This window comes from Streptomyces sp. CNT360 (assembly GCF_000424785.1).
On record NZ_KE384248.1, the window covers coordinates 1 to 57,457 of the forward strand.

General features: G+C 73.3%; 51 protein-coding genes (1 of these 51 cut by a window edge). 32 read left to right on the top strand and 19 right to left on the bottom strand.

Going from position 1 to position 57,457, the window contains the following annotated elements; all coding sequences use genetic code 11:
- Positions 1 to 99: 99 nt before the first annotated feature.
- Complete coding sequence (locus H297_RS0132600) at positions 100 to 606, bottom strand: MarR family transcriptional regulator (protein ID WP_027740454.1); 507 nt, start codon at positions 604 to 606, stop codon at positions 100 to 102.
- A gap of 360 nt (positions 607 to 966) precedes the next feature.
- Between H297_RS0132600 and H297_RS0132605 the strand changes: the two genes are divergently transcribed.
- Entirely contained in the window at positions 967 to 1,821 is an 855-nt protein-coding gene (locus tag H297_RS0132605; protein ID WP_027740455.1) for an MBL fold metallo-hydrolase, read from the top strand.
- Positions 1,822 to 1,901: 80 nt separating this feature from the next.
- Positions 1,902 to 2,882, top strand: a complete 981-nt coding sequence (locus tag H297_RS39830) for an SDR family NAD(P)-dependent oxidoreductase (RefSeq protein ID WP_051352385.1) — start codon at positions 1,902 to 1,904, stop codon at positions 2,880 to 2,882.
- A gap of 105 nt (positions 2,883 to 2,987) precedes the next feature.
- Here H297_RS39830 and H297_RS0132615 read toward each other — a convergent pair whose 3' ends face one another.
- The gene (locus tag H297_RS0132615; RefSeq protein ID WP_051352399.1) at positions 2,988 to 3,992 is read right to left on the bottom strand and encodes a LacI family DNA-binding transcriptional regulator; all 1,005 of its coding nucleotides are present in this window, start codon (positions 3,990 to 3,992) and stop codon (positions 2,988 to 2,990) included.
- A gap of 701 nt (positions 3,993 to 4,693) precedes the next feature.
- On the opposite strand from H297_RS0132615, the gene H297_RS0132620 reads away from it, so the two are divergent.
- Positions 4,694 to 5,638, top strand: coding sequence for an ROK family protein (locus H297_RS0132620; RefSeq protein ID WP_027740457.1), 945 nt, complete (start codon positions 4,694 to 4,696; stop codon positions 5,636 to 5,638).
- A gap of 64 nt (positions 5,639 to 5,702) precedes the next feature.
- On the opposite strand, the gene H297_RS0132625 is transcribed toward H297_RS0132620, so the two are convergent.
- A complete protein-coding gene (locus H297_RS0132625; RefSeq protein ID WP_027740458.1) occupies positions 5,703 to 6,029 on the bottom strand; it encodes a DUF8129 domain-containing protein in 327 nt (108 codons plus the stop codon).
- 578 nt (positions 6,030 to 6,607) lie between these two features.
- The gene (locus H297_RS0132635) at positions 6,608 to 7,426 is read right to left on the bottom strand and encodes a DUF6597 domain-containing transcriptional factor (protein ID WP_486589773.1); all 819 of its coding nucleotides are present in this window, start codon (positions 7,424 to 7,426) and stop codon (positions 6,608 to 6,610) included.
- Between the two features lie 219 nt (positions 7,427 to 7,645).
- On the opposite strand from H297_RS0132635, the gene H297_RS0132640 reads away from it, so the two are divergent.
- Positions 7,646 to 8,215: a TIGR03086 family metal-binding protein gene (locus H297_RS0132640; protein ID WP_027740460.1), complete on the top strand. Its 570-nt coding sequence runs from the start codon at positions 7,646 to 7,648 to the stop codon at positions 8,213 to 8,215.
- Positions 8,216 to 8,376: 161 nt separating this feature from the next.
- Positions 8,377 to 9,414: an NUDIX hydrolase gene (locus H297_RS0132645; protein ID WP_027740461.1), complete on the top strand. Its 1,038-nt coding sequence runs from the start codon at positions 8,377 to 8,379 to the stop codon at positions 9,412 to 9,414.
- 41 nt (positions 9,415 to 9,455) lie between these two features.
- Here the strand turns inward: H297_RS0132645 and H297_RS39835 are convergent, their stop codons facing one another.
- Positions 9,456 to 10,880 (bottom strand): dipeptidase, encoded by a 1,425-nt coding sequence (locus H297_RS39835; protein ID WP_037795913.1) that lies wholly within the window; start codon positions 10,878 to 10,880, stop codon positions 9,456 to 9,458.
- Between the two features lie 81 nt (positions 10,881 to 10,961).
- Between H297_RS39835 and H297_RS39840 the strand changes: the two genes are divergently transcribed.
- The 5 genes from H297_RS39840 (at position 10,962) to H297_RS0132675 (ending at position 15,393) form a co-directional block, all read left to right on the top strand.
- Entirely contained in the window at positions 10,962 to 12,449 is a 1,488-nt protein-coding gene (locus H297_RS39840; protein ID WP_486589774.1) for a geranylgeranyl reductase family protein, read from the top strand.
- Positions 12,450 to 12,762: 313 nt separating this feature from the next.
- A complete protein-coding gene (locus H297_RS0132660; RefSeq protein WP_027740462.1) occupies positions 12,763 to 12,945 on the top strand; it encodes a hypothetical protein in 183 nt (60 codons plus the stop codon).
- A 1-nt stretch (position 12,946) separates the two neighbouring features.
- Entirely contained in the window at positions 12,947 to 13,321 is a 375-nt protein-coding gene (locus H297_RS0132665; protein WP_027740463.1) for a glyoxalase/bleomycin resistance/dioxygenase family protein, read from the top strand.
- 180 nt (positions 13,322 to 13,501) lie between these two features.
- Positions 13,502 to 14,731 carry a sensor histidine kinase gene (locus H297_RS39845; RefSeq protein WP_486589781.1) on the top strand — a complete coding sequence of 410 codons (1,230 nt, stop codon included), beginning with the start codon at positions 13,502 to 13,504 and terminating at the stop codon, positions 14,729 to 14,731.
- Entirely contained in the window at positions 14,728 to 15,393 is a 666-nt protein-coding gene (locus H297_RS0132675) for a response regulator transcription factor (RefSeq protein ID WP_027740464.1), read from the top strand. The genes H297_RS39845 and H297_RS0132675 overlap by 4 nt, the downstream gene beginning before the upstream one ends.
- Before the next feature lie 79 nt (positions 15,394 to 15,472).
- Here the strand turns inward: H297_RS0132675 and H297_RS0132680 are convergent, their stop codons facing one another.
- The 3 genes from H297_RS0132680 to H297_RS0132690 form a co-directional block, all read right to left on the bottom strand.
- Positions 15,473 to 15,937: a DUF4442 domain-containing protein gene (locus H297_RS0132680; protein WP_051352386.1), complete on the bottom strand. Its 465-nt coding sequence runs from the start codon at positions 15,935 to 15,937 to the stop codon at positions 15,473 to 15,475.
- 23 nt (positions 15,938 to 15,960) lie between these two features.
- Positions 15,961 to 16,818 (bottom strand): alpha/beta fold hydrolase, encoded by an 858-nt coding sequence (locus H297_RS0132685; RefSeq protein ID WP_037795931.1) that lies wholly within the window; start codon positions 16,816 to 16,818, stop codon positions 15,961 to 15,963.
- Positions 16,819 to 16,903: 85 nt separating this feature from the next.
- Positions 16,904 to 18,265: an MFS transporter gene (locus tag H297_RS0132690; RefSeq protein ID WP_027740467.1), complete on the bottom strand. Its 1,362-nt coding sequence runs from the start codon at positions 18,263 to 18,265 to the stop codon at positions 16,904 to 16,906.
- Between the two features lie 17 nt (positions 18,266 to 18,282).
- Between H297_RS0132690 and H297_RS0132695 the strand changes: the two genes are divergently transcribed.
- The 3 genes from H297_RS0132695 to H297_RS0132705 all read left to right on the top strand — a co-directional run bounded on the left by H297_RS0132695 (position 18,283) and on the right by H297_RS0132705 (position 20,506).
- Positions 18,283 to 19,515, top strand: coding sequence for an ROK family protein (locus H297_RS0132695; protein WP_027740468.1), 1,233 nt, complete (start codon positions 18,283 to 18,285; stop codon positions 19,513 to 19,515).
- A gap of 4 nt (positions 19,516 to 19,519) precedes the next feature.
- On the top strand, positions 19,520 to 20,050 hold the full coding sequence (locus tag H297_RS0132700) for a GNAT family N-acetyltransferase (protein ID WP_051352387.1): 531 nt from the start codon (positions 19,520 to 19,522) through the stop codon (positions 20,048 to 20,050).
- Between the two features lie 156 nt (positions 20,051 to 20,206).
- Positions 20,207 to 20,506 (top strand): SHOCT domain-containing protein, encoded by a 300-nt coding sequence (locus H297_RS0132705; protein ID WP_027740470.1) that lies wholly within the window; start codon positions 20,207 to 20,209, stop codon positions 20,504 to 20,506.
- A gap of 85 nt (positions 20,507 to 20,591) precedes the next feature.
- Here H297_RS0132705 and H297_RS43100 read toward each other — a convergent pair whose 3' ends face one another.
- Together H297_RS43100 and H297_RS0132715 are read right to left on the bottom strand one after the other, a co-directional pair.
- Entirely contained in the window at positions 20,592 to 21,122 is a 531-nt protein-coding gene (locus H297_RS43100) for a hypothetical protein (protein ID WP_051352388.1), read from the bottom strand.
- A 179-nt stretch (positions 21,123 to 21,301) separates the two neighbouring features.
- The gene (locus H297_RS0132715; protein WP_027740471.1) at positions 21,302 to 21,613 is read right to left on the bottom strand and encodes a hypothetical protein; all 312 of its coding nucleotides are present in this window, start codon (positions 21,611 to 21,613) and stop codon (positions 21,302 to 21,304) included.
- Positions 21,614 to 21,747: 134 nt separating this feature from the next.
- Here H297_RS0132715 and H297_RS0132720 point away from each other — a divergent pair, with 134 nt between their 5' ends.
- Positions 21,748 to 22,878 carry a PLP-dependent cysteine synthase family protein gene (locus H297_RS0132720; RefSeq protein ID WP_027740472.1) on the top strand — a complete coding sequence of 377 codons (1,131 nt, stop codon included), beginning with the start codon at positions 21,748 to 21,750 and terminating at the stop codon, positions 22,876 to 22,878.
- A gap of 79 nt (positions 22,879 to 22,957) precedes the next feature.
- Here H297_RS0132720 and H297_RS0132725 read toward each other — a convergent pair whose 3' ends face one another.
- Both H297_RS0132725 and H297_RS0132730 read right to left on the bottom strand, forming a co-directional pair.
- Positions 22,958 to 23,434 carry an SRPBCC family protein gene (locus H297_RS0132725; RefSeq protein WP_199787303.1) on the bottom strand — a complete coding sequence of 159 codons (477 nt, stop codon included), beginning with the start codon at positions 23,432 to 23,434 and terminating at the stop codon, positions 22,958 to 22,960.
- A 174-nt stretch (positions 23,435 to 23,608) separates the two neighbouring features.
- A complete protein-coding gene (locus H297_RS0132730; protein WP_027740474.1) occupies positions 23,609 to 24,469 on the bottom strand; it encodes a DeoR/GlpR family DNA-binding transcription regulator in 861 nt (286 codons plus the stop codon).
- Between the two features lie 228 nt (positions 24,470 to 24,697).
- Between H297_RS0132730 and H297_RS39855 the strand changes: the two genes are divergently transcribed.
- On the top strand, positions 24,698 to 27,238 hold the full coding sequence (locus H297_RS39855) for a hypothetical protein (protein ID WP_051352389.1): 2,541 nt from the start codon (positions 24,698 to 24,700) through the stop codon (positions 27,236 to 27,238).
- On the opposite strand, the gene H297_RS0132740 is transcribed toward H297_RS39855, so the two are convergent.
- A complete protein-coding gene (locus H297_RS0132740; RefSeq protein WP_027740475.1) occupies positions 27,208 to 29,670 on the bottom strand; it encodes a right-handed parallel beta-helix repeat-containing protein in 2,463 nt (820 codons plus the stop codon). The two genes, H297_RS39855 and H297_RS0132740, sit on opposite strands and share 31 nt — an antisense overlap.
- A gap of 245 nt (positions 29,671 to 29,915) precedes the next feature.
- Positions 29,916 to 30,524, bottom strand: a complete 609-nt coding sequence (locus H297_RS0132745) for an Rv1733c family protein (protein ID WP_037795914.1) — start codon at positions 30,522 to 30,524, stop codon at positions 29,916 to 29,918.
- Positions 30,525 to 31,085: 561 nt separating this feature from the next.
- Between H297_RS0132745 and H297_RS0132750 the strand changes: the two genes are divergently transcribed.
- Both H297_RS0132750 and H297_RS0132755 read left to right on the top strand, forming a co-directional pair.
- Positions 31,086 to 32,498 carry a family 2B encapsulin nanocompartment shell protein gene (locus H297_RS0132750; RefSeq protein ID WP_027740477.1) on the top strand — a complete coding sequence of 471 codons (1,413 nt, stop codon included), beginning with the start codon at positions 31,086 to 31,088 and terminating at the stop codon, positions 32,496 to 32,498.
- 70 nt (positions 32,499 to 32,568) lie between these two features.
- A complete protein-coding gene (locus tag H297_RS0132755) occupies positions 32,569 to 33,957 on the top strand; it encodes a family 2B encapsulin nanocompartment shell protein (protein WP_027740478.1) in 1,389 nt (462 codons plus the stop codon).
- A gap of 51 nt (positions 33,958 to 34,008) precedes the next feature.
- Here H297_RS0132755 and H297_RS0132760 read toward each other — a convergent pair whose 3' ends face one another.
- A complete protein-coding gene (locus H297_RS0132760) occupies positions 34,009 to 36,396 on the bottom strand; it encodes a phosphoketolase family protein (RefSeq protein WP_027740479.1) in 2,388 nt (795 codons plus the stop codon).
- A gap of 299 nt (positions 36,397 to 36,695) precedes the next feature.
- Here H297_RS0132760 and H297_RS0132765 point away from each other — a divergent pair, with 299 nt between their 5' ends.
- From H297_RS0132765 to H297_RS0132775, 3 genes are all read left to right on the top strand, one after another.
- Positions 36,696 to 37,958 (top strand): helix-turn-helix domain-containing protein, encoded by a 1,263-nt coding sequence (locus tag H297_RS0132765; protein ID WP_027740480.1) that lies wholly within the window; start codon positions 36,696 to 36,698, stop codon positions 37,956 to 37,958.
- Between the two features lie 131 nt (positions 37,959 to 38,089).
- Positions 38,090 to 39,613 carry an acetaldehyde dehydrogenase ExaC gene (exaC, locus tag H297_RS0132770; RefSeq protein WP_027740481.1) on the top strand — a complete coding sequence of 508 codons (1,524 nt, stop codon included), beginning with the start codon at positions 38,090 to 38,092 and terminating at the stop codon, positions 39,611 to 39,613.
- Positions 39,613 to 39,990, top strand: a complete 378-nt coding sequence (locus tag H297_RS0132775; protein ID WP_027740482.1) for a DUF779 domain-containing protein — start codon at positions 39,613 to 39,615, stop codon at positions 39,988 to 39,990. Before exaC ends, H297_RS0132775 begins: the two co-directional genes overlap by 1 nt.
- Before the next feature lie 95 nt (positions 39,991 to 40,085).
- On the opposite strand, the gene H297_RS0132780 is transcribed toward H297_RS0132775, so the two are convergent.
- Positions 40,086 to 40,784, bottom strand: a complete 699-nt coding sequence (locus H297_RS0132780; RefSeq protein WP_027740483.1) for a DUF6643 family protein — start codon at positions 40,782 to 40,784, stop codon at positions 40,086 to 40,088.
- Positions 40,785 to 41,239: 455 nt separating this feature from the next.
- Here H297_RS0132780 and H297_RS0132785 point away from each other — a divergent pair, with 455 nt between their 5' ends.
- A complete protein-coding gene (locus H297_RS0132785) occupies positions 41,240 to 42,769 on the top strand; it encodes a TerD family protein (protein ID WP_027740484.1) in 1,530 nt (509 codons plus the stop codon).
- A gap of 48 nt (positions 42,770 to 42,817) precedes the next feature.
- Here the strand turns inward: H297_RS0132785 and H297_RS0132790 are convergent, their stop codons facing one another.
- Positions 42,818 to 44,110 carry a glycosyltransferase gene (locus H297_RS0132790; RefSeq protein ID WP_037795915.1) on the bottom strand — a complete coding sequence of 431 codons (1,293 nt, stop codon included), beginning with the start codon at positions 44,108 to 44,110 and terminating at the stop codon, positions 42,818 to 42,820.
- 84 nt (positions 44,111 to 44,194) lie between these two features.
- Here H297_RS0132790 and H297_RS0132795 point away from each other — a divergent pair, with 84 nt between their 5' ends.
- The 3 genes from H297_RS0132795 to H297_RS0132805 all read left to right on the top strand — a co-directional run bounded on the left by H297_RS0132795 (position 44,195) and on the right by H297_RS0132805 (position 46,257).
- Positions 44,195 to 44,995, top strand: coding sequence for an aspartate/glutamate racemase family protein (locus tag H297_RS0132795; protein ID WP_027740486.1), 801 nt, complete (start codon positions 44,195 to 44,197; stop codon positions 44,993 to 44,995).
- 55 nt (positions 44,996 to 45,050) lie between these two features.
- Positions 45,051 to 45,668, top strand: coding sequence for a hypothetical protein (locus tag H297_RS0132800; protein ID WP_027740487.1), 618 nt, complete (start codon positions 45,051 to 45,053; stop codon positions 45,666 to 45,668).
- 106 nt (positions 45,669 to 45,774) lie between these two features.
- Positions 45,775 to 46,257, top strand: coding sequence for an NUDIX hydrolase (locus tag H297_RS0132805; RefSeq protein WP_027740488.1), 483 nt, complete (start codon positions 45,775 to 45,777; stop codon positions 46,255 to 46,257).
- 275 nt (positions 46,258 to 46,532) lie between these two features.
- Here H297_RS0132805 and H297_RS0132815 read toward each other — a convergent pair whose 3' ends face one another.
- Positions 46,533 to 47,174, bottom strand: a complete 642-nt coding sequence (locus tag H297_RS0132815; RefSeq protein ID WP_486589775.1) for a peroxiredoxin-like family protein — start codon at positions 47,172 to 47,174, stop codon at positions 46,533 to 46,535.
- A gap of 136 nt (positions 47,175 to 47,310) precedes the next feature.
- Here H297_RS0132815 and H297_RS0132820 point away from each other — a divergent pair, with 136 nt between their 5' ends.
- The 6 genes from H297_RS0132820 (at position 47,311) to H297_RS0132845 (ending at position 53,527) form a co-directional block, all read left to right on the top strand.
- Complete coding sequence (locus H297_RS0132820; RefSeq protein WP_027740491.1) at positions 47,311 to 47,967, top strand: TetR/AcrR family transcriptional regulator; 657 nt, start codon at positions 47,311 to 47,313, stop codon at positions 47,965 to 47,967.
- Between the two features lie 157 nt (positions 47,968 to 48,124).
- On the top strand, positions 48,125 to 48,490 hold the full coding sequence (locus H297_RS0132825) for a WXG100 family type VII secretion target (protein WP_037795917.1): 366 nt from the start codon (positions 48,125 to 48,127) through the stop codon (positions 48,488 to 48,490).
- 22 nt (positions 48,491 to 48,512) lie between these two features.
- Positions 48,513 to 48,827 (top strand): WXG100 family type VII secretion target, encoded by a 315-nt coding sequence (locus H297_RS0132830; protein WP_027740493.1) that lies wholly within the window; start codon positions 48,513 to 48,515, stop codon positions 48,825 to 48,827.
- A 27-nt stretch (positions 48,828 to 48,854) separates the two neighbouring features.
- The gene (locus tag H297_RS0132835; RefSeq protein WP_078515003.1) at positions 48,855 to 50,201 is read left to right on the top strand and encodes an EsaB/YukD family protein; all 1,347 of its coding nucleotides are present in this window, start codon (positions 48,855 to 48,857) and stop codon (positions 50,199 to 50,201) included.
- A gap of 58 nt (positions 50,202 to 50,259) precedes the next feature.
- Positions 50,260 to 53,079, top strand: a complete 2,820-nt coding sequence (locus H297_RS39860) for a right-handed parallel beta-helix repeat-containing protein (protein WP_051352391.1) — start codon at positions 50,260 to 50,262, stop codon at positions 53,077 to 53,079.
- A 100-nt stretch (positions 53,080 to 53,179) separates the two neighbouring features.
- Positions 53,180 to 53,527 (top strand): hypothetical protein, encoded by a 348-nt coding sequence (locus tag H297_RS0132845; protein ID WP_027740495.1) that lies wholly within the window; start codon positions 53,180 to 53,182, stop codon positions 53,525 to 53,527.
- Positions 53,528 to 53,570: 43 nt separating this feature from the next.
- On the opposite strand, the gene H297_RS40670 is transcribed toward H297_RS0132845, so the two are convergent.
- Positions 53,571 to 54,176, bottom strand: a complete 606-nt coding sequence (locus H297_RS40670; RefSeq protein WP_051352392.1) for a hypothetical protein — start codon at positions 54,174 to 54,176, stop codon at positions 53,571 to 53,573.
- 198 nt (positions 54,177 to 54,374) lie between these two features.
- Between H297_RS40670 and H297_RS0132855 the strand changes: the two genes are divergently transcribed.
- Entirely contained in the window at positions 54,375 to 54,836 is a 462-nt protein-coding gene (locus tag H297_RS0132855; protein ID WP_027740496.1) for a WXG100 family type VII secretion target, read from the top strand.
- Between the two features lie 56 nt (positions 54,837 to 54,892).
- On the top strand, positions 54,893 to 57,457 hold the 5' portion of the coding sequence (gene eccCa, locus H297_RS39870; protein WP_078515005.1) for a type VII secretion protein EccCa. 1,659 nt of this gene lie beyond the right edge of the window; 2,565 of the gene's 4,224 nt are visible here — the first part of the coding sequence; its start codon is at positions 54,893 to 54,895; its stop codon lies off the right edge, out of view.

Consider the following 57,457-nt stretch of genomic DNA (forward strand, 5'->3'; position numbering starts at 1 on the left):
AGCCGTTCCCACTCGGCATCCGTCAGATCTCCCCGCCCCATGTCCACATCAACGACACCACCACGAAGTAGTCACATGATCGCCAGGACAAGTCCGCGGCTAGCTGTCGTGGCTCAGCCGCTCCCAGCCGTCGGCGAGGGCGGTCAGCTCCGCGAGAAGCCGTCCGCGCCCGGCGGGGTCGTACTGTCCGAGCAGCCGCTCGTCCAGCTCCCGAACACGGCTGTCGGCCGCACGCAGGGCCTCCTCGCCCTCCTCTGTGAGGTACAGCAGCTTGCGGCGGCCGTCCGCGGCGGCCGTGCGGCGTTCCAGCAGGCCGCGCGTCTCCAACCGCCGCGCCAGGTCGGCCATCGTGGAGGTGTCCAGGGCGACGGCGGAGGCCGTCGAGCTCTGGTCGCAGCCGGGGTTCGCATGGACGGTGGTCAGCACAGCGAACTGCGGTCCGGTCAGCGTCCGGTCCACGGCGCGTACCCAGGCCGCCAGGTATGCCTGGTAGAGGCGCCGCACCTGGTAGCCGGGCGCGGAGGTGAGCACCTCCGGCGCGGCCGGCGGAACGGTCGGCGCGGCGGCCACCGCGGAATCCGTAGGAGTCGGGGTCTTGTCAGCCATAGGGTCACTTAAGCACGGCAGTTGGGCGTCCTCGCGAGCGCGGCCCGGAGCACCGGATTCCGCGCCTGGCGCCCGTAGGGGAATCGACCGGACCGCCCGCACCTGGCCCGCAGCACCGAGCATGCGGGCCGGGGTTGCCCGAAGGAGCTCTGCTCCTCGCGTCCGAGGGGGTAGCGGTCAGTCACCCGCGCGCTGTGACGGCCTGTGCGCATGGTGTGGCGGAAGCGACGCGGGGCCGAACCGATGGGCATGCGTGCCGAGCGGCCGTGGCGAGGCCGGTCCCGCGGGCTTGCGACGATCTCGGACCGACGTGCGCACTCTCGCCACCGACGGGGTACCTCGGCGGGACGGAGGTGGACCATGGACGACGACAGCGCCGAGATCCTCTTCATCGGCAACGCCACGCTGCTCATCCGTTACGGCGAGCTCACCCTGCTCACCGACCCGAACTTCCTGCACCAGGGCCAGCACGCCCACCTCGGGTACGGACTGCTCTCCCGCCGGCTGACCGACCCCGCCGTCGACCTCGCGGACCTGCCGCCCGACCTGGACGCCGTGGTGCTCTCCCACCTGCACGGCGACCACTGGGACCGCACCGCACGCCGCGGCCTGGACCGCGGGCTTCCCGTCCTGACCACCCCGCACGCCTCGCGCGTCCTCCAGGGTGCCCAGGGCTTCCGCCACGCCCTGGGACTGCGCACCTGGGAGAGTCACACGCTGGTGCGCGGCGGCAGCCAGGTGACGGTCACCGCGGTTCCCGGACGGCACGCCTTCGGCCCGCTGGAGAAGCTGCTGCCCCCTGTGATGGGCAGCGTGCTGGAGTGCGGACCGGCCGGGGGACCGGTGCGGCTGCGCCTCTATCTCAGCGGCGACACCCTCGTCTTCGCGGGGCTGCGCGAGATCGGCACCCGTTGGACGGACCTTCACCTGGCCGTCCTGCACCTGGGCGGGACGACCCTGCCGGGCGGGAAGGTCGTCACCATGGACGGCAGGCAGGGCGCGGAGCTCGTCCAGTTGCTCCGGCCGCGCCTGGCCCTGCCGGTGCACTACGACGACTACACGGTCTTCACGTCGCCCCTCGGCGACTTCGCCGACGCGATGCAGGCGCGCGGCCTGGGAGAGCGACTTGTGCACTGCCCGCCCGGAGCCCGCGTCACCGTCACCGCCTCGGCCCAGGTCAGCACGGTGGGGCCGGTCAGGACACCGGCGGTGTGAGACGCCGCCGACGCGCGTCGGCCGGCCGTCCGCCGCGTGCGGCCCGCATCGGACGCCGTCATCAGGGTACGGAGCAGATCATGACTGTCCCCTCGGCCATCGACACGACGCTGGACCGCTCGATCGCGCTCGGCTACGGAGCCGTCGGCTACTCCGTCAGGAGCCGACTGCCCACCTGGCCGAGGGACCTGGAGCGGATGGACGGCAAGGTCGTCCTCGTGACCGGCGCCGGCTCCGGCATCGGTCTGGCCGCGGCGGCCGGATTCGCCACGCTGGGCGCCTCCGTACGGGTCCTGGGCCGCAGCACGGAACGGGCCGAGGAGGCGGCGCGGCTCGCCAGGGAGCGGGCCCGCGGAGCCGACCCCGCGGCGCTCACACCCGTCGTCTGCGACGTCAGCAGCCTGGCCGCGCTCCGCTCCTTCACCGCGCGGTTCCTCGAGCAGGAGGACCGGCTGGACGTGCTGGTGAACAACGCCGGGATCATGCCCGACGCACGGGAGCTCAGCCGCGACGGCGTCGAACTCACCTTCGCCACCCATGTGCTGGCCACCTGGTTCCTCACCGAAGCACTCACCCCGCTGCTGCGCCGCGCCGCCCCTTCCCGCGTCCTCGCCGTCACCTCCGGGGGTCAGTACGGGCAGCGGCTGCCCGCCGGTGACCCCGAGTCCGCGCACACCCCCTACCGGCCCAAGACGGTCTACGCACGCACGAAGCGCGCCCAGTTGGTCCTCACCGAACAGTGGGCCGAACGGCTGCGGGGCAGCGGCATCCACGTCCACGCCATGCACCCGGGCTGGGCCGACACCAAGGGCGTCCGCACCTGGATGCCGCTCTTCCGCAGGCTGACCGGGCCCTTCATCAGGAGCCCCGAGCAGGGCGCCGACACCCTCGTGTGGCTCGGCTCCTCACCCCAGGCCGTACGCACCACCGGCCTCTTCTGGCACGACCGCCTTCCCCGCCCCACCACCTATGCGGCCGGGCCCGGCCCCGATCCGGAAGAGGCCCGCAGGGAGCTGTGGGACTACGTCGCAGCCCTGGCGGGCCAGCCAGCGGGCCGGTGACGTCGAAGAAGATCACCCGCCGACCCCGACCCCGACCCCGGCCGCGGGCCACCACCGCTGAAGGCGGCCCCCTGCCTTCGCCGCGGGCCTGTGCGTCCGGCCGGTTCAGTCCGCCGGCGGAATCTCGCCCGAACCGCGGGCGATCAACTGGGTCGGCCGGGAGACCGTGCGCGGCGCGTCGTCCGCGCCGTCCAGCCGCCTGAACAGCAGCTCCGCGGCGCTGCGGCCGAGATCCGCGGGATCCTGGGCGATGACGGTGACCGGTGGCGAGAGCAGGTCGGCCAGCTCGAAGTCGTCGAAGCCGACCAGCGCGACCGGGCGGCCGCGCCGCTCCGGTGACGCCAGCACCCGCACCAGACTGACCGTCACCCGGTTGTTGCCGGAGAAGACCGCCGTCACCGGGCCGCCCTCGCCTGCGCCGTCCAGCATGCGGGCGGCGTCCGCGCGCACCCGCTCCGAGTCGGTCGGCCCCAGCGCCACCCACGGCGCGGCCACCGGCAGCCCCGCGTCCGCCATGGCGGCCCGGTAGCCGCGCAACCGCTCCTTGGCGGTGTGGATGCCGGGCTTGTCGCCGATGAATCCGATCCGGCGGTGCCCGTGCGCGATCAGATGCGCGACGCCGGCCCGCGCCCCCGCGAAGCTGTCGGAGAGCACCATGTCGGCCTCTATGCGGCCGGGCGGCCGGTCGAGGAAGACGGTGGCCACCCCTGCGGCGATCTCCGGGGCCAGATAGCGGTGGTCGTCGCTGGCCGGCACGATCACCAGCCCGTCCACCCGGCGGGCGCACAGGGCCAGCGCGAGTTCGCGCTCCCGCTCCGGGTCCTCGGCGCTCGATCCGTTGATCAGCAGCGCTCCGTGCGCCCGGGCCACCTCTTCGACCGCCCGGCTGAGCGGCGCGTAGAACGGGTCGGCCAGGTCCTCCAGGACGAGGCCGACGCTGGCTGTGGTGCCCTTGCGCAGTACGCGCGCGCTGTCGTTGCGCCGGAACCCGAGCGAGGTGATGGCCTCCTGCACCCGCCGCTCCGTGTCGCTGGAGACCCCGGCTTCCCCGTTGACGACCCGCGAGACCGTCTTGAGGCCGACACCTGCCCGCGCGGCGACGTCCTTCATGGTCGGCCGCCCGGCGTGCCGGCGCCCACCGGCGGCCGGACGCCCCGCGCCACCGTGCGCACCGGCCGTCACACCAGTCCCGGGTCCCTCCGGGAGCCCTGCCGCCCCCGCCCCGGACTCGTCCGGGCCTCGTGCCCCGGACACGGCCGTGGCTCTCGGGGGCGGAGCGGCGCCGGGGCGAGGGGGAACGCCACTGGTGCCGGCGGAGGGGAGGGCGGCGGAGTGGGCGGGGTCGGTGGTGCCGGAGGCGGTGGGGGCGTCGGCCACGGGGGAGCGTCCTTGTCGGTGGGTGTCGCCTTGGGGGCTGGGGGCGGAGAGCGCTGGGTCGGGGAGCGCGCCCGGGTACCGCCGGGGTGTGGGGGAGAGCGGCGGGCTGAGCTCCGGTCGGGTCGGTGGTGCCTGGGGTCGTCCGGTGCGGGGAGGGCTCGGCTGTGCGACCTCTGCGAGGGTGTGCCTGGGTACGGCTGTTGTGCGGGCGTGGTGTTCAGGAGTGCTGGTGCCGTGGTGATCCGGTGGGCGTCGGCCACCCGGTGGCCTGCCCCGGGTGGGCTGTGTGCGCAAGCTGCTCGGTGATCGGGTACCGAGCAGCATAGTCGCAGGCGGGTCGAGACTGGACAACGTTGTCAGAAGTGGCAAGACTTGTGCGGTCCGCCCGCGCACAGTGCGGGTCCGCCCCCCGCACGCGCAGGAGTCAGGTGCCCATGCTCAACGACCTCGTCGCCGCTCTCGACATCGGCGGTACCAAGATCGCGGGGGCCCTGGTCGACAGCGGCGGCAGACTGCTGGCCCGCACCCAGCGGCCGACACCCGCCAAGGAGAGCGCCGCACGGATGAGCGCGACGGTGGACGACGTGCTGAGCGAACTCACCTCGGCGCCCGAGTGGGAGCGCGTGCGTGCGGTCGGCATCGGCAGCGCCGGGCCCGTGGACGCCAAGGCGGGCACCGTCAGCCCCGTCAACATCCCCGTGTGGCGTGACCATCCGCTGCTCGCCGACGTACGGGAGCGCACGGGCGGGCTGCCCCTCTCGCTCATCGGCGACGGTCCGGCCATCGCGGCGGCCGAGCACTGGCAGGGCGCGGCCCGGGGGAGGGCCGACGCGCTGTGCATGGTTGTGTCCACCGGCGTCGGCGGCGGCCTCGTCCTCGGCGGCGCGCTGCACCCCGGCCCCACCGGGAACGCCGGCCACATCGGACACATCACGGTCGACATGGACGGCGAACTGTGCCCCTGCGGCTCGCACGGCTGCGTCGAGACGATCGCCAGCGGCACCAACATCGCCCGGTACGCCCGCGACTCCGGCTGGCAGCCCGGCCCTGACCAGGACGTCACGGCGGCCGGAGTCGCCGCCGCGGCGCGAACCGGCGACGCGGTGGCGCTTGCCGCCTTCGCCCGGGCGGCGCGCGCCCTCGCCGCGGCCATCGCGGCGACCGCCACCCTCGTCGAGATCGACATCGCCGTCATCGGGGGCGGAGTGGCCCGGGCCGGGGAGGTGCTCTTCGGTCCCCTCCGCGAGGAGCTGGAACGGTACGCGACGCTGCCCTACGTGCGCGGCCTGGACATCGTTCCCGCCACCACCGGCACCGATGCGGGGCTGGTGGGCGCCGCTGCCGCCGGGTGGAAGCTGGTGGGGCGGACGGTGGCCTGACCGCCCTCCGCCCCGACCACGTGGTCCCGGTCGGAGCCGGACGCGCAGAGGATGGCGAAGCGGCTCACATCTCGTACTTGCCGTGGCGCAGCGGCTCTTCCGGCTCGGCCGCGCTCGCGGGAGACACGGGAGAGCCTCCCGACGTGTTGCCGGGGATGTCCGGGCCGCCCGAACGGGCGTCACCCTCGGACGGCTCGGCGCCCGCGGCGAGCTGGTCCAGGCGGGCGGTCAGGGTCTCCTTCACCTGCGGCCGGTCGGCGTGTGCCTGCTCGTACTCCAGGAGCCGTCGCACGTCGTCGCTGCCCAGCGACCTGATCCGGTGTTCCACCGTCCCGGCGGGCAACTGGTCGTAGTCGGGCAGCGGCAGAGCGTTCGACTGCTGTGCTGACATGGCTTCCGGCCTCCTCAGGTACGACGGATTCCGGTCGTTGCGGCCCGCTCGTCGTGAAGCGGGCACCGCCCGGTACGGACGCGTCGGCATGGGCCTCACCGCGCGCCTCGGCCCAGCGGGTAACCAGCAGCGCGTCGGGCACACGTGCGCGTCGGCCTTGCACAGGTGTCAGTGCGCCCGGGGCCTGCTCCGACCTGGCCGGGGCATCGCCGCCCGAGTCCACTGGACCAGTCGGTCGAGAACCTTGAGCACGACTTCTTGCCGCTGGGACGGGAGGAACGGTCAGGTCAACCAACCAGGCGCGGACAACAGCACCACGGCGAGAAGGGGCAGCAGGGACAGCGCGGCGAGAAACGGGCGCGACAGCCACATGGGCATGCGTCAACCTCCAAAGCTCTTCCCGGAAAGGGAACCTCGCTGGATGGCGACGCGAACTGGGCATCCCAAGCGTACGCACGCATGGAATCTCCGGCCAGAGCCGACATCCGGGACCACTCTGACCGTACCCACGACATCGGCAGCACAACCGCCGGTGCGGCGAAGGCACCTGAGCCGGCGCGTGCGTTTCACCCTGTCGCCTACGGCCGGGATGCAGACCCCGCTGCCCGGGCGTAGGCGGCGGGGGAGATGCCCACCGCCGCCGTGAAGTCCCGTACCAGGTGGGCCTGGTCGCTGTAGCCCAACTCCGCGGCGAGCGTGGCCCAGTCGGTCGTGGGACGGGTGGCCGCCTGCTCCATCGCCTCGTGCACGCGGTACCGCAGAATCGCCCACTTCGGGCTGACCCCGACGTACGCGGCGAACAGCCGCTGGAGGCTCCGTTGTGACATGTCCTCCTCCCGCGCCAGCTGTTCGACCCGCAGTACCGACCGGTCCGAGCGGATCCGGTCGGCCAGCGCCATGGCGCGGTCCACCGTCGGGTCAGGACGAGGTGCGAGGGCGCTCAGGAAGGAGTCGAGCGCCGCAACCCTTCCGTCCTCGTCGGCCGGTCGCAGGACCTGGCCCGGTACCCGGTCCGTCCCGCCCCGCACGGGTCCGAATGCCGCTTCGAGCCCGAGCTGTCGCCCTCTCATCAGGCTCGTGAGCGGGCGGGACGGCGCCAGGAACGGCCGGAAGCCACCGGGCCGGAACAGCACTCCGCATACCCGCCCTGTCCCCTCCAGCCTGGTGGTGAAGACCCCGGTGTGCACCCCTGTGACCAGGGCCTCCTCCGGGGCGACCCCCGCCGGGCCACGGCGTTCGAAGACGAGGTTGACGCACGGGTGCGGCACCACCTGGGAGACGTGCGGCTCGTCCAGGTGCCAGTCGATCAGCCAGTAGTGCTCCACCCAGTGCCGCAGCGGCGCGGCGGCGAGCCGGCGGCGGAAGCGGACCCGGGCCAGCAGCGAGGGCGCGTGCACGATTCCGCGGGTGTCACGGCGGGGCCCCTCCCGGGACGTGGCGCCGCTCGCGCCCCGTGCCGGGGCTCCCGGCCCTGCCGGTTCCGTGGGACCTGTGGTCCCCGTCCGCCCTGCCACCCCGTCACCTCTTCTTCCGGCCCCCCCCTGAGCGCGATCTTAAGTCGCCGCGGTGTCGTGTTTCTTCAAGCCGGGGGCGGTCTGCGGACCTAGCCTGACCCCATGTCGAACACGCTTTCCTCTTCGATCGACGGCGCGGCGGAGTCCTGCGACCCGGTGGTGCGCGGAATCGCGGACGAGCAGCTCGCCGCGGCAACCCCCTGCGCCGAGTACGAGGTACGGGACCTGCTCAACCACCTCTTCCACGTCGTCGTCTCCTTCCAGGCGCTCGCGGCCCGCGGCGCCGTGGACTTCAGCACCACGCCCGACTACCTGGAAGGGGACTGGCGGGGCCGCTTCCGGAAGGAGACCGGGAAGCTCGCCGAGGCGTGGGCGGCACCCGATGCGCTGGAGGGTGTCTCACCCGGCATGGGCCTGCCGCAGCGCACCGTGGCGCACATGGTGACGGGCGATCTGCTCATCCACGGCTGGGACCTCGCCCGCGCCACCGGTCAGGACTACCGGCCCGACCCGGGGGCGCTCGCGGAGGTGGGACCGGCCTTCGCAAAGCTGGCGCCCATGGCACGCCGGAGCGGGGTCTTCGGCGCGGAGGTGCCGGCCCCGGCGGACGCCACGCCCTTCGAGGAACTGCTGGCCAGAACCGGCCGGGACCCTGGCTGGTCACCGCGCTGAGCCGTCGGTTCGTCGTCCCCCGCGGGTCGCGCGCGCCCATATTGCGCGCCGGGGCGCGGGCGCCGTGCCTCTTCGGGCGAGGGGAGAGCCGCCCCGGCGCGTTTCCCCTACCCGGTCCTGCGGGCAACTGAACGGGGGACGACGGATGAGGGGGGAACACCGTGATCGTCTGGCTGAACGGTGCGTTCGGCGCGGGCAAGACCACCGCGGCGAACGAGCTGATGGACCTGCTCCCCGGCAGCTCGCTCTACGATCCCGAAGTCGTCGGGGCAGGGCTACGGTGGATGTTGCCGAAGGAACGGCTCGGGCAGATAGCCGACTTCCAGGACCTGCACTCATGGCGGCGGCTCGTGGTGGACACGGCCGCCGCTCTGCTGTCCGAGGTCAGCGGACCGCTGATCACGCCCATGACACTGCTGCGGCGCGAGTACCGCGACGAGATGTTCGGCGCCTTCGCTGCCCGCCGCATACCCGTACGGCACCTGCTGCTGCACGCCGAGGAACCCGTGCTCCGGCAGCGCATCGACGGCCGCGCAGCCACCGGCGACGGCTCCACCCGCGCCTGGTGTCTCGGACATCTGGGCTCCTACCGGGCGGCGCTGCCGTGGATCACCGCTGAGGCACACACCGTCGACACCACCCACCTCACCCCGCGTCGCACCGCCGAACGCCTCGCCGAGGCGATCGAGGCCGGACGCGGCGCCGTGGACATCGTGCAGACCCCCGAGCCGACAGCGGAGACCGTGGCCGCGGGCGTCCTGCTCTTCGACGACCGCGACCGGGTCCTCCTCGTCGACCCCACCTACAAGCCCGGCTGGGAGTTCCCCGGCGGGGTGGTGGAACGGGGGGAGGCGCCCAGCGCCGCGGGCCTGCGCGAGGTGTTCGAGGAGCTGGGGCTGCGGCTGACGGGCCGGCCCCCGCTCCTCGTCGTCGACTGGGAGCCGCCCCACCCGCCGGCGTTCGGCGGCATGCGGCTCCTGTTCGACGGCGGCCGCCTCGCCGCCGAGGAGGCCGCGGCACTGCTGCTGCCGAGCGCCGAACTGCGCAGCTGGCGCTTCGTGACGGAGGAGGAGGCCGCCGAACTCCTGCCGCCCAACCGGCTGGAGCGGCTGCGGTGCGCGCTGCGGGCCCGCCGGACGGGGCACCCCCTCTACCTGGAGGCGGGCGTCCCCACCGGCTGCGGCAACCTGTTGAGCTGAGGCCCGGCAGCCGTGGCGGCCGGCGTACCCGGGCCCGGTGGTCAGCCCGCCTGCTGTGCGTACTCCCGCAGGAACAGCGCCTCGGCCACCGCCATCCGCTCCAGCTCGCGCGGATCCACGCTCTCGTCCACCGCGTGGATCTGCGCCTCGGGCTCGCTCAGACCGATCAACAGGATCTCGGCTTCCGGGTAGAGGGCGTCCAGCGCGTTGCACAGCGGGATCGACCCGCCCATTCCGGAGACCTGCATCTCCTGCCCGTCGTACGCCTCCCGCAGCGCGGCCCCCATCGCGGTGTACGCCGGGCTGGCCGTGTCGGCGCTGAACGGCTGCCCCTGACCGACCACTTCGGTGGTCACCCGCGCGTGCCACGGCACGTGCGACTCCAGGTGCGCGGTCAGCAGTCCGATGGCCTGCTCGACGTCCGTGCCCGGGGGGATGCGCAGGGACACCAGGGCACGCGCCGACGCGTGCACCGACGGGGTGGCGCCCACGACCGGCGGGCAGTCGATGCCCAGCACCGTCACGGCCGGTCGCGCCCACAGCCGGTCCGCGACGGTGCCGCTGCCGAGCAGCCCGACGCCGTCCAGCACCTTGGCGTCCTGTCGGAAGTCCTCCTCCGGGTACGGCATTCCTTCCCAGCGCGCGTCCGGCTCCAGGCCCTCGACGACGGTGTTGCCCGCGGCGTCCCGCAGCGAGTCGAGCGTCCGCAGCAGCGCGGCGAGCGCGTCCGGGGCCGCCCCGCCGAACAGCCCCGAGTGCAGGTTGCCCTGGAGCGTGTCGACCTGCACCCGCACCATGGCCATTCCGCGCAGGGTCGCCGTGACGGTCGGTACCCCGCAGCGGAAGTTGCCGGTGTCCCCGATCACGATCGTGTCCGCTGCCAGCAGCGCGGGGTGGGCACGCGCGTACTGTTCCAGACCGCCCGTGCCCTGCTCCTCCGAGCCCTCCACGATCATCTTCACCGTGACCGGCAGGCCGCCGTTCTGGCGGAGGGCGCGCAGCGCGAGCAGGTGCATGATGAAGCCGCCCTTGCAGTCCGCAGCGCCGCGTCCGTACCAGCGGCCGCCCGGGCCGTCGGTCAGCTCGAACGGCGGGGTGGCCCAGGCGGACTCGTCCAGCGGGGGCTGCACGTCGTAGTGCGCGTACAGCAGCACCGTCGGCGCCCCGGCCGGGCCCGGCAGGCAGCCGTAGACCGACTGGGTGCCGTCCGGCGTGTCCAGCGCCGCCACGTCCTCGAAGCCCTCGGCCCGCAGCGCGTCACCGATCCACGCCGCGGCGCCCTCGCACTCGCTCCGGGGGAACTGCTCCGGGTCCGCGACCGAGCGGAAGGCCACCAGTTCGGCGAGCTCGGACTTCGCCCGCGGCATCAAGGCGGCGACGGTGGCCGCGACGCCGGACGCCGTCGGGGCGGCGTCGGGGGCGGAAGGTGCGGGCGCGGCCGTCGGGTCGGACGGGGGCTGCTGCATGGGAACGCTCCTTGTGGGCGCGACGTTGGCACACGTGTACGGACACATGTGTATCGCACGTAGGCCGACCCGTAGGATGCGGTGGGCCATACCGTCAGTCGAGGTCAACCGGGAGCACAGCACATCGTGAGCAGCGAGAACGCAGCCGGGAACGAGGACGTCGAGGGTACTCAGGACGCCGGTGCGGATCGTGCTGACGCCCCCGCCCCGGAGCCGGCGGACGCCGGGGCGGGCCGCTGGGAGGACCGCCCCGTCTGGGACGTCGTCGTGGTCGGCGCCGGGCCCGCCGGAGCCTCCGCGGCCTACGCGGCCGCTGTCGCCGGACGCAAGGTGCTGCTCCTGGAGAAGGCCGAACTGCCGCGTTACAAGACGTGCGGCGGCGGCATCATCGGCCCCTCCCGTGACGCGCTCCCGCCCGGTTTCGACCTGCCCCTGCGGGACCGGGTGCACGCCGTCACGTTCACCCTCGACGGCAAGCTCGCCCGCACCCGGCGCGCCCGCACGATGCTCTTCGGTCTGGTCGACCGGCCGGAGTTCGACAACGCCCTGGTCGAGTCGGCGCTCAAGGCCGGCGCCGAGCTGCGCACCGGCGCCACCGTCGCCCGTGTCGAACAGCACGGCCCCGCCGTGCCCGACCGGCGCACGGTCGCCGTCGTCCTGGCGGGGGAGGACGAGCCCGTGCTGGCCCGTGCCGTCGTCGGTGCCGACGGCAGTGCGAGCCGCATAGGAGGCCATGTCGGAGTCCGGATGGACCAGGTCGACCTCGGTCTGGAGGCCGAGATCCCCGTGCCCGACAGCGTCGCGGAGGACTGGGCCGGTCGGGTGCTCGTGGACTGGGGGCCGCTGGCCGGCAGCTACGGCTGGGTCTTCCCGAAGGGCGACAACCTGACCGTCGGCGTCATCTCCGCCCGCGGCGACGGCGCCGCCACCAAGCGCTACCTGGACGACTTCATCGGCCGGCTGGGCCTGGCCGGATTCGAGCCCCGCATCTCCTCCGGCCACCTGACCCGCTGCCGGGCCGACGACTCGCCGCTCTCCCGCGGCCGGGTCCTGGTCTGCGGCGACGCGGCCGGACTGCTGGAGCCCTGGACCCGCGAGGGCATCTCCTTCGCCCTGCGCTCGGGACGGCTCGCGGGGGAGTGGGCCGTCCGCGTCGCCGAGGCGCACGACGCGGTGGACGCCCGCCGCCAGGCCCTCAACTACGCCTTCGCCGTCAAGGCCGGTCTCGGCGTCGAAATGGGTGTCGGGCGGCGGCTGTTGCGGATCTTCGCCCGGCGTCCCGGCCTCTTCCATGCGGCCCTCACCGGGTTCCGCCCCGCGTGGAACGTCTTCGCCCGCTTCACCCGCGGCGCCACCTCCCTGGCAGAGGTCGTCCGCGTCCATCCTCTCGCCCGTCGCGCCCTCGACACCTTCGACCGCCGCGAAGCCGCGCGGGGCGGCGCCGTGGGTGGCGCCGCCACGGGCAGTACCGAGGACGCCGAGGACGCCGGGCACAGCGAAGAGGCGGCCGATCCCTCCGACGGCGACACACGGGGCAGCGCCGACCCGGCGGGAGGCCCGGCGGCCTGACCGCTCCCTGCGCAAGCCCCGCCCCGCCATGCGGAGCGGCACCGGTCGCGTTGTCGAGCCGTGCTCGGATCGGCTGCCGTCCGCCCGCCCCGTACGGAGCCGGGCGGAGGCGTCGTCACACCGGTCGCGACGCCTTCCTCCGCGGCAGCGCGACTGCCCCACCTCCCGCCGGGGAGGAAGCCGTTGCCGCCTGTCATGTCATGTCCTGTCCCGGCCCGCGCCCGGCGCCCGCGCACTGCGCCCGTGACGTCCCGACCACGCGCAGCACATCCGGCAAGCGCTCCTAGCAAGCTACTGTGCTAGCATTTTCTCCGTGGCAGACGAGGATGTGAAGCAGTTCAACGTGTACCTGCCGATCGGACTGATCAAGCAGGTCAAGTACCGCGCCATCGAGTCGGAGCAGTCGCTGTCGGCGCTGGTCGCCGAAGCGCTGCGCGCCTACCTCGATGCCCCTCACCAGGAGCAGGAACGTCCGTCCGACGACAAGGAGGCCTGACATGGCGACCGAAGGCATCGAGGCCGTGTTCATGGAGACGCACAACTGGGGCCGGTCCGCGAAGTTCTTCCAGTCCCTGGGCTACGAGCTGGAGTTCGTCACGGACCACAACTCCGGTCAGCTGCGCAACGGAGACAGCCCCCCGCTCTTCATCGCCGAGATCCCCGAGGACCGGGAGCCCGGTCTGCGGCTGGTGCTGAAGGTGCCGGACGCCGACGCGTTCCGCGCCGACCCCGGCGTGGAGGTCGTGACCCCCTTCGAGGACACCCACTTCGGCACCCGGATGATGACCGTCCGCGACCCCGACGGACGGCTGTGGAGCTTGCAGGCCCCGGCCGACGACCGCTCGGAGGGTGGCGGGAACGACGAGGAGTGACCGACTGCGAAGCCCCCGTCCCACCCGTAGCCCGTTCTCCCGTACTCCCGGGGAAGTAGCCGCGAGCACCGCCTCCGGTGGACGCCCCACCCACGCTTCCGGCGCTAGCGTGAGGGCGTGACCAGCACACGCGACGCACCTCGCCCCGTTCCGCTTCCGCCACTCCGGGGGCGGCGCAGCCTGCTGTGGGGCGTGCCGGTCGCGGTGTGCGTCGTCCAGCAGGTCGGCTCGGGGTTCGCCGCGCACAACCAGCGGGCCGACACGGTGGGGCTGGACGGCACGGCCCGCGCGCTGTTGACGCTGGGGCCGCTGCTGCTGCTGGCCCGGTTCCGCTTTCCGCGTACCGCGGTGCTGGGGACGTGCGGGGTGACGCTGGCGTACCTGGCGGCGGGTTACCCGTACGGGCCGGTGCTGCTGAGCGTGGTCGTGGCGGGCTTCACCGCGCTGGTCGCGGGGTACCGGTACGCGACCTGGGGTGCGCTGGGCATGCTCTGGCTGGGCACCGTCCTGGCCTCCCACACGGTGTACCGCCTGTTGCCGTCCGCCGGTGACGGGCCCGGGACATGGGGGGCCGACCTGTTCATGCTGGCGTGGATGGTGGCCCTGTGCACGGCGGGCGAGTTGGCCCGCGTACGGGGCGCGGAGCGCGAGCGGCAGCGGCGTGCGGCAGAGGAGGCCGAGAGGCGGCGGGCCGACGAGGAGCGGCTGCGCATCGCCCGCGAGCTGCACGACGTGCTGGCACACAGCATCTCCGTCATCAACGTCCAGGCGGGCGTGGGCCTCACCCTTCTCGACTCCGACCCGGCGCAGGCCCGTACCGCGTTGACGACCATCAAGGAGGCGAGCAAGGAGGCGCTCGGCGAGGTGCGCCAGGTGCTCACCGCGCTGCGCACGCCGGGCGACGCCCCCCGCACGCCCGCACCCGGCCTCGACCGTCTGCCTGAGCTGACCGAGCAGGCGGCGGGCGCGGGGCTCCGCGTCGCCATCACAACCGAGGGCCGGCCGGGGCCGCTGCCGCCGGGCGCCGATCTGGCGGCGTTCCGTGTCGTTCAGGAAGCGCTCACCAACGTCGTACGCCACTCGGGGTCCCGCACCGCGCGGGTGCTGGTCCGGTACGGCGCCGGGGATCTGAAACTGCTCGTGGACGACGAGGGACCGGCGACCGGAACCGGGCCTTCGGGCGGCGGCAACGGGCTGGTGGGGATGCGGGAGCGGGCGGCGTCGCTGGGCGGCACCGTCGAGGCGGGGCAGCGCGCGGACGGTGGCTTCCGGGTCCGCGCGGTGATCCCGCTGCGGCCCGACGGCCGGCGTCCCGGCGGCGACGAGGACGAAGCCACCAGTAGGGGGCACCGGGCCGCGGGTGTCTCCCGCCGCAGTGAGGGGCCCGCCCCGGACGAGGAGACCCCGTGATCCGCGTGCTGCTGGCCGACGACCAGCTCCTGGTGCGCGCCGGGTTCCGGGCGCTCCTGGACGCGCAGCCCGACGTCGAGGTGGTGGGCGAGGCGGCCGACGGCGAGGAGGCCGTGACGCTCACCGGACGGCTGACCCCTGACCTGGTGCTGATGGACATCCGCATGCCGGTGGTGGACGGCCTGACGGCGACCCGGCGCATCACCTCCGACGCGCGCCTGAACGACGTGAAGGTCGTCATGCTGACCACCTTCGAACTGGACGAGTACGTGTTCGAGGCGCTCCGCTCGGGCGCGTCCGGTTTCCTCGTCAAGGACACCGAGCCGGACGAACTGGTGCGGGCCGTCCACGCGGTCGTCGACGGTGACGCGCTGCTCTCGCCCGGCGTGACCCGGCGGCTCATCGGGGAGTTCGCGGCCCGCTCCAAGGAGCCCGCGGCGGTCGCGGAGCTGGCCGGCCTCACCGACCGCGAACGGGAGGTGATGGCGCTGGTGGGGATGGGGCTCACGAACGAGGAGATCGCCCGCCGCCTGGTCGTCTCGCCGCTGACCGCCAAGACGCATGTGAGTCGTACGATGGTCAAGCTCGGCGCCCGGGACCGCGCCCAACTCGTCGTTCTCGCCTACGAGTCGGGGCTGGTGCGGCCCGGCTGGCTGGGCTGACCCGCGGCGCGCGCCCTGCCCCCTCGCGCCGGTCGCGCACGAGCTCGGCACGCCGTGGCCGGTCACCGTGCGGGCGCCCTCACCGCTGTGGTCTGCGGCGTACGTAGAGCTGCTTGCGGACGCGGGCGACGACGGTGCCGTCCGCCGTGGTGACGGTGGACTCGAACCAGGGCAGGGCCTTGGAGCCGTCGGCGGTGGCGGCCCGGATCTCCGCCATCCGCTCCTCCGCCAGCGTGAATTCGGTGTAGACGTCGCCGCGCCCGGGGGAGACGAACTCGATCTCGGCGGCCTTGTCCCACACCACGTGGTCCCGGCCCAGCCTGTTGACCGCCAGCAGGCACCAGAACGGGTCGCTCATCGAGTAGAGCGAGCCGCCGAACTGGGTGCCGAAGTAGTTGCGGTTCAGCCTGCCGAGGCGGAGCCGTACGCGGGCGTGGCTCCAGTCGTCGGCGATGTCCAGGACGCGGACGCCCGCGAAGAGGTACGGCGGGTACAGGTTGAGGGCTCGCCGGAGTCCCTGCGGGGTGCGGAGAGCCTTCGCCATGGGCGGGAACGCTACCAGTCCGCTTACCGGCCGGTAGCGGTCTTTTCGTGCCCGTCGTGCAGGAAGCGGCCGAGTACGGCCGTGAGCTCGGCGGGCGCGTCCTCCTGGACGAGGTGCCCGGCGCCCTCCAGCAGGTGCAGGCGGGCGCCCGGGATCGTGGCCGCGAGCTGCCGGCCGCGCTCGACGGGGATCCAGGCGTCCTCGGTACCCCAGCAGACGAGCACGGGCAGGGAGAGGTCGGCGTAGCGCTTCTCGACCTCGTCGGTCCAGCGCTGGTCGTTCTGGGCGATCTGGCGGTAGAACGCCGGTTGTCCCGACGCGCCGAGCCAGGGCGCGGCCAGCCGCTCGACGACCCCCTGCCGCAACCCCGGGCCGCCGACGGAGGAGACGTACTCCCGGACCAGGGCGCCGTGGAGGGTGGGCGGCAGCTGCGCGAACACCTCGGCGTGCCCGCCCAGCAGCCGGTAGGTCTCCGAGCCCCACGGAGCGAGTGCTACCGCGTCGACCAGGGCGAGCCGCGCGTAGCGCGCCCCGTGCAGAAGCTGCGCGCGCAGGGCGACGGCCCCACCGAAGTCGTGCGCCACCACGGACGGTTGCTCCAGGCCCCAGTGGTCCAGCAGTTCGGCGAAGAGTCGTCCTTGGGCGCGCAGCGAGACGTCCTGCCCCTCGTACGCGGCCGAGGCGCCGTAGCCGGGCATGTCCCAGGCGTAGACGCGGTGCTCGCCCGCCAGGCCACGGGCGACGTCCCGCCAGACGTACGAGGACCACGGGGTGCCGTGCAGCAGGACGACCGGCGGCAGTGCCGGGTCGCCGAGCGCGGTCCAGCGCACGGTGCCCTGTGCGCTCTCGTAGGTGCGGTCCAGTGTCCAGGTGGTGTCCATGGCCACCACTGTGCTGGTCGTGGTCGAGCCGTACCACTGGCCGGACCGACGACAAACGAAAGAATCCGGCCAGTCGGGGGGGGTGTCAGCCGTCGGGCAGCACGGCGTGGCGGGTGGTCCATGCCGTGAGCGAGGCGCACGCGGCGAGCACGGCGACCGTCAACAGCGCGGCGGGCAGCGAGAACCAGTCCGCCAGGAAGCCGATGGCCACGGGGCCGAACAGGATGCCGCCGTAGCCGAAGGTGGAGGCGGCGGCCACCCCGCCCGGTCCCGCGAGGTCGCCCGCGCGGGCGATGGCGATGGGGAAGACGTTGGCCAGTCCGAACCCGGTCAGCACGAACCCCGCCAGTGCGAGCCCCACCGACGGCGCCAGCGAGCCCAGCAGCATGCCGCAGCACCCGAGCATGCCGCCCGCGATCAGGATCCGGCCCGGGCCCAGCCTCTCCACCAGGGCCGTGCCCGACAGCCGCCCCAGGGTCATCGCCCCGGCGAACACCGCGTACCCGGCGGCGGCCGGCCCGGCGCCCGCCCCCAGGTCGTCCGCCAGGTGCAGGGCGCTCCAGTCGGCGAGTGCTCCCTCGCCGTAGGCCGTGCACAGGGCGATCAGCCCCAGCACTGCGACCAGCCCGCGCTGGCGTCCGCTCAGCCCGGTGCGCTCCTCCCGCGCACCCGCACCGGCGCTCTGCCGCCTGTCGGTGCCGACGGCCTGCTGCGCACCCGCGCCGCGAGGTGTTCGTACGTCCGTGTCGGCGGCCTGTCGTGCGCCCGCGCCGACGGCGGTCGGGCCCTCCTCCGTCTGGCGGCGCGCGGACTCCAGCGGGAAGTGCAGCAGCGGACGGGCGCCCAGCAGAGCGACGGCCAGTCCGACGGCGGCGAGCAGCGACAGGTGCCGGGTGGGGCTCAACTGGCCGGCTACCAGGCCGCCGAGGCCGGCGCCGAGCATCCCGCCGAGGCTGAACGCGGCGTGGAAGCCGGACATGACGGGGCGGCGCAGTATCGCGATCAGATCGACGGCGGCGCTGTTGAGAGCGACGTTCATGCCGCCGTAGGCCGCACCGAAGACGAGGAGCACCAGGCCGAGCGCGAGCGCCGAACGGGTGAGCGGCGGCAGGGCGACACTCAGCGGCAGCAGCAGCCCGCAGGCCAGGACGACAGGCCGGCTGCCCACGCGGGAACAGAGCCGACCTGTCAGCATCATGGTGGCCACCGCGCCCGCGGAGACGCCGAGCAGGGCGAGACCGAGCGCACTGGGTGACGCGCCGGTCTGGGCCTTGACCGCGGGGATGCGGACGACCCAACCGGCGAAGAGGAAACCGTCGAGAGCGAAGAAGGACGTCAGGGCGATGCGGAAGCGGCGCAGGTCCGGGCGGGGGAGAGCGGCGGACGACCGGCCGCGGTGCCCCGTCGCACCGGAGAGCGCCGACCGTATTTTGTTCAGTGTCGGCACAAAGAGAGAATAGAGGCGTGACCCAGACGCGTACAACAAGGCTGGAGCGCGGACGTTCGGCGCTCGGACCCGCACTGGAACTGGTCCACACCGGACAGGCGCCCACCCGCGCGGTGCTCACCGCCGAACTCGGCGTGACCCGCGCGACCGCGGGAGCCGTCGCCGGCGAGCTGGAGTCCCTCGGACTCATCACCGTCGACCCCCATCCCACGGCGCCCGTCGGCACCCAGGGCCGGCCTTCCCACCGGCTGGCCGTCGACCCGGAGGGGCCCGTCGCGCTGGCTGCCCAGATCCACGCGGACGGCTACCGTGCGGCCCTCGTCGGACTCGGCGGTCGCCTGGTGGCCACCGCCCCCGGGTGCGGCACGGTGGACGCCGACCCCGCTCAGGTCATCAGTGAAGTCGTCGAGACCGGCGCGGAGTTGCTGCGGGAGAGCGGGCGGCGCTGCATCGGTGCGGGGCTGGCCGTGCCCTCCGCCGTCGCCGAGCCCGAGGGCACGGCGCTCAATCCGCTGCACCTGGCGTGGCAGGCGGGCGCCCCCGTCCGCGACACCTTCCGGGCCTGCCTGGCCCGGGCCGGGATCACCCACCCCAATGGCGGCGCCCCGGTCACCGGCTTCGCCGCGAACGACCTCAACGTCGCCGCCCTGGCCGAACACCGGCACGGCGCCGGGCGGGGGGCCCGCCATCTGCTCGTCGTCGGCACCGGACACCACGGCGTCGGCGGTGCGCTGGTGCTCGACGGACGCCTGCACACCGGGAGTTCGGGTCTCGCCCTGGAGGTCGGCCACCTGACCGTGGACCCGGGCGGCCGCCCGTGCCACTGCGGCAGCTTCGGCTGCCTCGACGTGGAGACCGATCCCGCCGCCCTCTTCGCCGCCGCCTCCCGCACGGCCGACCCCGACGTCTCGCTGCTGGCCCAGGCCGGTGACCTGGTCCGCACGGAGTACGCCACCGACCCCGGGGTTCGCCGGGCGGCCGGGCAGCTCATCGACCGGCTCGGCCTCGGCCTCGCCGGTCTGGTCAACATCCTCAACCCCGACCGCATCGTGCTGGCCGGCCTCCACCGCGCCCTGGTCGAGGCGGACGGTGACCGGCTGCGCGGCGTCGTCGCCGACCGCAGCCTGTGGGGCCGCAGCGGCAGCGTGCCCGTGCTGCCCAGCGCGCTCGAACACAGCTCGCTCGTCGGCGCCGCCGAACTGGCCTGGCAACCCGTCCTCGACGATCCGATCGGGACGCTGGGAGGATGACGCCGTGCACATCACAGCCGGGCACCCCCGGGACTTCGCTCGCCTTCAGGAGATCGAGCGCGCGGCCGGCGGATGCTTCCGCGACATCGGCATGGCGGAGATCGCCGCCGACGAGCCCCCCAGCCGGCAGATCCTGCACGCGTACGCGCGCGCCGGCGGACTGTGGGCCCTCGCTCCGGCCGAGGACGCAGCGCCCCTCGCCTACGCGCTGACCGCGCCGGTGGACGGCTGCCTGCACGTCGAGCAGCTCTCCGTCCACCCGGACGGCGCCCGCCGCGGCCTCGGACGTGCCCTCCTGGACCACCTCTCGTCCCGGGCCACCGCCGAGGGGGTGCCCGCCCTCACCCTCACCACCTTCACCGACGTCCCCTGGAACGCGCCCTACTACGCCCGCCTCGGCTTCCGCACCCTGACCAGCGGCGAACTCACCCCACAGCTGCGCGACATCCGCCGACGGGAGGCAGCCGCGGGGCTCGATCGCTGGCCCCGGGTCTGCATGCGCCGGCCCTGCGGGTCGGTTCCTCCTCGCCCGTAGCCGGACGCGGAAAGCCCCGCGTCCGGCGGAGCCCGGCAGCTACTGCGCGGGAGGTACGCCCGGTGTCGCCGGCGGTACGACGACCCGCACCCTCCCGGCGCGCAGGCTCGGTAGCGACAGAACGCACCACACACCGCTACCGAGGAGTTGAGGACGATGGACCTCCTGGCGCAATGGCACAACGGCGCGGGACCGGGCCCCTGGATGCTGTTCTTCCCGCTCGCCTGGGCGGCCGTCGTCGCCGGCGGCGTCCTGCTGCTGCGCCGCACCGTGTGGCGCGGCCGCCACGGGCCGTGGCAGCCGAAGGAGGCGGCGGCACCCGGTCGATCCGGTCGGGAAGCCCCGCTGGACCTGCTCGCCAGGCGCTTCGCACAGGGCGAGATCGACGAGGACGAGTACTGGCGCCGCTCCTCCGCGCTGCGGGAGGGCGCTCTCGGCGGAGGCGGTGAGTCGTAGGGCGGCAAGCGGTGAGCTGCCCCGGCCGGGCCCCGCCCGTTCCACCGCCCGCGGAGGGGCCGGGCCGGGGTGTGCCGGACGGGTGTCAGCCCGCTGGCGCCGCCTCCGCCTCCGTCTCCGTCAGCGGAGGGGCGGGCACCGTGCTCCCCGTGTGCGCCTGCCGCTCCGCCGGGGCGGCGGTCGGTGTCGCAGCAGGGCCGGACCCGGAGCCCCGGCTGCGGGAAGCCGCATCGGGTGGGGGAGCGGGCAAGGAGAACCAGCGGGTCCTCGCCGTGCCGTGCGGCGGCTGCGGGGCACGGTCGTGGACCGAGACGGTCAGCCGGTTCCAGGCGAAGGACAGCTCGACCGTGCAGCCCCCGGCGGCGGTGCCGACGCCGCCTGTGCCGGTGGCGGGACCGGCCTCCCCGCCGGACTCCGCCTGCCCGTGGACGGTCGTCAGCAGCTCCGTGAGGCCGCGGGCCGTGGCGTCGGCAAGGGGGTCCAGGCGCCAGTACCGCAGCTGGGCGGCGACGATCCCGTGGACCTGGCCGAGGCGGGAGGGCAGCGCCTGGAAGTCCACGGCGCAGTGCCGCACCGGGGTGCTGTGCTCGACCGTGCTGCTCGGCGGAGTGGGCACGACGTGACTCCCTGCCTGCTGAGGCCCGCCCCGACGAGGGCGAGGACGGATCACCACGGGTGATGTGCGCTACAGAGCCAGCCTGGAAGCCGGCGCGCAGGGATGCAAACCCGCAGCGACGATCCGGTGACCGTCCGCACCGGAGCGGCGCCGAGTCGAAACGCTCTCCCGCGGTGTGGTCAGGTGCCGAGCACACCGCGTTCGGCGGCGGCCTTCGCCCTGGCCGTCCGTACGGCGGACAGCAGCCCCTCACGATGGGCGAGGCCGAGCCGCAGTACATAGCTCTTGCCGGCCAGCGTCGCCAGCGCCTGGTCCCGCCGTCCGTAGCCGCTGATCCGCACCTCGTCCAACGGCGCGCTGTCGATCTCGCTGCCGTAGCTGGTCATCAGCACCAACTGGCCGTCCCGCACCAGCACGTGGCCGGCCCGGGTGAGTGAGCGAAGCATCCGGCGTATCCCTACGCCAGTCGCGTCGAACTCCGGCTCCACCACGACACACCGCCTCCCACCGGATCCTTCCGCACAGGTACCCCCGAACAGTGTGCACACACCCCCGGAAGCCCCACCCTTGCCAGGAGCATGCCCAGGTCCGCCGCCGTCTACCGGCCCGCCCGTATGATCGCTCCGTGAGTGCCACCGAACCCGCCCCTCCCGTCTCCGGCCTTCCCACCCAGGACGTCGACCGCAGCGACGCCGCCTACCGGGGCTGGCTGAAAGAGGCGGTACGCAAGGTGCGGGCCGAGAGCGGCCGGAGCGCCGACACCCATCTGCTCGCCTTCCCGCTTCCCGAGGCGTGGGGCATCGACCTCTACCTCAAGGACGAGTCGACCCACCCCACCGGCAGCCTCAAGCACCGGCTGGCGCGCTCCCTGTTCCTGTACGCCCTCTGCAACGGCTGGATCCGTCCGGGCCGCCCCGTCATCGAGGCCTCCAGCGGCTCGACCGCGGTGAGCGAGGCGTACTTCGCCAAGCTGATCGGCGTCCCGTTCATCGCGGTGATGCCCCGCACGACCAGCCGCGAGAAGACCCGGCTGATCGAGTTCCAGGGCGGCACCTGCCACCTGGTGGACGACCCCCGCACGGTCTACGAGGTCTCCGCCCGGCTCGCCGCCGACAGCGGGGGCCACTTCATGGACCAGTTCACCTACGCCGAACGGGCCACCGACTGGCGGGGCAACAACAACATCGCCATGTCCGTCTACCAGCAGTTGTGCCAGGAGCGGCACCCGGAACCCGCCTGGATCGTGACCACGGCCGGCACCGGAGGCACCTCCGCCACCTTCGCCCGCTACATCCGCTACATGCAGTACGACACCCGGGTGTGCGTCCCCGACCCGGAGAACTCCTGCTTCTTCGACGGCTGGACGCGCCGCGACCCCGAGGTCACCAGCGAGACCGGCTCCCGCATCGAGGGCATCGGGCGGCCCCGGATGGAACCGAGCTTCGTGACGGGGGCCATCGACCGGATGATGAAGGTCCCGGACGCGGCCAGCGTCGCCGCCGTGCGGATGCTGGACCGGGTGCTCGGCCGCAAGGCGGGCGGCTCCACCGGCACGGGACTGTGGAGCAGCCTGCTGATCGTCGCCGAGATGCGCGCCCGCGGCGAACAGGGCAGCGTCGTCACCCTGTTGTGCGACCCGGGCGACCGGTACCTCGACAAGTACTACTCCGACGCCTGGCTGACCGAGCAGGGCCTGGACATCGCCCCCTGTGTGCGCACGCTGGAGCGTTTCCTCACCACGGGGGAGTGGGTCTGACGAGCGCGGCCGGAGCAGTTCCGCCGGGCGACCCGGGGGCATCACCCGTGCGTCCCCGCAACGGATGCTGCGCGGGTCTTCATCCGCGCAGCCGGCGTTCCAGATTCCGCATGGCGTCCCGGAACGAGGCCCTGACACCGGGCTTCCCCAGCAGCATCGCCGCGCGTACGAGCGGGGAACCGTCCACCGCCATCGTCCAGCGCACCCGGGTGCCGCCTGCGGGGGAGGGCAGCAGGTTCCAGTCCTCCATCAGGGCCCGTACACCGGGTGCGTTGGTGCGGTCGATGCGGTAGGTGTACCGCTCCCCGGGCCGCGTGGCCATGACGGTCTCCTCGAAGAAGCCGCCGCCCCTGAGCCGGACGTGCCGCCCGGCACCGCCGCCGGCCGGCCTCACTTCGGTCACGGCCGTGAACCAGGACGGCCAGCCCTCCGCGTCCTCGGCCAGCGCCGCGTACACCGCCTCGACCGGCGCCCCCACGTCCGCCACGAAGGAGAGCCGCAACGGCGCCGTGTCGGCGAAGTCGAGTTCCACGGAACGCAAGTGACGAGCAGCCATACGGACGACCCCCAGTGAGCGAACGGACGCGCGGAGCCCCTCCACACTAGCCACAGCCACCACGGGCGCGGTGGGCACCCGCAGGCCCCGCACCCGCAATCCTCCCGGGGCTTCGCCGCCGAGGACGGGCGGGCGGGCCGGCGCCGGACGCCGTCCGGCCCGTGGACGCTCGCGCTACGCGCCCTGGAGCTCTCCCGGCTCCTCGCCGGGCTCCTGCTCACCGGCCACCACCAGTTCCGGGAGCCTCTCCTGGATCTCCGCCCGCGCCTCGGGCCCCAGCCCGCCGTCCGTGACCAGGGTGTCCACCTGGTCCAGTGAGGCGAACGAACTCAGGCCCACCGTGCCCCACTTCGTGTGGTCCGCGACCACGATGACCCGCCGTGCGGAGCCGACGAACTGCCGGTTCGTCTCGGCCTCCGCAAGGTTCGGCGTGGAGAGCCCGGCCTCCACGGATATGCCGTGCACCCCCAGGAACAGCGCGTCGAAGTGGAGCGAGCGGATCGCCGCGTCCGCCACCGAGCCCACCAACGAGTCCGACGGCGTACGCACGCCACCCGTCAGCACCACTGCCGCGGCGCCCGGCCGGCTCCCCGTACCGGTGCCCGCCGACCGCTGCGCGGCGTGGAAGACGTCCGCGACGCGCACCGAGTTGGTCACCACCGTCAGGTTGGGCACGTCCAGCAGGTGGCGGGCCAGCGCGAACGTCGTCGTACCCCCCGACAGCGCGATCGCGCTGCCCGGCTGGGCCATGGTGGCCGCCGCGCGCGCGATGTCCTCCTTCGCGCTCAGCTCCAGCGAGGACTTCGCCTCGAACCCCGGCTCGTGGGTGCTCGCCTCGGCGACCGGCACGGCACCGCCGTGCACCTTCTCCAGAGCGCCCTGACGGGCCAGCGCGTCCAGGTCACGCCGCACCGTCATGTCGGAGACCGACAGCTTCCGGGTCAGCTCGTTGACCCGCGCCCCACCCCGGCGCCGTACCTCCTCCAGAATCAGCGCACGCCGCTGCTCGGCGAGGAGGTTCTGGTTCTCGCTCACTGTCCTGTCTCCGTTCGCTCCGTCGCTCCCTCGTGACGCCGTTCGAACCGTGGGGGAGGCCGTCGGCGGGGCCATCCTCCCATGTGAGCGGCGGGCACGCTTGTGGCCCGATCCGCCCCCGCACACCTCACCTTCACCCGTGAGGGGGTGGCACACGGGACCGCCCGGCGGTGATGCTGTGCTGGGCGCACACCGCGCCTCGCCGACTGACCGTCCGGGGGAATCACAGTGCCGTCCGCACACACGAACGCGGCGACGGGCCGGCCCTCCGTCGACGCGGCCGGGAACGCGCCCGGTCTCTCACTCGAACTGCTGGTCCACGGGGTCGGGGGAACGACACCGGGCGAGATGCTCGGCGACCCGCGCACCGTGCGCATCACAGGGGACTGCACCGCAGCAGTCCACCGCCGCACCGAGGACAAGAACGCCGAAGCACATCCGCAGGACTACGCCGGCAAACCCGTGCAGGAGGCGTACTGCTGGTCCAACCTCACCTCCGGCAACGGCGCCCGCGCCCTGTGGCTGATGCTGCTGCCGTTCATGGTGGTCAACCTGGCCCACTGGACCCGGCCGGCCGCCGAGGGGCGCCGCACCACCGTGCGGCTGCACGGCCTGCTGGTCCGGCTGATCGCGCTCTCGCTGACCGTGCTGCTCGTCGCTGCCGCCTGCGAGGTGGCGCTCGACCTGGTGGCCTGGCAGTGCGCGGGCAGCGTCCGGTGCACGGGGGACCGCTCCTGGCTCGCCTTCATGACGCCTGACCCGTCCGGCCACGGCGGCTGGTGGAGCCTGCCGGGACGCCGGCTCGCCCTCGCCGCCGTCCTGCCGACGGCCGTCACGGTGCTGCTGTGGTGGCTCTCCCACCGCACCTGGAGCGCCTACGAGTCCCAGCCACCGCTGGAGCACACCGTCCCCGAGGACACCCCCGCCGCCGACGGCCGGCCACCGCTGTCGCTGCCCGGCTTCTGGTACGGCAAGCGGCTCGTGGCCCGGCTGCGCGCCGCGCACACCGCCGCCGGGTTCCTCACGGTCGCCGCCGCGCCGACGTACGCCGCCACCCGGTACGACCGCGGACCCGGCGGCAGTGCGGTACTGGACGCGGTGGGCTGGCTCCTGGCGGGCCTGCTGGTCGCGGGGGCCGCGTGCGTGCTGTTCGTCGTCGCCCGCAGGGGCCGCAAGGAAGGCGAACCCGACGACCGCGTCGACAGCCTCGCGGTGCGGGCGCTGCCCGGCGCGTCCGTGGGGGTTCTGCTGCTCGCCGTGGTGTACAGCGCCTGGAGCCGCCCCGGCTGGACCTCCGCCGGCTCCGCCCTCCCGGGCGACGAGACCTTCGGTTTCCTCGCGGTGCTCCAAGGAGCTCTCGTCGTCGCCCTCGGCCTGCTGGGCCTGCGGCTGCACCGCACCACGCGCGTCCCCCGCACCGCGCTGGCCGGGCTGGCCTCGGCCGCCGTCGCGATGCTCGCCTGCGCGCTGGGCGGTCTGCTGTCCGGCGGCGTCTCGCAACGGGTGGGCGACTGGCTGGACGGGCCCGGCACCCCGGGGGAGGGAGGAGGCCACATCGGCGGGCCGCCCACCGTCCTCACCTGGCAGGCCTCGACCATCCCCGTCCTGCTCGGCCTCGTCCTGCTGCTCGGCTGCTGGTTCGCCTACCGCGTGTGGCGCGACGCGCGGCGGCTCACCGACGAGGTGACCGCCGGCTACCCCGACTGCGTGCCCGACGCCTCCCGCTCCCGGCGGATCGCCGCCGCCGTCGCACGGGCCGGCCTCACCGACGAGGCGCCCTGGCTCGCCGCCACCGTCGCCGTGACCACCCTCGTCCTCGGCGGCGCCGCCGTCCTCGGCACCCTGACGACCGGCCAGGTGCCCGGCGAGGCGACCGACGGCGCTCCCGCCGTCGTCGCGGGGTTCGCCGACACCGTGCAGGCCCTCGGCTCCTGGCTGATCGGGTTCGGTGTCGTCCTGCTGCTCGCCTGGGGGCGCCGCGCCTACAAGGACGCCTCGGCGCGCCGCACCGTCGGCATCCTGTGGGACGTGGGCACCTTCTGGCCGCGCTGCGCCCACCCCTTCGCGCCGCCCTGCTACGCGGAGCGTGCCGTGCCCGACCTGGCCTGGCGGATGGCCCTGTGGACGGACCGCCACGACGAGCGCCGGCTGGTGATCTCGGGGCACTCACAGGGCAGCGTCCTGGCGGCTGCCGCTGTCTGGCAGCTCGACCCCGGCACCCGGCGGCAGATCGCGCTGCTCACCTACGGCTCTCCCCTGGAGCGGCTGTACGGGCGTTGGTTCCCCGCCTACTTCGGGCCGCGCTGCCTGGGCGAGCTCCACGGCGACGTGGAGTGCTGGCGCAACCTGTGGCGGCTCACCGACCCGATCGGCGGTCCCGTGCGGCCCCGGCGGGCCGGTACGCCCGAGGCCCGGCCGCCGCAGGAGTGCCGGGGCGTCGACCGCGGCCCGCTGCTCGACCCCCTGGCCTACGGCCGTACCCGGCAGCAGCCCTTGCCCGAGCCGATCCTCGCCCACAGCGAATACCAGGCCGACCCGGCCTTCGCACAGGAGCGCGCCGGGCTGCTCGCCCGCCTCAGCGAACGCTCCCCGGGGACCCGGAAGCCGGTCGGGAACGCGTACGCCCACCCCGGCGTACCGCGCCAGCCGGACAAGGATCCCGGCCCACCTGCGCACCCGCAGACGGACGCGGGGACGGACGCCCCGCAGGCCGACGGGGAGGTGAAGCCCCCGCGGGCTCAGGGGGAGCCGGGCAGGTCTCCCGGGTAGAGGAGGGTCAGGTCCTCGGTGCTCGGGTCGGGTACCTGCGCGACCCGGCCCGCGTGCCGCTCGACCATCGCCTCGAACGTCTGGCGCGCGGCACGCCCGTTGCCGAACGAGGGGCCCTTGGGGAGCCGCGCGAAGTAGCCCAGCAGCGCCTGCCGGGCACCCTCGCCCAGGTCGTACTCGTGCTCGTCCGCCTGCTGCTCGACGATCAGCAGCAGCTCCTCGGGCGTGTAGTCACCGAAGGCGATGGTGCGCGAGAAACGGGAGGCCACGCCCGGGTTGGCAGCCAGGAAGCGCTCCATCTCGGCGGTGTAGCCCGCGGCGATGACGACCGCGTCGTCGCGGTGGTCCTCCATCAGCTTCACGAGCGTGTCGATGGCCTCCCGGCCGAAGTCGCGGCCCGCGTCCTGCGGAGCGAGGGCGTACGCCTCGTCGATGAACAGGACGCCGCCCTTGGCCCGTTCGAACGCCTCCTGGGTGCGGATCGCGGTCGAGCCGATGTGCTCGCCCACCAGATCGACGCGGGAGACCTCCACCAGGTGGCCGCGCCGCAGCACGCCGAGGGAGTGCAGGATCTCCCCGTAGAGCCGGGCCACGGTGGTCTTGCCGGTACCCGGCGACCCGGTGAAGACCAGATGCCGGCGTACGGAGGCGGCCTTGAGCCCGGCCGCCTGCCGCCTGCGGCCGACCTCGATCATGTCGGTCAGCGCGCGCACCTCACGCTTGACGCTCTCCAGCCCGACCAGCGCGTCGAGTTCGCCCAGCACCTCCTTCGAGGGGCGGGACTCCACCTTTGACCCGTCCGCCGGGAGGGCGGCCTCGCCGGCGGGCGCGGCCTCCGTGCCCGGGCCGGCGGCCGTGCGCTGGCGGGGCACGGTGACCCGCGCGGTCAACAGCCCCGCGGAACCGTCGGTGGGGGAGGAGGCGGGGCCCGCGGCCGGTGCGGGCAGCGCCGCGACGGGAGCCGCGCTCTCGTCGCTGGTGCAGTCCTCGACGGTGGGACCCTCCTCGGCGAACTCGTAACCTCCGCGCCCGCAGCGCTCCGTACGGCAGCGGCGCAGCGTGCTGCGGCAGCCGTCGATGACGTGGAAGCCGTAGCCGCGCGAGCCGGTCACCCGGCAGTTGTGGAAGGTGCCCCGCCCTTCGGCCGACACGTAGAAGCCCGCCTCGGCGGCGCCGCTCACCGTGCACCGCTCGACCGTGGGATCGGCGCCCTTGGTGACGATCACGCCGGTCGCCGTCTCGTCGATGGTGCAGCCCCCCAGCACCCCGCCGCTGCCGTGGTCGCGGAACCAGGCGCCGGTGCCCGCCTTGCTGATGCGCGAGTCGTCGAGCTGGACGACAGCCCCGTCGCTGACGGAGACCGCGGTGCCGCGCACCTGGGAGAGGTCGCTGTCGAGGACGTCGGCACGCGAGCCCCGGTCGAGGACGAACAGCGCATCGGGCACCGTGTGCACCCGGCAGGTGTCCAGCACGGCGGTGGCACCGTCGCTGATCCACACGGCCGGGTAGTCGCCGGTGCTCTCGTGTATCTCGCAGCCGTTGGCGTCCGCGCGGGTGCCCGGGTCCCACACCGACAGGCCGTTGCGGCCGAAACGGCGCACCGTGGAGCGGGTCAGTGTCAGCACCGACCGGGAGCGCAGGTCGATGGCGTTCTCGGGGATGTCGTGGATGTCGCAGTCGGCCAGGGTGAGCACCGCGTCGGTGTCCAGGGTGACGCCGTCCGTGGAGGTGCGGTGCACCCGGCAGTCGGTGAAGTGGCCGCTGGCGCGGGAGGCCACCCGCAGGCCGCTGCCCTTGATCTCGTACACCTCGCAGCCGACCGCCTCCAGCGTGCTGCCCTCGCCCTGCAGGGAGATGCCCGCACCGGAGGCGAGGTGCACCCGGCAGTGGGCGAGCCGGGGCCTGGCACCGTCCCGCACCAGCACCCCGGACTGGCCGGCGGCCACCACCTCGCACTCCTCGTAACTGCCGCTCGCCCCACCGATGATGCTCAGCCCCAGCCCCGCCGGGTTGTCCACGGTGCAGCGCCGCACGGTGGGCCGGGCGCCGCCGCGCACCTCGATACCGGCGGCGGAGCGGGTCATCACCCGCAGCCCGGTCAGCTCGGGTGCCGCCTCCTCGACCAGCACTGCGGGTACGGCCGAGTCCTGGCCCTCGATCTGAAGGTCCTGGACGAGCGCGGCGGACCGTACGGTCAGTGCCACTCCGTCCGCGGGAGCGATGCGGACCGGGCCGCCGCCCGACCGCTCGGGCCCTCGCAGGGTCACCATGTGGTCGACGACCAGGTTCTCGCGGTAGGTGCCGGGCGCCACCGTGAGGACGTCGCCGTCGCCGGCCGCCTCCAGTGCCGCGGACAACGACGCGTACTCGCCCGTGCGTCGCCGCCACCGCGACGTGCCGCTGTGCGTCACCTGGACCGAGCCCTGTGCCATGGAGTGCTGTGCCCCAACCTCGTGTGTGCCAAGATGCGTTGCCCTCGCACCGGACGCCGCGCGCGCCGTCCGTGCTGGTCGCACCACCGTAGCGTGCGCCGCTGCTCCAGGTTGACGGGTCCGGGTCAGTGGCCGGTTCACACACACTTCCGGCACGTTTCCCCGACCGGCCGGAACCACCGATCCCGGCCGTACGGCTCAACTGCTTCCGCCCCGGGGGGGGCGACCGCTGCCGCACGCAGGGGTCAACTGCTGCTGCCGGCGCGGCCCCAGTCGGGGCCGATGCGCCCCCACTCCTCGTCCCAGCGCGCGTACCGGCGTCGCAGCGCCAGCCGCAGGGCGAACCGCCGCCCCGTCTCCAGGAGCACGGTGGTGAACGCGGCGGCGGCCAGCCCCGCGAGGAGGGCGTAGGACTCGGCGCTGCGCAGGCTCATGGGGCGTGAGGTCGGACGGCCGTCCCGGCCCGTCCACACGGGGAAGCGGCTGCCGGGACGCACGGGTCTGCGCAGCACGAACGAGCCCGCCCTGGGCGAGCCGTCCGGGCTCGTCCAGCGGGCGACCACCTGATGGCGGTTCGGCTGCCGTCCGGCCGCGGTCTCCGTCTCCGAGTCCAACGGGGGCCGGACGGTGACGTGCTGGACAGTGGCCCAGGTGCGCTGCCGGTCCTGGTGCTGCTCGTGGGCGGTGCGCACCATCATCCCGTGGGCGATGTCCTGCGCGGCCCAGCCCGCCAGCGGGACCCCCACGACCATCAGGCAGGCGGCCCACAGGGAAAGCCAGGCCTCACGGCGGTCGGTACGGCGGCACAGCGCGTTGCCGCGCCAGCGCCACAGACCCAGGATCGTCCGCACCACCGCTCACCCCCTTCTCGCCGTCCGTTATGTACCTTGACGCGAGCGGTACGTCCACGAGAAGGCCCGGAAGGCCCCGAATGGCCGGTGCCTGACCGGCACGTCACCGAAGCCGGTGCCGCGCGGCCGTCTGGTCGGGACGGCCCGTCGTGGTCGGTCGGTGGCCCACTCGCTTCGTGCTCCCTTCGTGGCGGGCGAGCTGGTCCGTTCCCCTCGTGGTCCGCCGAGTTTACTGAGCGATCACCCCCTGGCGGACAGCGGGCGCGGAACGGCTGTCCACGCGCCCCCGGACACCTCCGCACGTCCTGGTGAGTTTGCGGAGCGGGCCGGCCGCGGCGACCCGTCCGGGGTGTGCCGAGCGTGACGGTTGGGCCGGAATGCCGTGAATGCCGTCACCCTCGGTGCTGCTCTCCTGGCCGGGTATCGCGCAATACCCCAGGAGAATGGCGGACATTCGACGATCAAGCGCCTCTTTTGAGTGATTGCCGCAGGTCAGGCGGCTCACCTAGCTTCATGGCCGCAGCGCGTGAAATACCAGATGATCACTGAGATTGGCGGTGTCGGATGACGACTGCGGCGGAACGGAATTCCGGGAGCGAGAGCGCGGAGCAGGCGCAGCAGAGCCTCGCCACGGCAGCCGCACGGAATCTCGCGACCACCACGAAGACTCCCCCGCAGATGCAGGGCATCACGTCCCGGTGGCTGCTGAGGGTCCTGCCCTGGGTGCAGGTCACCGGCGGCACCTTCCGGGTCAACCGGCGGCTCAGCCACACCCTCGGGGACGGCCGCGTGGAGTTCGTCTCCACCGGTTCCGAGGTGCGGGTGATCCCGCTGGAGCTGTCCGAGCTCCCCCCGCTGCGCGGCTACGACGACCGCGAGACCCTGGAGACCCTCGCCGCCCGCTGCCGGCAGCGCGACTTCGGCCCCGGGGAAGTGATCGTCCAGGAGGGCGGGCCCGCCGACCGACTGGTGCTGATCGCGCACGGCAAGCTGCGCAAGTCCACCCGCGGGCGCTACGACGGGGAGAGCACCCAGGGAGTCCTCGCGGACGGCGAGTTCGTCGGCGACGACCGGCTGACCGGCGAGACCGGCACCTGGGACCACACCCTCACCTCGCTGACCAGCGGCACCGTCCTCACACTGGAGCGCAGCGCCTTCGACGCGGTGCTGGCCGACTCCGATTCGCTCCGCTCCCACCTGGCGTCCTCGCGCTCCCTGATCCCCTCGCAGCGCACCGAGAACGGCGAGTCCGCCATCGAGCTGGCCTCCGGACACGTCGGTGAGCACACGCTGCCGGGCACCTTCGTCGACTACGACCTCAAGCCGCGCGAGTACGACCTGGAGGTCGCCCAGACCGTGCTGCGGGTGCACACCCGCGTCGCCGACCTCTACAACCACCCGATGAACCAGATGGAGGAGCAGCTCCGGCTCACCGTGGAGGCGCTGCGGGAGCGCCAGGAGCACGAACTGATCAACCACAGGGGCGTCGGCCTGCTGCACAACGCGGACATGAAGCAGCGCGTCCACACCCGCAGCGGCCCACCCACCCCCGACGACCTCGACGAGCTGCTGGCGACCGTCTGGAAGGATCCCAGCGTCATCCTGGCGCACCCCAAGGCGATCGCCGCCATCGGCCGCGAGGCCAGCGCGCAGGGCATCTACCCGCAGTCCGTCGACTACGAGGGCCACTCCGTACCGGCCTGGCGGGGCGTCCCGATCCTGCCCTGCAACAAGATCCCGGTCAGCCCGCAGGGCACCACGTCCGTCCTCGCGATGCGCACCGGCGAGAAGGCCCAGGGCGTCGTCGGGCTGCATCAGACCGGAATCCCCGACGAGTACAGCCCCAGCCTCTCGGTCCGCTTCATGGGCATCGACGACAAGGCCGTCATGTCCTACCTGGTGAGCGCCTACTACTCGGCCGCCGTGCTGGTCCCCGACGCGCTCGGAGTGCTGGAGGACGTCGAGATCGGCCACTGATGCCGGCCGCCGACCCGGCGCCCGCGGACCACGGAATGACGGCAGCAGGAACTCCAGGAACTGGGGACAGATGACGACGCACCCCGAAGAGACCCAGCAGCACACTCCCTCCAGCCTCGGCACGGCGGCCGCACGCAACCTCGCCGGCACGACCAAGACGCCCCCGCAGATGCAGGGGATCTCCCCGCGCTGGCTGCTGCGCGTCCTGCCCTGGACCGAGACCACCGGCGGTACCTACCGTGTCAACCGGCGCCTCACCCACACCCTGGGGGACGGCCGCATCGAGTTCGTGAGCACCGGGGCCGAGGTGAGCGTCATCCCGTCCGAGCTGCGGGAGATCCGCCTGCTGCGCGGTCTTGAGGACGAAGGGGCCCTGCGTGCCCTTGCCGACCGCTTCACCCAGCGCGAGTACGAACCGGGAGCCGCCCTCACCACCCGCGGCGCGCCCGTCGAGGAGCTGCTGGTCATCGCGCACGGGCGAGTGGGCAGGCACGCCGCCGGGCGCTACGACGACGAGGTCGACCTCGGTGTGCTGGCCGACGGCGACCACGCCGGCGACCAGGTCCTCACCCCGGAGCCCGGGACCTGGGAGCACACGCTGCGCGCCCGCACCCGCTGCATCGTCCTGGCGCTGGACCGCAGCAGCTTCCAGGAGACCGCCGACGCCTCGCCCCCGCTGCGCACCCACCTCGACGAGGTGCTCTCCCGCGCGGTGCCGCCCCACAACCGGCGAGGCGAGGCCGACATCGCCCTGTCCTCCGGCCACGCGGGGGAACATCTGCTGCCCGGCACGTTCGTCGACTACGAGCTGAGCCCCCGCGAGTACGAGCTCTCGGTGGCGCAGACGGTGCTCAGGGTGCACAGCCGGGTCGCCGACCTCTACAACGACCCGATGAACCAGGTCCAGGAGCAGCTCCGGCTCACCGTGGAGGCGCTGCGGGAGCGCCAGGAGCACGAGCTTGTCAACAGCCGCGAGTTCGGGCTGCTGCACAACGCCGACCTCAGCCAGCGCATCCACACGCGCAGCGGACCGCCGACGCCCGCGGACCTGGACGAGCTGATCGCCCGCCGCCGCAAGACCCGCTACATCCTGGCGCACCCCAGGGCGATCGCCGCGATCGGCCGCGAGTGCAGCAGGCACGGCATCCACCCCGACCAGGTGGTGGTGGAGGGCCGCAGGACACGCGCCTGGCGGGGCATCCCGCTGCTGCCGTGCGACAAGATCCCGGTCCGCGAGGACGGCACCACCTCGGTGCTGGCGATGCGTACCGGCCTGGAGGACCAGGGTGTCATCGGGCTGCACCAGACCGGCCTGCCCGACGAGATCCAGCCCTCGCTCAACGTCCGTTTCATGGGCATCGACGACCGGGCACTGGTCTCCTACCTCGTCAGCGCCTACTTCTCCGCGGCCGTGCTGGTGCCGGACGCGCTCGGCATCCTGGAGGACGTCGAGGTGTGAGAACAGCGTGGTGGGGAGCGTCGTCGCTCTCGCCCCCCACCGCACCGGGGGTCACCGGCCGGGCCAGCGCCAGTCGGTGACCTCCGGCATGTCGGTGCCGTGCGCGCGGATCCAGCGGTGGTGCCGCTCCCGCATGTCGGCCGCCCGCTGCCGTACGGTCGCGGCCCGCGCGCCCAGCCCCTCCGTCCGGTCGACCACGTCCATCACCAGGTGGTAGCGGTCCATGCCGTTGCGCACCACCATGTCGAACGGTGTCGTGGTCGAGCCGGACTCGCGGTAGCCCCGCACCGCCAACTGCGGGTGCACCGCGCGCCCGTAGACCAGTCGGTGCACCAGCCACGGGTAGCCGTGGTAGGCGAAGACGACGGGGCGGTCCCGGGTGAAGACGGCGTCGAACTCGGTGTCGGCCATGCCGTGCGGGTGGTCGCGGTGGCGCATCAGCCGCGCCATGTCGACCACGTTCACCACCCGCACCGCCACGTCCGGCAGCCACTCGCACAGCAGTGAGGCAGCCGCCAGCGTCTCCTGGGTGGGGATGTCGCCCGCGCACGCCAGCACCACGTCAGGACCCGTGCCGCCGCGCTCCGTCCCGGCCCACTCCCAGACCCCCACGCCGCGGGCGCAGTGGTCGCGGGCCTGCTCCAGGTCCAGCCAGTCGAAACAGGCGTGTTTGCCCGCGACCACCACGTTCACCGTGTCGCGGGTCCGCAGCGCGTGGTCGGTGACGCACAGCAGCGTGTTGGTGTCCGGGGGCAGATAGACCCGCACCACCTCCGGGCTCTTGTTGAGCACATGGTCGATGAAGCCCGGATCCTGGTGCGAGAACCCGTTGTGGTCCTGCCGCCATGCGTGCGAGGTGAGCAGGTAGTTGAGGGAGGCGATCGGGCGCCGCCAGGGGACCTCGCGGGCGCTGTGCACCCACTTCACGTGCTGCGACGCCATACTGGAGACCAGATTGGTGAACGCCTCGTACGAGGCGAACATGCCGTTCCTGCCGGTGAGGACATACCCTTCGAGCCAGCCCTGGCACAGGTGCTCGGAGAGGACCTCCAGCACTCGGCCGTGCCGCCCCAGGTCCTGATCGGTGGGCAGCAGCTCGGCCTGCCAACCGCGCTCGGTGGTCTCGAAGACCGCCCCCAGGTGGTTGGAGTCCGTCTCGTCCGGCCCGAACAGGCGGAAGTCGCGCCGCTCCGCGGTGGCCTCCAGCAGGCCCCGCAGGAACGAGCCCAGCACCCGCGTCGGTTCGTGCGAGGTGGCGCCGGGGCGCTCCACCGGGACGGCAAGGGAGTCCAGTCCGGGCAGTGGCAGTTGCCGCAGCAGCCGGCCGCCGTTGGCCTGCGGGACCGAACCCAGCCGCAGATCGCCTTCGGGTACCCACTCCAGCACGTGCGGGCGCGGCCGCCCCTGCTCGTCGAACAGTTCTTCGGGGCGGTAGGAGCGCAGCCACTGGTCCAGCTGCCGCAGCTGCTCCGGGTCGTCCCGTACGCCGGGCAGCGGCACCTGGTGCGCCCGCCAGGTGCCCTCCACCGGCTGCCCGTCCCGCTCCCGCGGCCCCGACCAGCCCTTGGGGGTCCGCAGCACCAGCATCGGCCAACGCACCGGGGCCTCGGCGTCCGGCCCCTCCGCGCGGGCCGCGCGCTGGAGGGCGTCGATCCTGGCCAGCGCCTCCTCCAGCGCTCCCGCCAGCGCACGGTGGGCCGCAGCCGGTGGTGTGTCCTCCTCCGCGGTGACGAACAGCGGGTCGTAGCCGTAGCCGCGCATCAGCGCATCGAGTTGCTCCTCGGGCAGCCGGGCGAGCACCGTCGGGTTGGCGATCTTGTACCCGTTCAGATGCAGCACCGGGAGCACTGCGCCGTCGTGCACCGGGTCCAGGAACGTGTTCGCGTGCCAGGAGGCGGCCAGCGGCCCCGTCTCCGCCTCGCCGTCCCCGATCACCGCGCACACCAGCAGGTCCGGGTTGTCGAAGGCGGCACCGTAGGCGTGTGACAGCGCGTAGCCCAGCTCACCGCCCTCCTGGATCGATCCCGGCACGCTCGGTGCCGTATGGCTGGGCACCCCGCCCGGCTGCGAGAACTCCTCGAAGAGCCGCAGCATGCCCTCGGCATCCCGGGGGACGTCCGGCCGCAGTTGGCTGTAGGTGCCCTCCAGCCAGGCGCCCGACAGCACGGCCGCGGCCCCGTGCCCCGGCCCCCACACGGCGAGCGTGCGCCGCCCCCGGAGGCGGATGAGCCGGTTGAGATGCGTGTAGAGCAGCGTCAGCCCGGGGCAGGTGCCCCAGTGGCCGAGCAGCCGCGGCTTGATCTGCTCGGGACGCAGCGGCTCGCGCAGCAGCGGGTTGGCGCGCAGGTAAAGCTGGCAGGCGGACAGGTAGTTGAGGGCGCGCCAGTGCGCGTCCAGCCCGTCGGCCTCGGGGTCGGTGAGGGGCTCGTGTTCCGGCATGCCGCATGGGTACCAGGGCGATCCGCATCCGACACCCCGAGACCCCGCCCATTGGGGGTGCGGCCTGGCACCACGGGTGGTCTCTCGTGCCACGGACCGCCTTCCGTGCCACGGGAGGCACCCCGGCTCCAGGCGGCACGGACAGCCGTAGGCATTCCGGGCACGACCGGAGACCTGTCGGGCACAGGGGTGGCACGCGGGACACGGGAGAGCCCCGGGATCCGGGCGGTGCTCCGATGCGCCCGGAAGACGGCGTCCGGGGCGTTGCCCACCGGCGCCGTCCGCTGCACGATGACGGGGTGCGCAATCCATGGCTGGCGCTCGAAGCGGGAGCGGATCCGGCCCAGCGGGCGGGGCAGTTGCGCCGTGCCCACGAGACGTTCCTGACGGGCGGCACCGTCGCCGCGCCCGTACGCGACGTGGTGGCCGAGTCCTGGCGCCGCTGCGCCGGGGCCCGGGTGGCCCCGGAGCGGGTGGCGGGCATGGAGATGCTCGACGACACCGGGCTCGCCCACCGCCGCGAGCGGCACCCCCTCTCCCGCGCGATGCCGCTCTTCCGCGAGCTGCTGGGCACCATCGCCGACGACGGCGCCCACCTGCTGTCCGTCTGCGACGAGCGCGGCACCATGCTCTGGGTCGAGGGCCACCCGCAGGTGCTGCGCCGGGCCGAACGGATGAACTTCGTGCCCGGCGCCCAGTGGGCCGAGCGCGCCAGCGGCACCAACGCCCCGGGCACCGCGCTGGCGGTCGGCCACGCCGTACAGATCTTCGCCGCGGAGCACTACTGCCGCCCCGTCCAGACCTGGACGTGCGCCGCCGCCCCGGTGCGCGATCCCCGCACCGGCCGCGTCGTGGGCGCCGTCGATCTCACCGGCGGTGACCACCTGGCCTCCCCGCACAGCCTCGCCCTGGTCCAGGCGACCGCCCGCGCCGCCGAGGCACGGCTGGCCGAAGCGGGGCCGCAGCCGGGCAGCGGCACGCCGCCCGACAGCCACCTGCTCACCGTCCTGGGCCGCGACGAGGCCGTGCTCCACTCCCCGGCAGCCGGACCCTTGCGGCTGGGACGGCGGCACAGCGAGATCCTGCTGCTGCTCGCGGCCCACCCCGACGGGCTGACCGGCGAAACGCTCGCCGCGGAGCTGTACGGGGACCGCGACGTCAACCCCGTCACCCTGCGGGCCGAACTGTCCCGGCTGCGGCACCTGCTCGGCCCGCTGCTGGCCTCCCGCCCCTACCGGCTGCGGCACCGTCCGCGCACCGACTTCGACACGGTCGCCGAGGCGCTCGCCGCCGACGATCCGGGCACGGCTCTCGACGCCTACCCCGGGCCGCTGCTGCCCGCATCCGAGGCACCCGGAGTGGTACGGCTGCGCCGTTTGCTGGACAACCGGCTGCGCCGCCATCTGCTCGCCGCCACCGACCCCCGCCTGTTGGAGAGCTGGCTGTGCACGGCCGGCGCCGACGAGGACCTGGAGGTCTGGGAGGCCCTGCACCGCCTGGCGCCCGGACCGCGCACGGCCGCCCGCATCCGTGAACTCCGCACCGCCTACGGGCTCCGGTAGCCGCGGGCGGGACGCAACGTCCCCGCAACGTTGCGGGAACTAGCCTCCCGGCACCGCACCCGTCGAGGGGCGGTGGATCCGCACCGGTGGCCGGCCGCCGATGGCAGCCGGCCGGCACAGGGAGGTACCGCATGAGCCGCTACTCCGCGCCCGGAACCGACGACGCGCTGATGAGCTACCAGTCGCGTTACGACCACTGGATCGGCGGCAGTTACGTCGCACCCAAGCAGGGCGGCTACTTCGAGAACCCGACTCCGATCACCGGGCAGACCTTCACCGAGGTCGCACGCGGCACCGCCGAGGACGTCGAGCGAGCCATCGACGCCGCCCACGAGGCCGCACCGGCCTGGGGGCGCACCTCACCCGCCGAGCGGGCGCAGGTGCTCAACCAGATCGCCCAGCGCATGGAAGCCCACCTGGAGGAGCTGGCGGTCGCCGAGAGCTGGGAGAACGGCAAGCCGGTCCGTGAGACGCTCGCCGCCGACATCCCGCTGGCCATCGACCACTTCCGTTACTTCGCGGCGGCGATCCGCGCCCAGGAGGGCTCCCTCTCGCAGCTCGACGAGGACACCGTCGCCTACCACTTCCACGAGCCACTCGGCGTGGTCGGGCAGATCATCCCGTGGAACTTCCCGATCCTGATGGCGGCATGGAAGCTGGCACCGGCGCTGGCCGCGGGCAACGCCGTCGTCCTCAAGCCCGCCGAACAGACGCCTGTCTCCCTGCACTACTGGATGAGCCTGGTGGCCGACCTCGTCCCGCCCGGCGTCGTCAACATCGTCAACGGTTTCGGCGCCGAGGCGGGCAAGCCGCTGGCGAGCAACGCGCGCGTGGCGAAGGTGGCGTTCACCGGTGAGACGACCACGGGCCGGCTGATCATGCAGTACGCCTCGGAGAACCTCAAGCCGGTGACCCTGGAGCTGGGCGGCAAGAGCCCCAACATCTTCTTCGAGGACGTCTCGGACGACGCGGACGACTTCTACGACAAGGCCCTCGAAGGTTTCGCCATGTTCGCCCTCAACCAGGGCGAGGTGTGCACCTGTCCCTCGCGCGCCCTCATCCAGCGCAGCCACTACCGGGCCTTCCTCGACGCGGGCGTGCAGCGCACCGAAGCCCTCGTGCAGGGGCACCCGTTGGACACCACGACCATGGTCGGCGCGCAGGCCTCCAACGACCAGCTGGAGAAGATCCTCTCCTACCTCGACATCGGCCGCCAGGAGGGCGCTCGGATCCTGACGGGAGGCTCCCGGGCGGAGCTCGGCGGCGAGCTGGAAGGCGGCTACTACGTGCGCCCCACCGTCCTGGAAGGCAGCAACGACATGCGCGTCTTCCAGGAGGAGATCTTCGGCCCGGTCGTCTCCGTCACCGGGTTCGACGACTTCGACGACGCGATCGGCATCGCCAACGACACCCTCTACGGGCTCGGCGCCGGTGTGTGGACCCGCGACGGCTCCCGCGCCTACCGTGCGGGCCGCGCCATCCAGGCCGGACGGGTGTGGACCAACTGCTACCACCAGTACCCGGCACACGCCGCGTTCGGCGGCTACAAGCAGTCCGGCATCGGGCGCGAGAACCACCGGATGATGCTGGAGCACTACCAGCAGACGAAGAACCTGCTGGTCAGCTACGACGCCAAAAAGCTCGGAATGTTCTGATGGGCACTCAGGACGCGCCGGAGGAGGACGCGGAACGCGTCGCGGTGACCCCCGCGGCCGCCGAACTGCTGCGCTCCCTCACGGAACGGCACGGCCCGCTGATGTTCCACCAGTCCGGCGGCTGCTGCGACGGGAGCAGCCCGATGTGCTACGAGAGGGGGGAGTTCCGCACCGGGGACTCCGACGTGCTGCTGGGCGAGCTGGAGATCGAGGGGGTGCCTGAGCCCGTGCCGTTCTGGATGTCGGCCAGTCAGTTCGCGCTGTGGAGCCACACCCACCTGACCGTCGACGTCGTCCCGGGCAGGGGCAGCGGCTTCTCCCTGGAAGCCCCCGAAGGGGTGCGCTTCTTGATCAGGTCACGGCTGCTGCACACCTGAGCCGCCCCGCAGAGCCCGTCCACCGCACGTGAGGGCGCCGCCGTCTCCCCAACGGCGGCGCCCTCACCACGTCTACGGGCGGTTGTGCGGCGGGCTCAGTAGCCGCGGCCGCCGTACTGATGCCCGCCGTACGGGTCCTCGTGCTGGCCCGGCATCTGGCGCGGCGCCGCCGGACGCGGGGCCACCGGGCGCATGTACTGCGTCGCCTGACTGTGCATCCCCTGCTGCTGGTACTGCTGCACCTGGACCTGCTGGGCCTGCGGCTGCTGCGGCATCTGCTGCATCGGTGCCTGCGGCTGCGCCGGGCCCCCCGGCCCCGGGTAGCCGTAACCGCGCGGCGGTGCCTGCTGCGGGATGTGCGGTGCGGGCGTGTGCTGGAGCGGCACCGGGCCGCCCGGCGCGCTCGCGCCGCCGCCCGGCGGCAGGGCTGCGGGCGCCTGCCGCATCGGCTGCTGCCGCATCGGTGCGGGCGCCGCCTGCTGCGGTACGGCCTGCGGTACCGGCTGCTGCGGGCCGGGCCCCGGATAGCCGTACCCCGGCGAGGGGGTGGGCGCCTGCTGCATCGGCGCGGGCTGCGGCATCTGCGACTGCCGGGGGTCGGGCCCCGAAGGCAGCGCGGGGGGCAGCGCCGCGAGGGCGCTCCCCGCACCTCCCGTGTCATAGGCCGACGGCACCCGGATGGGCGCGATCTGCGGTGTGCCCCGCTCGGCGACGAGCATGTCGTAGATCGGCGTCTCGGGGTAGGACGATGCAGCGTAGTAGCCGCCGCTGTAAGAGCTGCGGGGGGAGGTCATGCTCATAAGGTAAGCCCACAATCCGCATCGGCACTAGAGAGGTACACGAGGAACGCCCGCCTCCGCCGCATCTCAGCAGGCAGGAGCCGGGTTTCCGCCCCGCCGCGACCACCGCGCGAAGGGTCCGCGCGGGCGGACTCGACCAGGGTGGAACGTCCCGCATGCCGACCGTGGTGACGCCCGGTCAGGCAGAGCGGGGCGACCTGCTCCCACCCGTTCCGCAGCGCGGGCGCGCAAAAGGAGAATAGGAGGAGAAGCTGACAGAAGCATAAGCCCACCGGCAATGCCGCAGAACGCCCGTGCCCCCGCAAGGTGTTCGCGTCCGCCCCGCACCGTGGTCGCTCCGGTCGTACGGCAGGGCGAGAGACCGTGAGGGGGTTCGGCATGCGGGGCCGCGTGCAATAGGTTGGGTGGGACCGGAACGCGGGTCCACCGAGTCTCAGGGGGATGTGGCCATGACGATGCGCAAGGGGACCAATGTCCCGGTGTCCGCAGCGGCGGTGCGGGTCGAACTGGGGTGGTCGTCGGGCCCGCTCGTGCCGGATGTCGACGCGTCGGCGCTGCTGCTCGACCCGTACGGCAAGGTCCGCTCCGACGCGGACTTCGTCTTCTACAACCAGCCGCGCCACCCCTCCTCGGCCGTCCGGCACGAGGGCAAGAACCCGCTGGGCTCCGCCTGCACCGACGCACTGGCCGTCGACCTCGCTCACGTCGAGCCGGAGGTCGACCGCATCGTCATCGCCGCCTCCGCGGACGGGGGCACCTTCGGGCAGGTACCGGGTCTGTACGTACGGCTGTGGGACGGCGACGCCGACCGGGGCGGTGAGGGCGGCGCCGCCGGGGCGGCGGCCGAGGTCGCACGCTTCGACCCCGCCGACGCCTCCGGGGAGACGGCCTACCTGCTGGGGGAGTTCTACCGCCGGCAGGGCGGCTGGAAGTTCCGCGCGGTCGGCCAGGGATACGACAGCGGCCTCGCCGGGCTGGCCACCGACTTCGGCATCAGCGTGGACGAGCAGTCCCCAGCCGGCCCGCACCCCTCGCCGCCCGGCAGCAACGTCCCCGTGCACCCGCACAGCGCCCCGACCCCGCATGTGCCCGGCCCGCCCGGCATCCAGGCACCGGATCTGCCGCAGGGCCCGGGCGCGCCCAAGGCACCCGACGTCCCGGCCCCCTCGGTACCCGGACCGGCCGCCGACGCCCCGCCGGCCCCGTCCGCACCACCGGCACCTTCTCCGCCTCCGGCGCCCTCCGCGCCGCCCGCCTCCTCCGCTCCTGTGGCACCGTCGGCGCCTGTGGCCCCGTCGGCCACCCAGGCGGCACCGCCCGCCCAGCCCTCCGCGCCCGTACGGCTGAGCAAGGTGACGCTCACGAAGGAGGCGCCGTCGGTCTCCCTCACCAAGCAGGGCGGCACTTCGGGCGCCATGCGGGTCAACCTCAACTGGACGACCCAGGCCCAGCAGCCCAGAGGGCTGGCCGGGCGGCTGAGCAAGGCCATGGGCGCCCTGACCGGACCCGACCTGGACCTGTGTGCCCTCTACGAGCTGACCGACGGGCGCAAGGGCGTCGTCCAGGCGCTCGGCAACTCCTTCGGCTCGCTCGGCCGGCCGCCCTACATCCACCTCGACGGCGACGACCGCACCGGAGCCGTGGAGACCGGTGAGAACCTGACCATCAACCTGGACCACGCGGCCGAGCTGCGGCGCGTTCTCATCTTCGTCACCATCTACGAGGGCGCCCGCAGTTTCGCCGGCCTGCACGCCACCGTCACCCTCCAGCCGCAGCACGGCGCACCCGTCGACTTCTCCCTCGACGAGTGCACCACCCCCTCCACGGTGTGCGCCCTCGCGCTGATCAGCAACGAGAGCGGCGAGCTGATGGTGCATCGTGAGGCCCGCTACCTCGTGCCTCAGCGCGGGGTGAGCCCGCAGCGCACCGTCGACCAGGAGTACGGCTGGGGCATGCAGTGGACGCCGGGCCGCAAATGACGCCGGTGCGCAGCTGAGGCGAGCGGCGGGTACCGGGGCCCGCAGCGTTCACGGGTAGGTGCGACCCTTCCAGGCGGCGCCCCGGCCCCGGTGGTGCTGGAGCGCCGAGTCGACGGTCATGGCCAGGTAGAGCGCCGCCGTCACCGGCAGCAGGGGCGCCAGCCACAGCGGCTGGCCGTAGTAGCGCAGCATCGGCACGTACGACAGCGTCATCACCAGCCACGCCGCACCGCCCACCGGCGAGCCCGCGCACGCGCACACCGGCGGTACCAGGTACACGAGCGCGAGCCCCAGTACGGTACCGGCGAGCAGCACAGGGCTGTTCAGCAACTGCGCGTAGGCGCTGCGCGACACCATCCGCCACAGCGGTCCCAGCCCCACGTACGGGCGCACACTGGCCACCCCGTCCGCCAGCCCGAGCCAGATGCGGCCCCCGGTCCGTTTGACGGCGCGGCCGAGCGTCACGTCGTCGATGACGGCGTCCTTGATGCTGTCGGGCACCCCCGCCCGTACGGCCGCCTCGGTCCGCAGCAGCGCACAGCCGCCCGCCGCCGCCGCGGTGCGCGCGGTGGGCTTGTTGACCCAGCGGAACGGATACAACTGCCCGAAGAAGTACACGAACGCGGGCACGATCAACCGTTCCCAGCCGGTTCGCACCCGCAGCCGTGCCATCTGCGAGACCAGGTCGAGCCGCTGGGCGAGCGCTCCGCGCACCAGCCGGCGCAGCGAGTCGGGCGTGTGCACGATGTCGGCGTCCGTCAGCAGCAGGAAGTCCGGAGCCTGGCCGGAGCGGGGACCGGTCCCGGTGGTGGTCCCGGTATCGGCACCGGGACCCGCATCGGAGTCGGAGCCGACTGTGCTGACCGTGCCGACCGCCGTCCCTCCGGTGCCGCCGTGCGGGGCGCTGTCGAAGCCGCCGGGGGCGTCGGTGCCGGCGAGCGCGTGCGTGATGCCGCACCGTACGGCCCACAGCTTGCCGGTCCAGCCCGGTTCCGGTGCTCCCGGGGACAGCACGCGCAACGGCAGGGCGCCGGGGGCACGTTCGGCGAGGGCGCGGGCCAGCTCGCCCGTACCGTCCGTGGAGCCGTCGTCCACCAGCAGGACCTCCGCCCGTCCCGGGTACTCCTGGGCCAGCAGCGACGGCAGAGTCACCGGCAGCACCTCGGCCTCGTCGCGTGCGGGTACGACGACGGCGACGGAGGGCCACACGCGGGGCTCCTCCTCGTCCGCCGCGGGCATCCGCACATCGGTACGCCAGAAGAAGCCCTGCCCCAGCAGCAGCCACCCCCAGGCGGCCAGCGAGGCGAGCGGAACGATCGTGAACCAGGTGAGGGCGCTCATCGAGCCGCAGTCTGCCGCACACCCGCCGCCGCGAGCAGCAGGACGAGCCGGACCCGCATGGCCGATCGATTACAGTTGCTCCACGTGAAGATCGCCCTGATGGATTCCGGTATCGGCCTGCTCGCGGCAGCGGCGGCGGTGCGTCGCGCACGCCCCGACGCGGACCTGATCCTCTCCCTGGACCCGGACGGCATGCCCTGGGGTCCGCGCGACGCGGACGGGATCACCGAGCGGGCCCTGCTGTGCGCACGGTCGGCCGCCGCCTACGAGCCCGAGGCGCTGATCGTCGCCTGCAACACCGCCTCCGTGCACGCGCTGCCCGCCCTCCGCGCCGAGCTGGAGCCCGCGCTGCCGGTCATCGGCACCGTCCCCGCCGTCAAACCCGCCGCGGCGGCCGCGGCGGACACCGGCGGACAGGTCGCCATCTGGGCCACTCCGGCCACCACCGGGAGCCCCTACCAGCAGCGGCTCATCGAGGAGTTCGCGAACGGCGCCGACATCGCCGGGGTGCCCTGCCACGGCCTCGCCGAGGCGATCGAGAGCGGTGACGAGGAGGCGATCTCCGCGGCTGTCGCGGCCGCGGCGGAGCGCACACCCCCTGGCGTGGAGACCGTCGTCCTCGGCTGCACCCACTACGAGCTGGTCGGCGCACGCATCCGGGAGGCCCTCGGCGGTCCCGGCACGGACGGACCGGCCCTGCAGGGTTCGGCGGTCGCCGTCTGCGCCCAGGCGCTGCGCCGCGCGGGCGGTCGCCCGCAGCCCGGCGCCGCACCCACCGGTACCCTCACCGTGCTGCACAGCGGCAGAACCGGAGCCCTTCCCGACGCGGCGCTCACCTACGCCGAGGGGCGCCTCCTCGCCCCCGCCGCAGCCGTGCGGCGCTGACACCGCTTCGCGCCACAAGCTGCCGCCGGCGGGCGGCCGGAGTACGCTGCCGAACATGACGGACCTGCCCCGCGACGGCGTGCCATCCGCCGAGCCCGGCACCGGGCCCCGCGAACACGCCGACCACCTCGTCACCCACCGTGTCCCCGCCGCGGACGCCGCGCCGGCGCCCGGAACCGAGGGCTGGAGCGGGCGCGCCACCAGCCGCCTCCAGTGGGCCCTCGCGGCGCTCGGCGCGGGCTGTCTCGCGCTCGGCATCGAGCTCGCGGTCGACCAGAGCTGGTCCGGCGGCCTGGTGCCGCTGGTCATGTCGGTCGTCGGCTGCGTCGCCGTCGGCCTGCTGATCCTCTTCGGCACGCTCGCGTTCGTGCACGTCGAGGTCAGGGTCGAGGACGACACCCTGGAGGTGCGCTGCGGACACGCGGGTGTGCCGCGCCGCAGGATTCCCCTGCGCGACGTGGTCGAGGCCGACCACGCGCCCAGCGTCACCCCACGGCACTGGGGAGGCTGGGGCTACCGCTGGCGTCCCGGCATGGGCACCGGCGTGGTGATCCGCCGTGGCGAGGGACTCGTCCTGCGTCTGGGTGACGGCCGGGTCTTCACCGTCACCGTGGATGACGCCGAAGCCGCCGTCCAGCACATCCGCACCCGTCTCGCCGCGCTGCGGGCCTGACCCGCCGGGCCGGGTGACTCCGGCGGGCGGCCGGGTGCTCGCCGCCACCGCTCAGCGGGTGCCGGGACGGCGTGCCCGCGGGTGGGCCGCGACGTAGGGTCGGTGCATGGCCACACCCGACTTCATCCGCGACCTGCGTCGTTCGGCGGGGCACCAACTGCTCTACCTGCCCGGAGTCAGCGCCGTCGTCTTCGACAGCGAGGGCCGTGTGCTGCTCGGCCGGCGTGCCGACACCGGCACGTGGTCCGTCATCGGCGGCATCCCCGAGCCCGGCGAACAGCCCGCGGACTGCGCCGTGCGGGAGGTCCAGGAGGAGACCAACGTGCGCTGCGTTCCGGAGCGGGTCGTCCTCGTGTGCGGTCGCCAGAAGCCCGTCACCTACCCGAACGGTGATGTCTGCCAGTTCATGGACATCACCTTCCGCTGCCGCGCGGTCAGTGACGACGCCCGCGTCAACGACGACGAGTCACTGGAAGTGGGCTGGTTCGCACTGGACGCGCTCCCGCCCCTCCGGGAGTACGCGCTCTTCCGCATCAAGCAGGCCATGGAGGACGGTCCGACCTGGTTCGAGGGGATGCCGGAGGCGTAGCGGGGCGGTCGAGGTGGGCGTAGGAGTGCCTCTCCTGGTCCTTACGGCGCGTGATTGGCTGGTGCGCGCACGAAAAGGACGACGCACTGCACCGTCCGGGACCGCTGCTGTTCGACCGCACGCAGCTCACCGCCGCCCCCCCCGTGCGCATCCGAGAGCGCCCTGGGCCCGGCGTTCGCGAGCGAGGCGAAGCAGGCCGGGGTGGGCCGGGCGAGCACCCGGGCCCGGGCGGCGGCGGACGGCCTGTCCGCCTCCCCGCGCACGGGGGCGCCGTCTCAAGTCAACAGTTCGAGCGCCTTCAGGATGTCGGCGGGCTCGGTACGACGTGAGTAGTCCGGGTGGACGTCGAGCCAGCGGATGACGCCCCGCGCATCGGCCAGCACGACGGTGGGCATGGGCACGTCGTCGGTGCCGTCGCTGTTGGTCGCCGCCACATCCCCGACGACGGCGGTCGCTGCCTGCCGTGCCTGCGTGGACCAGGTGTTCATGACGCCGAGCGCGCGGCCGATCTGGTTGCCGGGGTCGGACAGGACGGTGAAGCTGAGCTCGTTGGCCTCCCGGACGGTCAGCGATCCGTCCGGCCGCTGCGGGCTGACGGCGACCAGCTCCACTCCGCGGGAGGTGAGTTCGGGCAGCAGGTCCCGCTGGTACGTGCGGAGCGCCAGGTTGCAGTGCGGGCACCAGGCGCCACGGTAGAGCACCACCACGGCGGGCCGGCCGCCGCACGCCGCGGCCAACGTGTTGGGGGAGCCCGCCGGGTCGAGAAGAGCGCCGTCGGGCAGCGCGGCCCCCGGTTCGGCGGTACCGGCCGGTACGCCCTCGGTGTCGAGCCGTTCCTGCTCGGCGCGGAGCACCTGGAGGGCGGGACGTTGCTCTTGGGGAGTGTGCTCGCCGGTGCGCGTGTGGAGCTCGGACACCTGCTCTGCGTAGGTCCGGCCGGTCATGTCGCACCCTTTCTGGAGTGGTGTTTCCAGTCTGTGCGTGCCCGGAGCGAAGTGCCAATGACAGGAGACCTGTTGGGCCCCTGGCGGCCGCCCCCGATACGGTTGGGCCATGCACGCCCGCGCCGACGACTCAGCTGCCCGGGGCCGCGGGCCCGCGCGGCTCACCCCCAAGGGGCAGGCCACCCGCGCCCGCATCGTCGACGCTGCCGCGCGGTTGATGATCGAGAAGAGCGTGGCCGGTACGCGTACCGACGACGTACGTGAGGCCGCGGGCGTCAGCGCGTCGCAGATCTACCACTACTTCGAGGACAAACCCGCGCTCGTACAGGCGGTCATCGGGCACGCCACCGACCTCGTCCTCCAGGCCCAGCAGCCGGTGCTGGGGCAGTTGGACTCGATGGCGGCCCTGCGCTCCTGGCGCGACCACGTCGTGGAGTTGCAGCGCTCACGCGGCTGCGCGGGCGGATGTCCACTCGGATCGCTCGCAGGTGAACTGGCCGAGGACGGGGACTCCGCACGCGCCCAGCTGGCGGCCGGGTTCACCCGCTGGGAGAGCGCGCTGCGCAGCGGGCTCACCAGCATGCACGAGCGCGGGGAGCTGCGCCTCGAAGCCGACCCGGAGGAGCTGGCACTCGCCCTGCTGTCCGCCCTTCAAGGCGGCATCCTCTTGACCCAGCTGCGTCGGGACACCGCTCCTGTGAAAGCGGCTCTCGACACCGTCCTCGACCGGATCGAGACGCTCACCACCGCGCGGCTCGACCAGTAGCGTTCGGCGGCGCTGCCGCCCGCTCTGCCCACCTCTGGCGTGCGCAGACGCTCAGGTTATGCTCAGAAGGTGCTCACACGGGGGTCGCGGTGGCGTCGTCATACCGTCACCGGTGGTTGACTGCTGGGCGCATCGAGTGAGAGGGGCGCTGTACACCATGGCTGAACAACCCTCGGTCAGCGTCGGCGGCGTGACGTACCGGGTGACTCCCGAATACCTGGCCAACGCATCCTCCAACACCGCCACGACGGCGGCGGAGATCGCCGGCCAGCTGACGGAGCTGAAGACGTACGTGACCAGTCTGGAGGCCAGCTGGCAGGGCATCGCCCACAACCAGTTCCAGACGCTGATGGCCGAGTACGACATCTACGCCCGGATGCTCAACGACGCCCTGGAGGGGATCTCCAAGGGCCTGCAGGGCAACTACGTCAACTACAAGGACTCCGAGCAGCAGAACCTCAACAACCTGGCCGCGCTGGGTGAGGATCTGCCCACCCCGCCCTCGGGCACCAACTTCTCCTGACCGAGCCGACGAGGAGCATGTGATGTCCAACATCGACGGAACGCCCATCTACGTCGGTGAGGGTCTCGGCGCTGCCGGTGGCTGGCTCAACGCCAGGGCCGGGGAGATCTCCGACGAACTCCAGGCGCTGAAGTCCCAACTGGCGCCGCTGGCCGACGCCTGGCGTGAGAGCCAGGCGGCCACCTACTACCAGGACATGCAGAACGAGTGGGACCTGGCGGCCAACGGGCTCTTCGGCCCCGACGGTGTGCTCGGCCGTATCGCCCACGCGATGCACGTCAACTGGAACAACTACAGCGACGCCGAGTGGTCGAACATGTCGACCTGGCGCCACTGACCCTGCTGAACCCGAAGGAAAACCCCCGTGCCCGATGAACGTTGCCGGGTCACTGTGGTCGGCGAGCGCAGGCGCGTCGATCTCGCGCTTCCCGCGCAGGCTCCCATCGCCGAGTTCGTACCCCGGCTCGCGGTCCTGTGCGGCAAGCAGGAGTCCGAGGCCATGCCGCCGGTGTGGTCGCTGGCCCAGGCGGGAGCCGACCCACTGACCCCTGCGGACTCGCTGGCCTCGGCCGGTGTGCTCGACGGAGCCGTCCTCTACCTGTGCGACCACCGCGAGGGGGAGCTCACGGACCTGACCGTCACCGACCTCGACGAGCAGGTCGCCGACGCCCGTGAGGACAGCGGTCTGTGGAACGCCCGCCACCGTGCCCAGACGGTTCTCGGCGCGGGGCTGCTGGTGACGGTCGCCCCGGCCGCCTGGCTCGCCGCGCACCGAACGGCGGGGATCGCCGTCGGGTTCTTCGCCCTGGCCGGGCTGTGCTCGGCGCTGCTCGCCTGGTTCGCGGCGCGCAAGAACTGGCCGGTGCCCACGGCGATGCGGCAGGTGCTGGCGCTGGCCGCCTGCCCGCTGCTGGCGTGTGCGGGGCTGGGGGCACCGCTGCACGGGCCGGTGACGACCCCCGTGCTGGTCTGCGTGACGGCGGCGCTCGGCGCGCTGGCCGGGCTCGTCGCGTTGCCCTCCGTCTCCACCGTGGTCCTCCAGCTGATCACGGTGGCCGTCGCCGTGGTCGCCGTGCCGCTGACCGTGCTGGGTTCCTCGGTGACCGGAGCGGCTGCCGTGGTGGCCACCGTCCTGTATCTGCTGGCAGGTCTGCTGCCGCGCCTCACCAGCCAGATCGCCGTGCTGGTACCGGGCGGTCAGGACACCGGCAGCGCCGCGCTCGACGGCGCGGAGGTGGCCGCCGTCGTACGCCGCGGCAACCGGCTCCTCACCTTCTTCGCCCTCGTGGTGTCGGCCCTGCTGGCCGGCTCCCTGCTCACCCTGAGCGCCTCCCGCGGCGCCTGCGGCCTCGCTCTGGCCGGCTGCGTCAGTGTGGGGCTGCTCTTCCAGGCCGGGTCCGTGCGACTGCTGACCGCTGTGGTGCCCCAGTTGGCCGCCGGGGTGGTGGGACTGCTGGCGCTCGCCGTCCGACTGCCCAGCTACATCGCCGACTCGCACCTGGCCGGGCCGCTGGCCGCCTTCGGTGCCGGTGTCGTCCTGGTCGCCACCGGCCTCGTGCTCGCGTTCGGCGCCGCCTTGCGACCCCTCGAACGGGAGCGCCCCTCGTGGCCCTCCGCCCTCGCCGGGTTCCTCGCCGTGGCGACCGTGCCCCTCGCCGCCGGGGTGTTCGGCCTGTTCGGCTGGTTGGCCAACTTGGGCGGCGGCCTGTGACCGCCCGGCGGGCCGACGCCGCGCCGCACGGACCGGCGGCCCGCAGGCGGAGCCGGACATGATCGCCGCCACGCAGCGGGTCGCGCCCGGCAGTTGGGGCGCCCACCGCACCATCGGCGCGGCGGTGCGGGGTGCCAAGCCGGGTGCCGTCATCACCGTCCAGTCCGGTACGTACACCGAGAGCCTGGTCCTCGACAAGGACGTCAGCCTGGTGGCCAAGGGCGAGGTGAAACTGGTGGCCACCCGGGGCCCCGCCGTCACCGTGCACGGCGGGCGAGCGGAGCTGCGCGGCTTCGTCATCGCTGCCGCCGCGCCACGAGAGGCCGCCGTACTGCTGCGGGCCGGTGAGCCGGTGCTGCGGGACTGCGAGGTGATCGACGGCCGGGTCGAGGTCGCCGGGAGCGCCGCGCCGCTGCTCACCGGCTGCGCCGTCCGCCGAGCCGAGGGGGCGGGGGTGCGGCTCTCGGGCACCAGCCGCACCGTCCTGGAGAACCTGATGGTCGCCGCCGGCGCCGGGGACGGCCTGGTGATCGACGACGACGCCAGAGCCGAGGTGACCGACGCCCACGTCGACGACGCCGCGGGACACGGCGTCGTGCTGGCGGCCGGCGCCCACGCGACGCTGACCCGCTGCGAGATACGGGCCAGCGCGGGAGCCGCCGTGTTCGCGGAGGGACACGCGAGCGCCGCACTGCGCGCATGCCGGCTGTACGAGACGCGGGGCCAGGGCGTGTGGCTGCGCGGGACGGCCGGCCGGCGCACCGTCCCCGATCCGGCCGCCTCGGCGCCCGGCGCCACAGCACCGGAGCACGGCGCGCGGTCCCAGTCGGCCCGCGCGCGGCCGGGCGGCGACGCCCACGGGGTGCGGCTGCGCGACTGCGAGATCTTCCGTACCGCCGGAGCGGGGGTCCTGGCCGAGGGCGAAAGCGCGGTGCTGCTCCAGGACTGCCACCTGCACCACACCGCGGGAGCGGCCGTCCTGGTGACGGCCGAGGCCGCGGCCGACCTGTCGGAGGTGCGCGCGGTCGACTGCGAGGACACCGCTCTGGTGGCCGGCGGCAGCGGAACCGTCACCGCCCGTGGAAGCACTTTCGCCCGCACCGGGGCCAACGGCGTGTACGCGGTGGGGGACGCCGACGTCACGCTGACCGCGTGCACCGTGCGCGACACCCCCTACACCGCGGTCCACCTCGGCGGCGGCGCCCGCGTGCGGGCCCACGAGTGCGCGGTGACGGGCACGCCCGAGTACGGGCTGCGCGTGACCGAGCGCGCCGAACTGGTCGCGGAGGACTGCCAGGTGCGGGAGGCCGAGCTGGCCGGGGTCTGCGTGGAGGGGGGCGACGCCGCGCTGCGGGACTGCCGCATCAGCGGCTGCCACGACGGCGTACGACTGCGCACCACGCACCGGCCGCTGCTCGTGGGCTGCGAGATGGCCGAGGTGAGCGGCACCGGCGTGCACGTCGGGCCCGGGACCGGCGGCCAGCTGGAGAACGTGACCGTCACCGGCGCCGGCGGCACCGGGCTGCTGCTGGACCAGGGCAGCACGGCCGTCGTCGAGGACTGTGCCCTGCGCCGGACCGAGGGCAGCGGCATCGTCGTACGGGCCGAGGCGAGCCCCCGGGTGCGGGGCACGGTCGTGGAGGCCCCGGCCAAGAACGGGCTCTTCCTGGAGGAGGACGGCCGGGGCCGCTTCGAGGACTGCCGCTTCGAGGACAGCCGCTTCCCCGCCGTCTACGCGGGCGCCCGCTCGCGGCCGTTGCTGCGCCGCTGCACCGTGACCGGGACCGAGCGGGACCTGCTGTGCGACGAGGAAGCCGACGTGCGCGCCGAGGACTGCCGCGTGGAGAACGTCACCGAACCCCACCTGCCGGACCTGGCCGCCGTCGGTCCGGGGGCCGCGGGGACGGCGGGGTCCGCGCGGGAAGCGACAGCGGTCGCCGCCGCCGGGCAAGGGCCCGGGGCCGGAGGGAGGGCGGCCGGTCAGGGCGGTGCGGAACCGCCGCAGGCCGAGGCGAAGCTGGCCGAACTCCATAGCGCACTCGACGACCTGGTCGGGCTGGACGGGGTCAAGCGCGAGGTGGTCACCCTCACGAAGCTGATGCAGATGGTCAAGGTCCGACAGGACGCCGGGCTCTCGCCGCCCCCGCTGAGCAGGCACCTGGTCTTCGCCGGCAACCCCGGCACGGGCAAGACGACCGTCGCCCGCCTCTACGGCGGCTTCCTCGCCGCGCTCGGCCTGCTCTCCCGCGGCCACCTGGTGGAGGCACAGCGCGGCGACCTGGTGGGGGAGTACGTGGGACACACCGCGCCGAAGACCACCGCTGTCTTCAAACGCGCCCTGGGCGGCGTCCTGTTCATCGACGAGGCGTACTCCCTGGTGCCGGAGGGGCAGCTCACCGACTTCGGTGCGGAGGCCGTCGCCACGCTGGTGAAGCTCATGGAGGACCACCGTGACGAGGTCGTCGTCATCGTCGCCGGCTACCCCGGAGAGATGGCCAGGCTGCTGGAGTCCAACGCGGGCCTCGCCTCACGGTTCACCCGCACCCTGCACTTCGACGACTACACCTCGCAGGAACTGGTGCGCATCGTCCAGCACCAGGCCGACCAGCACCAGTACATGTGCGCGCCGGAGACGGTCGGTGCCCTGCACGACCACTTCGAGACGCTGCCGCGCGGTGACCGGTTCGGCAACGGCCGCAGCGCACGCCAGGTGTTCCAGGTGATGACCGAGCGGCACGCCCAACGCGTCGCCGAACTCGACCTGGCAGCGCTCGACCTCGACGCGGCCGATGCGGCGGTCCTCACCACGCTGCTGCCCGAGGACGTCCCACCCGGGCACGTCCGGCCCGGCGAGGTCGCGTCCGGCGGCGCCCCGTGAGCGCGGGCGTCTCCCGGCGCGGGACGGGCCCGGCGCGCCGCGCGAACCACCGGGCAGGAGGACGACACGACTCGACGGGCGAAAGGCAGGTGGCCATCTCGTGGCGGCGGACCCGACTCTTGAGCAGTTCCTCGCGGATCTCAAGGCACTGAAGGACGCCATCGACGTCGTCCAGCGGCAGGCCGACTCCATCAAGGACACGATGGGGGACATCGACACCAGGATGAACGGGCTCGCGACCCACTGGGCCAGCCCGTCCTACCAGTCGTTCGACGACGTCAAGTCGTGGTTCCACCGCACGCAGCACGGCCTGTCCGACATGCTGGACGACATCCTCACCCGCATGCAGACTTCCTACTGGAACTACCACGACGCGGAGGCCGCCAACTTCTCCAACATCGGGGACGGTGTGCCGAACCCGCTGAACGGTGGACAGCGCGATGTCTGAGCGGACGGCGGCCCCGCGTCGCCCGACCGCCGCCTCTCGACGCTCACTTGCCCGCGGGCGGGTCCGGGAAGCGGGACTCCCGGTCGGTCTGCGCGTACACCTGCCCGGAGTGGTTGATCAGCGCGATGTACTCGCCCAGCTTCTCCAGCGAGGTACCGATCTGGAGCAGCGCCCGCTCCATCGCGGGGTTCATCTCGGCGGCGAACTGCTCGCCCGCATCAGCGAACGGGTTGGGGTGCTCCACGATCTTGCCGGGGTTCGGGCCGTCGTAGACCAGTTCCTTGGTCGTGGTGCCCTGCCCGAAGACGGTGCCCTTGACGGCGTCGACCTTCTTGCGCACCTCCTCGTACTCCGAGACGGCCGTCCGCGCCTCGGTGAGCATGGACGTCTCGGCGGTACGCACGGTGGGCAGGTCGATGCGCATGTCCACCGCGTGCTCGGCGTCGGCCTCCTCGTCCGGCGGACCGTCGCCCTGGGAGGGGTAGATGTCCTTCGGGTCGTCGTTGAAGGACGGCGGCTGCTCCCAGGCGACCTTGTCGACGGGGACGAGGCCGCCGAGGTCCTTGCCGTTGTCGGGGCCGGGCCCCTCGTCCTGACCCCCTTCGGGCAGGGGCGTCGTGTCGTACTGCGACGTGATCGGGTCGGTCACCGCATCTCCTCCGCGCTCGCTCCGCGCCTCGCCCGCCGGGCCGCGTCCGCCGCGGCGGCACGCTCGGGCGCCCACTCGGGCAGGTCTCTCACTCCTGCCCATGTACGTCAGCATAAATCCTGTAAATCCGTATCCTCGCGCCGCCGTTCCTCCCGACAGCACCTGCGTGCGGGCGGCCCCACCAAGGAGCGATGACCCATGGCCGAACCGAGCGGAACCGACTACGACGCCTCCGTCATCGACGTCTCGCCCTCCGGTATGAAGGCGCTGTCCACCACCCTGACCAACCTGTCCAACGAGGTCTCCGACAGCCTCGCCGCCATCAGGACCCAGCTGGACGGCCTCCATCTGGCCTGGCAGGGCGAGGCCGCCACCGACGCCGACGAGGTCTCCCAGGACTGGCTGCGCGTCATCACCGACCTGTTCGGTACCGAGGAGGACCCGCAGAAGGGCGTACTCCCGACGCTCGCCGGCGGCGTCCAGATGGCGGCCGGCAACTTCGCCAAGGCCGACGAGGGTGTCGCGGAGCTGTTCAAGAAGTTCCGCAACGACCTGACCGCCCCCTCCGGCGAGGGCGAGGACAAGGAGCCCAAGGACACCCCGCCCGACGCGGTCACCGACACCAACAAGACCGCCGTCACCATGACCTTCCCCGACTAGGCCGCAGCGCCCCCAGAACGCGGCCCCTCCCCGAAGTCCCCACTGAGGCAGCCACCTTGAGTCGCATCCCCTTCCACCGCCCCGTCCGGATGACGCCCCCGCCGATGCCGGAGGGCAGGACCACGCTGGCCACCCCGCCGCAGCGCCCGCAGCCGCAGGGCGCGGCGGGCTGGCTGATGCTGCTCCTGCCGCTGCTCAGCAGCATCAGCATGGCCGCGTACATGGTCGCCTACGGCCGCGCGTGGATGATTCTGCTCGGCATCGCCTTCGTCGTGGTGTCGGTGGGCATCACCATCGGGGTCCGCATGCAGCTGCGCGGCAGCCGGCGGCGCAACCAGTACCGCCAGCGCGAGCGCTACCTGGAGTACCTGGCGGGCATCCGCAAGCAGGCGCTGCGCACCGCTGCGGCCCAGCGGCTGGCCGACGCCTGGCGCCATCCGCACCCCGACCGGCTGTGGGCCGTCGCCACCCGCCGCCGGCGGGTGTGGGAACGCCGCCCGCAGGACGTCGACTTCCTGCACCTGCGGCTGGGCACCGGCACCGTGCCGCTCGCCCACGCGCTCAGCATGCCCCAGCAGAACGACCCGACCGTCGAGCTGGACACCGAGGCCCGGCACGCGGCCGGCGAAGTCGTCCGCACCCAGGGAACCGTCGAGAACCAGGCCGCCTGGGTCGACCTGCGCTCCGCCGGGGTGATCAGCCTGCTGGGGCCGCGCCCCCGCATCCGGGAGACGGCCCAGGCCCTGTTGCTCCAGCTCGCGGTGCTCCACGCCCCCGACGACGTGCGGATCGCCGTGGTCACCGGCTCCGACGCCGCCTGGGACTGGACGAAATGGCTGCCGCACGCCCAGCTGCCCGACGAGGAGGCACGCCACCGTGAGCAGGAGGTCGTCCCCCTCGTCTCCGCCGACCTCGGCGGCCTCGCGGACCACCTCCAGGCCACCCTCGACCAGGCGACTGCCGAACGCGCCGAGCGCAACAGCCGCATCGTCACCCAGCGCGACGCCGGGCCCCGTCGGCACCTGGTGGTCTTCCTCGACGACTACGACCCCGAGGCCCCCTGGGCCCGCTCCGCCCTGCTCGCCGACCTGCTCACCGAGGCCGGGCCCGAACTCGGCCTGCACGTGGTGTGCCTCGTGGAGGAAGAGGGCTCCGAGCCGGGCCGGGTCGACGTGCGCGCCCGGGTCGACGCCCGCGGCGAGCTCACCCTCCAGGGGCGCGCCGCGGGCCTGCACGCGGAGGTGGACAAAGCCGTCGCCGACGAGGTGCGGCCCGCCGTGCGGGAGCAGGCCGCTCGTGCGCTGGCGCCGCTGCGCCTGTCGGGGGAGCGGGAACAGGTGCTTTCCGAGCACGTCTCCCTGACCGGCATGCTCGGCATCCCCGATGTCGCCACCCTCGACCCCACCCGCGCCCGGCGCGGACCCGACGACAAGAACCTGCTGCGCGTCCCGATCGGCGTCACCGGCACCGGCGAACCGCTCACCATGGACCTCAAGGAGTCCGCACAGGGCGGCATCGGCCCGCACGGCCTCGTCGTGGGCGCGACCGGCTCCGGCAAGAGCGAACTGCTGCGCACGCTGGTCACCGGCATGGCGCTCGTCCACTCCCCGGACCACCTGGCCTTCGTCCTGGTCGACTTCAAGGGCGGTGCCACCTTCGCCGGGGTCACCGAGCTGCCGCACGTCTCGGGACTGATCACCAACCTCGCCGACGACCTCGCCCTCGTCGACCGGATGCGCGCCGCTCTCCACGGCGAACAGCAGCGCAGGCAGCGCCTGCTGCGTGAGGCGGGCAACGTCGACTCCGTGCGCGAGTACCAGCTCAAGCAGGCCGCCGGCGGCACCGACACCAAGGGCGACCCGCTGGAGCCGCTGCCCTACCTGGTCGTCGTCGTCGACGAGTTCGGCGAGCTGCTCTCCCAGCGGCCCGACTTCATCGACCTGTTCGTCCAGATCGGCCGCGTCGGCCGCTCGCTGGGCATGCACCTGCTGCTGGCCACCCAGCGGCTGGAGGAGGGCAGGCTGCGCGGCCTGGAGTCCCACCTGTCCTACCGGATCTGCCTGCGCACCTTCAGCGCGGCCGAGAGCCGCGCCGTCCTGGGCACCTCCGACGCCTACACCCTGCCCGCCATCCCCGGCTCCGCCTACCTCAAGGTCGACGAGTCCGTCTACGAGCGCTTCCGCGTCGCCCACGTGTCCGCTCCCTACCGCGAGCAGGCCGACGGCTCGGCCGCCTCGCTGGAGCCCGTGCCCTACGCGGTCCACGGGGACCTGCCCCCGCTGGCCGCCATCGAGACGGACACCTCCCCGTGGGACTGGGACCCCGAGGGCGGCGCCACCGAACTGCAACTGGCCGTCGAACGGCTCGTCGACAAGGACGCCCCTGGCCACCAGGTGTGGCTGCCGCCGCTGCCTGCCCACTTCGGGCTCGACCCCCTGATCGGCGAGGCCGAGGAGGAGACCGGCCTCGGCCTGCGCTGCGGACAGTGGCCCTTCGCCGGTGAGCTGAAGTTCCCCGTCGGCGTCATCGACGTACCCTCCCGCCAGGAGCAGCGGCCCCTCGTCCTCGACCTGACGGAGCGGCAGGGCCACCTCGCCCTCGTCGGCGCCCCGCAGAGCGGC

Coding starts and splice junctions, on each gene's coding strand:
- H297_RS0132600 (WP_027740454.1), bottom strand. CDS start 606: ATGGCTGACAAGACCCCGACTCCTACGGATTCCGCGGTGGCCGCCGCG.
- H297_RS0132605 (WP_027740455.1), top strand. CDS start 967: ATGGACGACGACAGCGCCGAGATCCTCTTCATCGGCAACGCCACGCTG.
- H297_RS39830 (WP_051352385.1), top strand. CDS start 1,902: ATGACTGTCCCCTCGGCCATCGACACGACGCTGGACCGCTCGATCGCG.
- H297_RS0132615 (WP_051352399.1), bottom strand. CDS start 3,992: ATGAAGGACGTCGCCGCGCGGGCAGGTGTCGGCCTCAAGACGGTCTCG.
- H297_RS0132620 (WP_027740457.1), top strand. CDS start 4,694: ATGCTCAACGACCTCGTCGCCGCTCTCGACATCGGCGGTACCAAGATC.
- H297_RS0132625 (WP_027740458.1), bottom strand. CDS start 6,029: ATGTCAGCACAGCAGTCGAACGCTCTGCCGCTGCCCGACTACGACCAG.
- H297_RS0132640 (WP_027740460.1), top strand. CDS start 7,646: ATGTCGAACACGCTTTCCTCTTCGATCGACGGCGCGGCGGAGTCCTGC.
- H297_RS39835 (WP_037795913.1), bottom strand. CDS start 10,880: ATGCAGCAGCCCCCGTCCGACCCGACGGCCGCGCCCGCACCTTCCGCC.
- H297_RS0132665 (WP_027740463.1), top strand. CDS start 12,947: ATGGCGACCGAAGGCATCGAGGCCGTGTTCATGGAGACGCACAACTGG.
- H297_RS0132680 (WP_051352386.1), bottom strand. CDS start 15,937: ATGGCGAAGGCTCTCCGCACCCCGCAGGGACTCCGGCGAGCCCTCAAC.
- H297_RS0132685 (WP_037795931.1), bottom strand. CDS start 16,818: ATGGACACCACCTGGACACTGGACCGCACCTACGAGAGCGCACAGGGC.
- H297_RS0132705 (WP_027740470.1), top strand. CDS start 20,207: ATGGACCTCCTGGCGCAATGGCACAACGGCGCGGGACCGGGCCCCTGG.
- H297_RS0132725 (WP_199787303.1), bottom strand. CDS start 23,434: ATGGCTGCTCGTCACTTGCGTTCCGTGGAACTCGACTTCGCCGACACG.
- H297_RS0132740 (WP_027740475.1), bottom strand. CDS start 29,670: ATGGCACAGGGCTCGGTCCAGGTGACGCACAGCGGCACGTCGCGGTGG.
- H297_RS0132750 (WP_027740477.1), top strand. CDS start 31,086: ATGACGACTGCGGCGGAACGGAATTCCGGGAGCGAGAGCGCGGAGCAG.
- H297_RS0132755 (WP_027740478.1), top strand. CDS start 32,569: ATGACGACGCACCCCGAAGAGACCCAGCAGCACACTCCCTCCAGCCTC.
- H297_RS0132760 (WP_027740479.1), bottom strand. CDS start 36,396: ATGCCGGAACACGAGCCCCTCACCGACCCCGAGGCCGACGGGCTGGAC.
- exaC (WP_027740481.1), top strand. CDS start 38,090: ATGAGCCGCTACTCCGCGCCCGGAACCGACGACGCGCTGATGAGCTAC.
- H297_RS0132775 (WP_027740482.1), top strand. CDS start 39,613: ATGGGCACTCAGGACGCGCCGGAGGAGGACGCGGAACGCGTCGCGGTG.
- H297_RS0132780 (WP_027740483.1), bottom strand. CDS start 40,784: ATGACCTCCCCCCGCAGCTCTTACAGCGGCGGCTACTACGCTGCATCG.
- H297_RS0132785 (WP_027740484.1), top strand. CDS start 41,240: ATGACGATGCGCAAGGGGACCAATGTCCCGGTGTCCGCAGCGGCGGTG.
- H297_RS0132790 (WP_037795915.1), bottom strand. CDS start 44,110: ATGAGCGCCCTCACCTGGTTCACGATCGTTCCGCTCGCCTCGCTGGCC.
- H297_RS0132800 (WP_027740487.1), top strand. CDS start 45,051: ATGACGGACCTGCCCCGCGACGGCGTGCCATCCGCCGAGCCCGGCACC.
- H297_RS0132805 (WP_027740488.1), top strand. CDS start 45,775: ATGGCCACACCCGACTTCATCCGCGACCTGCGTCGTTCGGCGGGGCAC.
- H297_RS0132820 (WP_027740491.1), top strand. CDS start 47,311: ATGCACGCCCGCGCCGACGACTCAGCTGCCCGGGGCCGCGGGCCCGCG.
- H297_RS0132825 (WP_037795917.1), top strand. CDS start 48,125: ATGGCTGAACAACCCTCGGTCAGCGTCGGCGGCGTGACGTACCGGGTG.
- H297_RS0132830 (WP_027740493.1), top strand. CDS start 48,513: ATGTCCAACATCGACGGAACGCCCATCTACGTCGGTGAGGGTCTCGGC.
- H297_RS39860 (WP_051352391.1), top strand. CDS start 50,260: ATGATCGCCGCCACGCAGCGGGTCGCGCCCGGCAGTTGGGGCGCCCAC.
- H297_RS0132855 (WP_027740496.1), top strand. CDS start 54,375: ATGGCCGAACCGAGCGGAACCGACTACGACGCCTCCGTCATCGACGTC.